Here is a 57,671-nt window from a genome sequence, read left to right on the forward strand (position 1 = left end):
CGTTGAGCAGCTCTTCGAGCACGCCGATGCGGTTATTCTGATTCACTTTTGCGTCCATTGATCAGCTCGCATTGTTCTCTTCGTAGGGTGGGCAAAGGCGCCATAGCGCCGTGCCCACCAACAGACCTACCTCGGCGCACCTGCATATGGTGGGCACGCTTCGCTTTGCCCACCCTACGATACTAGCGTCCCTTGGTCGGGATCTTGTTATACGGCACGTCCTTGTCGACGCGGATGTCGCCCGGCAGGCCCAGCACGCGCTCCGCGATGATGTTGCGCAGGATCTCGTCAGTGCCGCCGGCAATGCGCATCGAGGGCGAGGACAGCAGCATTTGCTGGAACTGGCCCTGCACCGTCTCCTCATCGCTGCCCGTGAGAACGCCGGCCGCACCCTGGAGGTCCATGGCGTAGGTCGCGATGTCCTGGAGCATCATGCCCGAGACCAGCTTGCCGATCGAGTTCTCCGGACCCGGCTGCTCGCCTTTCGACAGCGCCGAGATCGCACGGTAGCTGGTATATTTCAGCCCGCTCGACTTCACCGCCCAGCTCGCAAGCTTCGAGCGCACCGCGGGATCGTCGATGGCAAGCCCGTCCTCCAGCATCAGGTTCGAGCAGAACTCGAACATCTCAGGCACGCCGGTCGCGAGCCGCGAGCCGATCGACATGCGCTCGTTCATCAGCGTGGTCAGCGACACGCTCCAGCCCTCGCCGACGGCGCCGAGCCGCTGGCTGTCTGATATCACCACGTCGGTGAAATAGACCTCGTTGAACTCCTGCATGCCGTTGGCCTGCTTGATCGGCCGCACCTCGACGCCCGGGCTCTTCATGTCCAGGAAGAACATGGTGAGGCCCTTGTGCTTGGGTACGCTCGGATCGGTGCGCGCGATCAGAAGACCGAAGTCGGAATAATGTGCGCCCGAGGTCCAGATCTTCTGGCCGTTGACGACCCAATTGTCGCCCTTCTTCTCCGCACGCGTGCGCAAGCCCGCAACGTCAGAGCCGGCCGAGGGTTCAGAGAACAGCTGGCACCAGATCTCCTCGCCCGAGGCGAGCTTCGGCAGATGGCGACGCTTGGCGTCCTCGCTGCCCCAGGCCATCACGGTCGGCCCGCACATGCCTTCGCCGATCTGGAACGGCTGCGTCAGCTTGCCGTAGACGCCCTCCTCCTGCTGCCAGATCACGCGCTCGATCGGCGTGGCGCCGCGGCCGCCATATTCCTTCGGCCAGTGCAGGCAGGCCCAATTGCCCTCGAACTTCTTCTTCTGCCAGGCCTTGCCGACATCGACGATGTCATGCTTCGCAAGCCGGATGCGACCGAGCGAGGATTTTGACAGCTCGGCATGCAGCTCCTTCGGCGCGTTGGCCTCGACCCATTGGCGCGCGGTCTCGCGGAATGCGGCTTCCTGCGGGGTATCGTCGAAATTCATGGCGGCTTCCTTTTCCTAGTCATTCCGGGGCGCGCAACGCGCGAACCCGGAATCCAGAGGTTACTTACGCATCTCGAGATTCTCAGATGTGCAATTGCACATCGTAGTTCGGCTCTTCGAGCCGCCCCGGAATGACGGCTAATTCCTTCCCTTGGTCGGGATCTTGTTGAACGGCACGTCCTTGTCGACCCGGATATCGCCCGGCAGGCCCAGCACCCGCTCGGCGATGATGTTGCGCATGATCTCGTCGGTGCCGCCTTCGACACGGGTGCCCGGCGCACGCAGCAGCATGGCCTGGAAACGGCCGGCGAGTTCGGCATCCTCGCCGCTGACCACGCCGCTCGCACCCTGCAAGTCCAGTGCGTAGGTCGCGACGTCCTGGATCATCGAGCCCGCCACCAGCTTGCCGATCGAGTTTTCCGGTCCCGGGCGCTCGCCCCTCGACAGCGCCGAGATCGCGCGCATGCTGGTGTAACGCAGACCACTCGCCTTCACCGCCCAGTTCGCCAGCTTCGAGCGCACGGCGCGATCCTCGATCGCCGGACCGTTGTCCAGCATCAGGCTGGAGCAGTACTCGAACAACTCCGGGAAACCGGTCGAGACGCCCGCGCCGATCGACATGCGCTCGTTCATCAGCGTGGTCAGCGAGACGTTCCAGCCGTCGCCGACCTCGCCGAGGCGCTGATGGTCGGGAATGCGGACATTGGTGAAATAGACCTCGTTGAAGTCGGAGGCGCCGCTCGCCTGCTTGATCGGCCGCACCTCGACGCCGGGGCTCTTCATGTCCAGGAAGAACATGGTGAGGCCCTTGTGCTTGGGCACGGTCGGATCGGTGCGGGTAAGCAGGATGCCGTAATCGGAATAATGCGCGCCTGATGTCCAGATCTTCTGGCCGTTGATGACCCATTCATCGCCGTCCTTCTCCGCCCGCGTGCGCAGGCCCGCGACGTCGGAGCCGCCGGCGGGCTCGGAGAACAGCTGGCACCAGACCTTTTCGCCGGAGGCGAGCGGCGGCAGATAGCTGCGCTTATGCTCCTCGCGCGCGAACGCCATCATGGTCGGCCCGCACATGCCGTGGCCGATGATGAACATATGGGAGAGTTTTCCGAACGGCCCCTCTTCCTGCTGCCAGATCACGCGCTCGATCGGAGAGGCGCCGCGGCCGCCATACTCCTTCGGCCAGTGCAGGCAGGCCCAGCCGGCATCGGCCTTCTTCTTCTGCCAGGCCTTCGCGACCTCGAGAATGTTGGCGTTCTTGAGCTGGGTGCGGCCGAGCGAGGATTTGCGCAGCTCTTCCTCGTACTGCTTCGGCGCATTCGCCGATATCCAGGCACGCGCGGTGGCGCGGAATTCGGCTTCCTGGGGGGTGTCGTCGAAGTTCATGGTGCTGTTCTCTCTGTCATTCCGGGACGCGCGCAGCGCGAACCCGGAATCTCGATGCTATTCACTCATCTCCGGATTCCGGGTTCGCCGCGTTGCGGCGCCCCGGAATGACGACAACATCAAGCCGCGTTCTTCTTGCGCATGCGGTCGATCAGCTGGTCTTCCCAATAGGACAGGCTGCCGAGGGCCAGCGCCATCGCGTTCGCCCGGCGGTAGTACATGTGGCAGTCGAACTCCCAGGTGAAACCCATGCCGCCGTGCACCTGGATGTTGTTCTTGGCGCAGTGCTGGAACGCCTGCGTGGCGCTGATGCGGGCGGCGGCGGCGGCTTCCGGCAATTCCGATGCATTGGTCGAAAGCGCCCAGGCGCCGTAATAGCTGTTGGAGCGCGCCAGCGTCGCCGAGACATACATATCGGCCAGCATGTGCTTGACCGCCTGGAACGAGCCGATCTGACGGCCGAAGGCAATGCGGTCGAGCGCGTAGTCGCGGCCCATCTCCAGCGCGCGGTCGGAGCCGCCAACCTGCTCGAAGGCGCACAGCACGGCGGCACGGTCGAGCACCTGGGTGAGGATGCTCCAGCCCTCGCCGGCAGCGCCCAGCGGCTCGGCCTTGCAGTCCTTGAAAGTGATCTCCGCCTGGCCACGAGTCGGATCGAGGTTGGTCAGGCCTTTCACCTCGACGCCGCCGCCCTTGAGATCGACCAGGAATAGCGAGATGTCGCTCTCACGCCCGCTCGAACCCGTGCGAGCTGCAACGACGGCGAAGTCGGCGATCGCGCCATCGGCCACAGGCTTCTTGACGCCGTTAAGCACGCCATTCGCAGCAGCGAGCTTGATGGCCTTCGGCGACGGATTGCCCTTGCCCTCGAACAGCGCCAGCGTCCCGATCGCCTCGCCCGAGGCAATTGCCGGCAGCCATTTTTTCTTCTGCGCGTTGCTGCCGGCGATCAGCAGCGCTTCGGCGGCGAGATAAACGGTCGAGGAGAACGGCACCGGCGCGTTGGCCCGGCCCATCTCTTCCGCGATCACGCAAAGCTCGAGATGGCCGGCGCCGGCACCGCCGAATTCCTCGGGGATTGCGACGCCGAGAAATCCCATTTCGGCGAGCCCCTTCCACAGCTCCTTGTCGTAGGGCGCCTTGCCGTCGAGCACGACGCGCACCGCCTTGGGCGGGCATTTTTCGGTGAGGAATTTGCGCGCCTGATCGCGGAGCTGCTTCTGGTCGTCGGAGAAGTCGAAGTTCATGGCGGGCTACCTTTGTTTATTCGTTGTCATTTATTGCCGTCATTCCGGGGCGCGCGGAGCGCGAGCCCGGAAATCCATATCCACCAGCCGGGGTTATGGATTCCGGGCCTGCGCCTCTCGGCGCATCCCGGAATGACGAATGGAGAGAGGAGTGTTTCATCGCAGCACGACCACATCCTGATCCGGCTTGTCCGCATAGAGCCGCTCCACCAGCGCGGCGCGGCGCTCCAGGCCGGCGCGCTGGTTGATGTAGCCCTTGTCGGTGAGCTCATTGCCGTCGATCGAGGGCGGCTCGACCATCAGCATGGCGCGCGCGATGATGCGGCTGCTGGCGCCTTCGCACTCCTTGTTGTGCGTCTCCAGACCGCGCCTGAAGCAGGCGATCACCTCGGGATGCTTCACGGCATCCTCAAAGCTGAGATCGGGATTGCCGACGAGCTGGCGGCAGGCATGCAGGTTCGGCCAGGCGAGCAGGCCGATGAAGGCGCGATCCTGCCCCGCGACCAGCGCGTCATGCACGACAGGCGTCGTGGCTGCGATGGTGTCGGTGCGGAGCGAGCCGACATGGACGAACGTGCCGGTGGTGAGCTTGAAGTCTTCGACGACGCGCCCGGCGAAGATGATGCCCTTCACCGGATCGGCATCGTCGACAAAAATGCCGGCATCGCCGATGCAGTAGAAGCCTTCCTCGTCGAACATCTTCCTGGTCAGCTCCGGCTGGCCGAAATAGCCGGGCGTGACGTTGACGCCGCGCAGACGCAGCTCGTATTTCGAGCCGCACGGCACCATCTTCAATTCGACGCCGGGGAACGGCAGGCCGATCAGGCCGACGCGCTCGGTGTCCCAATAGGTGCCGGTCGAGGTCGGCGCAGTCTCGGTCGAGCCCCAGCCGGTGTAGAACACGATCCGTTCGCCGGTGGTCTTCACCGCGAGGTCCTGCATGCGGTCGTAGAGATCATCAGGCAGCCGCGCGCCGCCATAGGCCATGATCGACAGGTTCTTGAAGAAGGAGCGGCAGAGCGCATCGTCCTTCTCCATGGCAGCGGCAAGCGCGGCGTAGCCGGCCGGCACGTTGGCGTAATAGGTCGGCGAGATCTCGCGCAGATTGCGCAGCGTCTCCTCGAACTGGCCCGGCATCGGCCGGCCGTCGTCGATATAGAGCGTGCCGCCATCGACCAGAATGGGATGGAACGCCGCATTGCCGCCCATCGTGTGGTTCCACGGCATCCAGTCCAGCATGGTCGAGATCGGACCGCCCGGATCGCGCGGCCGCACCTGCATCATCATCGCCGCATTGGCGCACATCATCGCTTGCGTGTTGATGACGGCTTTTGGCATGCCGGTCGAACCTGACGTGAACAGCAGCTTGCCGACGGTGTCGGGCGTGATCCTGGCAATCGACTCCTCGACGGCGGCGGTCACCGGCGTTGCCGCAAGCTCGGCAAAGCTGACGCTCTTGATACCCTCGCAGGGCCGCAAGACGTGAACGACGGTGACGCCGGTGAGGTCGATCGCCCTCAGTGCCTTCTCGAAGGTCGGGCCGTCCTGCACCATCACCACGGCCGGCTTGATCAGGTCGAACAAATATTTCAGCTTGACGTGATCGTGGCTCATCAACGAATAGGCCGGCGACACGGGAGCCGCCGGAACGCGCGTCTGCATCGCGGCCTGCGTCATCAGCGCATGCTCGATCGAGTTGCCGGACAGGATCGTGACCGGGCGGCCATCGAGACCGAGATTGAGCAGGCCTTGCGTCAGTGCATCCACGGTGCGCTTGGCTTCGCCGTAAGAGACCTTCCGCCATTCGCGGTTCGGTCCGCCGCGCTGGGCGAGCCAGATGCGCTCGGGTGCTTGCGTCGCCCATTTCGCCAGCGAGGCCGGGATGTGCTTCTCGTAAGGTTGCAGCGGAATGCGCGACTTCAGCACCACCGTGCCGTCGCCGCGGCGCTCGACGTCGATGTCGCGTGCCAGCCACTCGACCTTGCGAAAGGCGGGCTTCGTCATCACCGCCGCCGCGCTGCCACTCATTTTGCGTCTCCCGGAATTACTGTCCTTTGCGGATCTTCGTCGTTCAGCGCCTGATATAGACAGGCTTTCGCTTCTCAAGGAAGGCCCTGATGCCTTCCGAAAATTCCTCGGATCGGCTGCACAGGACCTGATTGCGGTCCTCCATCGCGATCGCGGCTTCCAGCGATCCGGCATCGACGCTCATGTTGAGACATTCTTTCGAGAGGCGAAGCCCCACGGGCGAGGCCGTGATCATCGCATCGATGTAAGGCTCGGCAGCGTCATCGAGCTTGTCTTCGTCTACGACCTCTGAGACGAGACCGACCGCGAGCGCCCGCTCGGCGCCGATGAAGCGTCCCGTGAGGATCAGCTCGGAGGCGACGGAGACACCGACGAGGCGCGGCAGGAAATAGCTGGTGCCGATGTCGCAGCCGCCGAGGCCGAGCTTGATGAAGGCGCAGTTCATCCGCGCCGATTTCGTCGCGACCCGGATGTCGGAGGCGAGCGCCAGCGCAAAGCCGCCGCCCGCCGCCGCGCCCTGCACCAGCGCCAGGATCGGCTGCGGACAGCGCCGCATCAGCATCACGATGTCGGCAATGCGGCGCTGCGAGTCCAGCGACTCGGTGACGCCGGGCGGCTCCTGCTGCCCGGCACGGCGCGCCATCGCGGCCTTGAGATCGAGGCCCGCGCAAAAATTCTTGCCGGCGCCCTTCAGCACCACCACGCGCGTATCGCGGTTGCGCTGCAGCCCCTGGAAGTAGGCGTTGAGCGCATCGATCAGCGCTGGATCGAGCGCGTTGAGGCTGTCAGGACGATTGAGCGTCACCCGGTCGACGCCGTCGTTGTGCTCGATCAGCAGCGGTTGGGACATGCGCGATCTCCTTCATCCGCAACGATGGTGCCGATTGCTGCGCCCTCTCCCCTTGTGGGAGAGGGCATGTACGTCGCTCGACGCGCATTCGCTCGGGTGAGGGGTCTGCCTCCACAGATGAGATCGCGGAGCGAACCCTTCATCCGTCGCGCTACGCGCGCCACCTTCTCCCACAAGGGGAGAAGGGAAGAGAGCTCTACCGCGGCGCCATGCGGATGGCGCCGTCGAGGCGGATGGTCTCGCCGTTGAGCATCGGGTTCTCGACGATGTGCACCGCGAGCATGCCGTATTCATTGGCATCGCCGAGGCGCGCGGGATGCGGCACCTGGGCGCCCAGGCTCTTGCGGGCCTCTTCGTTCAAGCCCATCAACAGCGGCGTCAAGAACAGGCCGGGCGCGATGGTGTTGACGCGGATCTTCTGACTGGCGAGGTCGCGCGCGGCTGGCAGCGTGAGACCGACGACACCGCCCTTGGAGGCCGCATAGGCGATCTGGCCGATCTGGCCTTCATAGGCGGCAACAGAAGCGGTGTTGACGATGACGCCGCGCTCTTCGCCGATCGGCTCGGCGGTGACGAGGCGCTCGGCGAACAGCCGCAGGCAATTGAAGGTTCCGATCAGGTTGACGTTGATGATGCGCGCGAACTTTTCCAAGGGATAAACGCCGTCGCGGCCGACGATGCGCTGCGAGCCGCCGATGCCGGCGCAGTTCATCAGCACGCGGGCAACGCCATGCGCGGCTTCCGCCTTGGCGATCGCCGCCTTGATCTGCTCCTCGCTGGTGACGTCGGCATGCAGCGCGACGCCCTTCACCTCGGCCGCGACCTTCTCGGCGTTTTCCTTGCTCTGGTCGATCACGCCGATCTTGGCGCCCTTGGCGGCCATCGCGCGGGCGGTCGCGGCACCAAGGCCCGAACCACCGCCGGTGATGAGAACGGCTACGTCTTTCAACTGCATCGTGAGCTACCTTTCCTCTACCTTTTCCTTGGGCGTTTCTTCTCTGGACTTGAAGCTTCGGCCGGATCATCCGGCAGCAGCAGCCTCCTCGGCTTGCGTGAGGATGCCGCCGCAGATCAGCGTTTCCATGTGCTTGATGTATTGCCGGCAGACTTCGTCGGTGACCGGGCCGACGCCGGTCGCGCGGGACATCGCGTGCCGGCCGAAGAACAGATGATCGCAGGCGCCGATCAGGCTGGTGTAGAACAGCACCGGATCGGTCCGGCGGAATTCGCCGCTGCTGACGCCTTCGGCGAGCAGGCGGCGATGAAAATCCAGCAGCGGCGCGACGAAGAATTTCGAGACTTCGTCGGCAGAGCCGGCAACGCTCTCGTGCAGGAGATAGTGGATCAGCCGATTCATGTAGGGGAACCGGTGATAGGCGCGGATGATGCCGCCGATATGCAGCTTCAGCTTCGCGGTCGGCGTGATCGGCTGCGCCAGCAGATATTCGAGATTGGACAGCTCCGTCCCCGCATCGCGCTCGAGCAGCGCCAGCAGCAGGCCGTCCTTGTTGCCGAAGTGATATTTGACCAGCGCGGCGTTGGCGCCCGACTTCTGGGCGATGTCGGAGAGCGAAATCTCGATCGAGGAACGTTCGATCATCAGCTCGCTTGCGGCCACGAGCAATTTCTCTGCCGTGGAATTCTTTCCGCTGGGGAGCTTGGTCGGTACGCTGGTAGCCACGGAGTTCCCTGTTCTCGCCGCTTGAAGCGGGGCGCAGATAAGCCCAAGCAGCGCCTCATCACAAGAGTTAATTGATCGATTGACTAAATGATGTTGCACCCTTTTAATCCGCCCCGACAACCCAACCCGATCCAGAAAAATCCAGGGAGAAACCGAAATGGCCGAGGCTTACATCGTCGCCGCTGCGCGCACCGCCGGCGGGCGCAAGGGGGGCCGCCTCGCCGGCTGGCATCCGGCCGATCTCGCCGCAAAAGTGCTGGACGAGCTGGTCGATCGCGCCAAGGTCGACCCGGCCTTGGTCGAGGACGTGATCATGGGCTGCGTGATGCAGGTCGGCGAACAGTCCAACAATGTCGCGCGCAATGCGATCATGGCCTCGAAGCTGCCGGAGAGCGTGCCGGGCACCTCGATCGACCGCCAGTGCGGCTCCTCGCAGCAGGCGTTGCACTTCGCCGCGCAGGCCGTGATGTCCGGCACGATGGACGTCGTGATCGCGGCCGGCGTGGAATCGATGACGCGCGTGCCGATGGGCCTGTCATCGCAGCTCCCGGCCAAGAACGGCTTTGGCAATTACAAGAGCCCGGGCATCGAGGCGAGGTATCCGAACATCGTGTTCAGCCAGTTCACCGGCGCCGAGATGATGGCCGAGAAGTACGGCTTGTCGAAGAATGAGCTCGACGAATACTCCTTCAACAGCCACCAGCGCGCGATCGCGGCGACGCAAGCCGGTCACTTCAAGAAGGAGATCGTGCCGCTCGAGATCACGCGCGCCGACGGCTCCAAGGATACCCACCACATCGACGAGGGCATCCGCTTCGACGCCACGCTCGAAGGCATCAAGGGCGTCAAGCTGATCGCCGAAAACGGCAAGCTTTCCGCGGCCAGCGCCAGCCAGATCTGCGACGGCGCTTCCGGCGTCATGGTGGTGAACGAGCGCGGCCTGAAGCAGCTCGGCGTCAAGCCGCTCGCGCGCATCCATCACATGACCATGACCGGCGGCGATCCCGTGATCATGCTCGACGCGCCGCTACACGCCACCAAGCGCGCGCTGGAGAAGGCCGGCATGACGATCGGCGACATCGACCTGTTCGAGGTCAACGAGGCCTTCGCCTCGGTGCCGACCGCCTGGCTCAAGACCACCGGCGCCGATCCGGAGCGTCTCAACGTCAATGGCGGGGCCATCGCGCTCGGCCATCCGCTCGGCGGCTCCGGCACCAAGCTGATGACCACGCTGATCCACGCGCTGCACCAGCGCGGCAAGCGCTACGGCCTGCAGACCATGTGCGAAGGCGGCGGCATGGCCAATGTGACGATCGTGGAGCGGCTGTAAGCTGCTTCGACACAGACGGTGTCGTCCCGGACAAGCGCGCCTAAAGCGCGCGCCGATCCGGGATCCATAGCCACAGAAGGTTGTGGTTATGCCGCGCTGGAGCTCCATCTCGTTTCAACAACCGAGGCCTGTGGTTATGGATCCCGGCCTTCGCCGGGATGACACCTTTCTTGTTGAGAGACCTACGCTCATGACCCACCCCTCCATCCACGCCCGCGCCACGCCGAACAAGATCGCTTACCAGATGGCGGGCACCGGCAAGGCGATCACCTATCGCGAACTCGACGAGCTCTCGAACCAGGGCGCACACCTGTTCCGCTCGCTCGGCCTGAAGGCCGGCGATCACATCGCACTGTTGATGGAGAACCGGCTTGCCTTCATGGAGCTCTGCTGGGCCGCGCAGCGCAGCGGGCTCTATTACACCGCGATCAGCCGTTACCTGAAGCAGGACGAGATCGACTACATCATCGCCGATTGCGGCGCCAAGGTCGTGATCACCACGCCGAAATGCGCCGACCAGATCAAGGCCCTGATCAAGGGCACGCCCGGCGAGCCGGTCTTCTACATGATGGACGAACCGCTGCCCGGCTTCCGCTCCTACGACAAGGAAGCCGCCGCGCAGCCGACGACGCCGATCTCCGACGAGGTCGCCGGCTACGACATGCTGTATTCGTCCGGCACCACCGGCCGGCCCAAGGGAATCAAGAAGGCGTTCGAGGGCAACAAGATCGACGTGCCGAACGCCTTCTTGCGCGTGCTCTGCGCCGACATGTGCGGCATGAATGCGGCGAGCACGTACCTCTCGCCGGCGCCGCTCTATCACGCGGCGCCCCTGCGCTTCAACATGATGGCGATCGTGCTCGGCGGCACCTCCATCATCATGGAGCATTTCGACGCCGAAGAATTCTTGAAGCTGGTCGAAAAGTATGAGGTCACGCAGTCGCAGCTTGTGCCGACCATGTTCGTGCGGATGCTCAAGCTGCCGGACGAGGTACGCTACCGGTACAACGTCTCGACGCTCAAGGGCGCAATCCACGCCGCAGCCCCCTGCCCGGTCGACGTCAAAGCCAAAATGATCGAATGGTGGGGACCGATCCTGATCGAGTATTACGCCGGCTCGGAAGGCAACGGCGTCACCGTCTGCAACTCGCAGCAATGGCTGGAGCATCGCGGCAGCGTCGGCCGCGCCGTGGTCGGCAAGATCAAGATTCTCGACGAAAACGACGAGGAGCAACCGACCGGCGAAATCGGCACGGTCTATTTCGCCGACGCGCCTGCTTTCGCCTATCACAACGACCCCGAGAAGACGAAGAAGGCCTACAACGCCAAGGGCTGGTCGACGCTCGGCGACGTCGGCTATCTCGACAAGGACGGCTTCCTGTTTCTCACCGACCGCAAATCCTACATGATCATTTCCGGCGGGGTGAACATCTACCCGCAGGAGACCGAGGACGTGCTCATCACCCACCCCGATGTCGCCGACGTCGCCGTGTTCGGCGTGCCGAACGAGGAGATGGGCGAGGAGGTGAAGGCGGTGGTGCAGCCGCACGACATGACGCGTGCGGGCAAGGCGCTGGAAGCCGACCTGATCGCGTTCTGCAAGGGTCGCCTCTCCGCGATCAAGTGCCCGCGTTCGATCGATTTCGAGGCGGAGCTGCCGCGCACGCCGACGGGCAAGCTGGTGAAGCGGCATTTGCGCGACAGGTATTGGCCGAAGACAACAGCGAAGATCTAGCGCTCTCTCTTACCCTCCCCCTCCCGGGAGGGTGGCGGCATCCTCAATCAAACAGGCTCGGCGTGTGGTTCACCAGCGCGCCTTCAATCTCGAGCATCTTCAGTTTGGTGACGACGCCGCCATTGGCCGAGAAGCCGCCGGGCTTGTTGCCGGCCGCCAGCACCCGATGGCAGGGCACGACGATCGGGCACGGGTTGCGGCCGAGCGCCTGGCCGACGTCGCGCGACAGCTGGACGCCACCGAGCTGCTTGGCAATGTCGCCATAGGTGACGGTCTTGCCGGGCGGGATGGTACGGGCGATCTCGTAGACGCCGCGGTTGAAATCGGGCACGCCGTCGAGATCGAGCGGGATGTCGGTGAGGTCATCCGGCTCGCCTGCGAGCAGATTCGTGATGCGGTCGATCGCCTGCTGCACCTCGGCGGTCGGCTCGGCTTCGCTGGCATCAGCGTGGCGCTGACTGATGCGGGTGCGGATCTTCTGCTCGCCGCCCATCGGCAGCTGCGTGCCGTTGATGCCGCGCGGGCCCCAGGCGACGGCGCAGAGGCCGATCCTGGTATCGAACAGGGCAAAATGCTGGTCGGTCATGGCTTGATTCCTGGCTGCGTCCTCAACGCATGCCCCCAATGTGAACTCTGACCAAATCTAGGCTTGGAAATAGTTGCGATCCACCCGGTTTCCGGGAATCTTGCACAGGAGTTCCAATTTCTCGCGAGCCCGGAATGCAACGCCTCCACGTCAACGGATACGGCATGGCCTATATAGACGTGGGTGAAGACCGAGGCCGCCCCCCGTTGGTCTGCGTGCACGGCTCGCTCAATGACTTCCGCATCTGGGGCTGCGTGCTCGGGCCGCTGACGCAGCGGCATCGGGTGATCGCCGTCAGCCTACGCCATTTCTTCCCCGACCGCTGGGACGGCGTCGGCGATACCTATTCGATCGCCCAGCATGTCCAGGACGTCATCGCCTTCATCGAGAAGCTCGACGTCGGCCCGGTCGATCTGATGGGCCATTCCCGCGGCGGACACATCTGCTTTCGCGTGGCGCAGGCGCGCCCCGATCTGTTGCGGCGGCTGATCCTGGCCGAGCCCGGCGGAGAGCTCGATGCGAGCCTCGATCCCGATTATGCCGGCGGTCCCTCGCCGCTCTTGGCGCGATTCACGGCCTCGGCGGAGAAGATCGCGGCGGGCGATGTCGACGGCGGCCTCGCCGTGTTCGTCGACACGCTGGAGGGCGCCGGCACCTGGCCGCGGCTGCCGGCGATGGTGAAGCAGAATCTGCGCGACAACGCCATGACGTTGATCGGCCAGGTCCGCGACAACCGCCCGCCCTTCTCGAAGGCGGATGCGGCATCGATTCTGATGCCGACGCTGTTCATCCTGGGCGCGCGGACCAAGGGCCTGCTGCCGAAGGTGCTGCATGCGCTCGCAGCGCATGTGCCCTATTCCAAGACGGCGATCATCCCGAACGCGACGCATCCGATGTTCGAGCAGGCGCCGCAAAAATACTCCGAAGTGGTTCTCGATTTCCTGGCGAGCTGATCATGCAAAGCTTTCGCGTCAACGGTTACGACATGGCCTATCTCGAAGTCGGGGATGGTCCGCCGCTGGTCTGCGTGCATGGCACACTCGGGGATTTCCGCACCTGGTATTCGGTGCTCGGCCCGCTGTCGAAGAGCCATCGGGTGATCTCGGTCAGCCTACGGCATTTCTTTCCCGAGCATTGGGACGCCGGCGGCGACGACTACAGGATGGCGCAGCACGTCGCCGATATGATCGCCTTCATCGAGCAGGTCAGGCCCGCACCCGTCGACCTGATGGGCCATTCGCGCGGCGGCCACATCGCGTTCCGCGTCGCACAGGCACGACCTGATCTGTTGCGCAAGCTGGTGCTGGCCGAGCCCGGCGGCGATCTCGATGCCAGCCTGCCGGTGCCCGAAGGCACGCCGGCGCATCCGCCGCTGGCGGCGCGCACGGCGCGCTCGGTCGAGATGATCCGCGCCGGCGACATCGAGGGCGCGCTGCAGAATTTCTACGAGGGCATCGAAGGCGACGGCTCCTGGCGGCGCGTGCCGGCGGCGGCGAAGCAGCAACTGCGCGACAACACGCTCACCTTCCTCGGCCAGATCAACGAGCAGCGCCGGCCCTACACGCTCGCGGATGCGCAGGCGATCAGGACGCCGACGCTCCTGATCGGCGGCGGCGCGACGACGGGAAGCCTGTCGGTGATGTGGCGCGTGCTGGCGGAGCACATCGCAGGAGCCAGGACGGCGGTGATCGCGAATGCCGGCCACTGGATGTTCGAGCAGGCGCCGCTGGAGTATGGCGAGGAGGTGAACAGGTTCCTGGCGGAGTAGCTGCTTGTTCGCCTCTCCCCGCAAGCGGGGCGAGGGAGTGCACGGCTGGTGCCTCCCTCACTTGCACTCACGCCACCTTCCACACGCCGACCGGCATCTTGATCGTCGCGTTGAGGCGGTTCCAGACGTTGATGGTCGCGATCGAGAGGATCAGCGTTGCAAGCTCGCGCTCGTCGAAATGCTTGGCGGCCTCATTCCAGATCGTGTCGGACACCGGATCCTCACGGTCGGCGAGACGGGTGACCGCCTCGGTCAGAGCCAGCGCGGCGCGCTCGGCTTCGCTGAAATAAGGCGCGTCGCGCCAGGCCGAGACGGCGAACAGGCGCTCGTCGGTCTCGCCGGCCTTGCGGGCGATCTTCGGGTGCATGTCGACGCAGACGCTGCAACCATTGATCTGGCTGGCGCGCAGGTGCACCAGTTCCAGGAGCTTTTCCGGCAGGCCCTGTTTGGTCAAATTGCCGAGAGATTGCAGAACATTCATGGCCTCGGGCAGGACCATGACGGGGTGATTCATGCGGGCGTGCATCGTTGTCGTCTCCATCTGTCGAATTTCGAAGGTTCCGGTCACATTGGCCGGATTGGCTTCGTCATGGGCATGACGGATCGAGATCCAGGAATGTGACCGATGACCCAAAAAAACTCTGAAGAAAATTTTCTCAGCCAGCAGTTCGAGGCCAACAGGGATCATTTGCGCGCGGTCGCCTACCGGATGCTGGGTTCCCGCGGCGAGATCGACGATGCCGTGCAGGAGGCCTGGCTGCGGCTCAGCCGGAGCGATACGTCCGATGTCGCGAATCTGCGGGGTTGGCTGACCACCGTGGTCGCGCGCATCTGCCTCGACATGCTGCGCGCACGAAAGTCGCGCCGGGAGGACCCGATGGGCCCGCATGTACCGGAGCCGGTCGACGAGACGCGGGAGCGCGAAGCGGAGATGGCCGATTCCGTCGGCGCGGCACTCCTGATCGTGCTGGAAACATTGCAGCCGGCCGAGCGGCTCGCCTTCGTGCTGCATGACATGTTCGCGGTGCCCTTCGAAGAGATCGCGCCGATCGTCGGGCGCTCCGTCGATGCCTCGCGCCAGCTTGCCAGCCGTGCGCGGCGGCGCGTGCAGGGCGCGCCGGTGCCCGAGACGGACCTGTCGCGTCAACGCAAGATCGTCGATGCCTTCCTCGCAGCTTCGCGCGAAGGCAATTTCGAAGGACTGCTAGCCGTGCTCGATCCCGACGTCGTCTTTCGCGCCGACCAGGCCGCGGTGCGGCTCGGTACGCTGCCGGAGATCCGCGGCGCGGATGCGGTCGCGAAGCTCTACAAGGGCCGCGCCCAGGCTGCGCGCACGGCACTGGTCGATGGCGAGATCGGTGTTGTGGTCATCCTCGGCAGGCAATTGCGCATCGCGCTGCGCGTGACCTTCAGCGGCGACCGGATTGCGGCGATCGAGGCGGTGGCCGATGCAGAAGCGATCGCGGCGATCGAGGTGGAGGTGCTGGAGCGCTAGGCCGGCCGGATGCTGATCGAGCAGGGCAACAAGAGGTAGGCGCCCAACCGGGCAAAAGCCGTTAGCGCGAAAACAACCCCATGCACAGTAGGCGGCACTAGCGATATCAATGGCTTAGCCCCCCCCGCTGACAACAGCGACTGACGCCGCGTCGGGCGGCGCTTGACGCCTTCGGCCTCCCAGAGTACCTTCGAATACGGAATTCCGTATTCCATCTAAGTGCTGTTGGAGCTGCCGGCGTGATCCCTCTCGACCCGCTCCCGAACCTGATCGACCAGGTCTATGCCCGGGTCCTGGAGGCGATCTCCGATCGCACGTTGCAGCCCGGCCAGCGCATCCGGCAGAACGAGCTTGCCGACAAGCTCGGCGTGTCGCGCCAGCCGGTGTCGCATGCGCTGCATCTGCTGCATCGGCAGGGCCTCGTCGCCGAAAGCGGCCGGCGCGGCTTTGAGGTCACCCAGCTCGATCCCGCGCGCATCCGCCAGCTCTACGAGGTGCGCGGCGCCATCGACGCACTCGCCGCCAGGCTCGCCGCGACGCGCGCCGCAAGCGACGCGGCAGGACGCGCGCGGCTCGAGGTGGCGCTCGCCGCCGGGCGCCGCATCGATCGCAAGACGCCGCTTGCCGAGCTCATCACACTCGACGTCGATTTTCATCGCGCGATCTATCAGCTCGCCGGCAATCCCGTGATCGAGGAGACCATCGCGCCGCAATGGCCGCATATGCGCCGCTCGATGGCGACCGTGCTGTCGGAGCTCGATTATCGCGACAGCGCCTGGGCCGAGCATGCCGACATCGCAGCCCACATTCTCGCAGGCGACGCGAAGGCCGCCGAACGCGCCGCGCTGGCGCATGCGCAGACGGCGGGACGGATGACCGAGGAGAGGTTGCAGGCGACGGACGAGGCGGCGGCGTAGCTAAACGCTGTCATTCCGGGGCGATGCGCAGCATCGAGCCCGGAATCCATCAGGCGGCAGAGACTGTAGATGAATGGATTCCGGGTTCGCGACTTCGTCGCGCCCCGGAATGACAAGAACAAAACAACGGGAGGACGACCCATGAGACTGTCTCAGGAGCAATTGGAGTTCTTCCACCGCGAGGGCTGGCTGTTCCTGCCCGAATTGTTCAGCCAGGAGGAGGTCGATCTGCTCGCGCGCGAGGCGGTCGGCATTTACGACGCCAACCGGCCGGAGGTCTGGCGCGAGAAGAGCGGCGCGCCGCGCACGGCGTTTGCCGCGCACCTCTACAACGAGGCCTTCCGCATTCTGGGCGCGCATCCGCGCATGATCGACCCGGTCGAGCAATTGTTCGGCGAGCCTGTCTACATGCACCAGTTCAAGATCAACGCGAAATCGGCCTTCACCGGCGACGTCTGGCAATGGCACCAGGATTACGGCACCTGGAAGCGCGACGACGGCATGCCGGAGCCGCGCGCGATGAACATCGCGATCTTCCTCGACGAGGTGATGCCGATCAACGGCCCCCTGATGCTGGTGCCGCGCAGCCAGAATGCCGGCGATCTCGAAGCCTCGCATGACCTTGCCACCACGTCCTACCCGCTGTGGACGCTGGACGAGGACACCGTGACGCGCCTCGTCAAGCAGGGCGGCATCGTGGCGCCCACGGGCAAGCCCGGCGGCATGCTGATGTTCCACGGCAATCTCGTGCACGGCTCGGCCGGCAACATCACGCCCTACCCGCGCAAGATCGTGTACCTGACGCTGAACGCGGTCTCGAATTATATCCGTACCCCCACGCGGCCCGAATACATCGCCCACCGCGATTTCGCGCCGATCAAGACGGTGGACGACGACGCCCTGCTGCGCCTTGCCCGTGCGCCGCGGCAGGCGGCGGAGTAAGCTGTCATTCCGGGGCGCGACGAAGTCGCGAGCCCGGAATCCATTTATCCGCGTCCTTTGCGGCCCGATGGATTCCGGGCTCGACGCTCCCGGGGCGCGCTTCGCGCGGTCCCGTCGCGTCGCCCCGGAATGACTGAACCTGATCGTTCGCGTCGTCCCGACCGCGATAGCACTCTTGGATGTCTCCCATGAACCTCTTCCGCCTCCTCCAGGCCCGCGCGTCCGCCGGTAAGCCTGTCCGTGTCGCGCTGATCGGTGCGGGCAAATTCGGCTCGATGTTTCTCGCGCAGGTGCCGCACACGCCGGGGCTGGAGGTGCCCATCATCGTCGACATCGACCGCGACCGCGCGCGCGAGGCCTGCCGCACGGTCGGCTGGGATGCGGCGCGGATCGCCGCGACCGTGTTCACCGATGACGGCGCACGCGCCATTGCCGGCGGCGCAATGGACGTGGTGGTGGAAGCGACCGGCAACCCGGCCGTCGGCATCAGGCACGCGCGCGCGGCGATCGCGGCGGGCAAGCATATCGTGATGGTCAATGTCGAGGCCGACGTGCTAGCGGGCCCGCTGCTCGCCGAGGAGGCGCGCAAGGCGGGCGTGGTCTATTCGCTCGCCTATGGCGACCAGCCGGCATTGACGGCGGAGATGGTCGACTGGGCCCGCGCCACCGGCTTTCGCGTCGTCGCCGCCGGCAAGGGTACGAAATATCTGCCGGCCTATCACGACGTGACGCCGGACGGCGTCTGGCAGCATTACGGCCTGACCGCCGGCGAAGCACAGTCGGCCGGCATGAACCCGCAGATGTTCAACTCCTTCCTCGACGGCACCAAGTCGGCGATCGAGATGGCCGCGATCGCCAATGCCTGCGGCCTCGACGTGCCGGCGGAGGGACTGCTGTTTCCGCCCTGCGGCGTCGACGATCTTCCGCACATCATGCGGCCACGTTCGCGTGGCGGCGTGCTGGAGCGCTCCGGCGTGGTGGAAGTCGTCTCCTCGCTCGAACGCGATGGACGGCCGGTGTTTCGCGACCTGCGCTGGGGTGTCTATGTCGTGCTGGAGGCTCCGAACGACTATGCCGCCGACTGCTTCAAGCAGTACGGCCTCAAGACCGATTCCAGCGGACGCTTTGCTGCGATGTACAAGCCCTATCACCTGATCGGGCTCGAGCTGAACATCTCGGTGCTGTCGGCCGCGTTGCGGGGCGAGCCGACCGGCCAGCCCCACGGCTTCCGCGGCGACGTCGCAGCGGTGGCCAAGCGGGCGTTGCGCGCCGGCGAAATGCTCGACGGCGAAGGCGGCTACACCGTGTGGGGCAAGCTGGTGCCGGCGGCCGCGAGCCTCAAGGCCGGCGCGCTGCCGATCGGGCTCGCCCATCGCGTGAAGCTGAAACATGACGTTGCGCATGGCACGGTGGTGCGCTGGGACGACGTCGAGTTCGACGCCGGCAACGAGACGATCAGGACGCGAAAGGCGATGGAAGCGGCGTTCGCGAAAGAGGGTTAAGGCGTGTTGGATTGAAGGACTTGCGCCGCTAGCTCCCTCACCTCTCCCGCTCGCGGGAGAGGTATAGGCCGCCTGCTTCGCCGGCGTTCGCACTTGCGAGGGCGGCACGAGGCTTGATTCTCGCGAGCCTCCCGGTCATCCTCGCTAGCGGAACCGCAACGCACGGGATCCACAAAGAGCCCTCAAGGGCCAGCGGAAACACCCACATCGTCACAACACCCCGTCGGTTATCGGCGAAGCAAGGACGACAGAAGATCGTTCCCCTTGTCGAGGAATCGGCGCAATGGAGGGCTACGCATGAAACGTCGTGATTTCTTGAAAGTGACAGGCGCTGGGCTAGCGGCAAGCACGGCCGTTGCCGCACCGGCGATCGCTCAGTCGGCGCCGGAGGTGAAATGGCGGCTCGCCGCGAGCTGGCCCAAGGCGCTCGACACGCTCTATGGCGGCTGTGAATATTTCTGCAAGCGCGTCGCCGAAGTCACCGACAACAAATTCCAGATCCAACCGTTCGCAGCCGGCGAGATCGTCCCGGGCCTGCAGGTGCTCGACGCCGTGTCGAACGGCACCGTCGAGATGGGCAACACGGCGTTGTATTACTATTGGGGCAAGAATCCTGCCTTCACCTTCGGCACGTCGCTGCCGTTCGGGCTGAACACGCGCGCGCATATTTCCTGGCTGCTGTTCGGCGGCGGCACCGAGTTGCTCAACGGCCTCCTGAAGGAATACAACACGGTCGGCATTCCAACCGGCTCGACCGGCGCCCAGATGGGCGGATGGTTCCGGAAGGAGATCAAGTCGATGGAGGATTTCAAGGGATTGAAATTCCGCGTCGGCGGCTTCGCCGGCACGATCATCGCCAAGGTCGGCGGCGTGCCGCAGCAGATCGCGGGCGGCGACATCTATCCGGCGCTGGAGAAGGGAACGATCGACGCGGCCGAATGGGTCGGGCCCTATGACGACGAGAAGCTCGGCTTCGTCAAGGTCGCGAAATTCTACTACTATCCGGGCTGGTGGGAAGGCACCGGCCAGGGCCACAACATCATGAATCTCGACAAGTGGAACGCGCTGCCCAAGCACTACCAGGCCGCGATCGAGATGGCCTCGCGCGATACCTTCACCTGGGTCACCGGGAAATACGACTACGTCAACCCGCCGGCGCTGAAGCGCCTGCTGGTGGCCGGTGCGATCCTGAAGCCGTTCCCGCAGGAAGTGCTTGAGGCCTGCTACGCCGCCGCGAACGAGATCTACGCGGATCTCTCCAAGACCAACCCGCACTTCGCCAAGATGTACACGAGCCTGTCCGCGTTCCGGAACGAATCGCTCGCCTGGATGCAGGTCGCCGAGCTCAGCTACGACAGCTTCATGATGCGGATGCGCACGCGGACGTGAGGCGCCGAACGGCGAACGACGTCAGGAACGACGAAAGCCCCGGAGATGTCTCCGGGGCTTTCGGTTTTCGATGCATCCAAGCGCGACGTGGCGGCTAGACCAACCCGCCCGCATCCGCGACGCGGCGCTGGTGGTAGTCGGTGTCGCCGAACGTGTTCTCGATCATGGTGAGGCGCTTGAAGTAGTGGCCGATCTTCGCCTCCATGGTCATGCCGATGCCGCCGTGGAGCTGGATCGACTGCTGGCCGACGAATTTCAGCGACTTGCCGATCTGCACCTTGGCCGCGGCGATCGCGTTCGAGCGCTCTTTGGCGTTCTCGAAGTCGTTCGCCATGGTTGCGAACATCGACATCGAGCGTGCCTGCTCGGCGGCGACGAACATGTCGGACGCGCGATGCTGGAGCGACTGGAACGAGCCGATCGCGACGCCGAACTGCTTGCGCGTCTTGATGTACTCGACCGTGGTCTTGAGCGACTCGTCCATCAGGCCGACCGCCTCGGCGCAAAGCGCGACGCGAGCTTCGTCAACGACGCGTTCGATCAGCGCGAGCGAATCCTCGGGATTGCCGATCGCGGCATCCGCGCCCACCTCGACACCGGTGAAGGTGATGTCGGCGGCGTGCAGGCCGTCCTGGGTCGGGTACGATTTCTTCGTCACGCCCTTGGCATTCGCCGGGACCAGGAACACGCCGATCCCGGTCTTGTCGCGGCGGTCACCCTTGGTGCGGGCGGTCACGAGAAGCGTGGCGGCGTTCTCGCCGTTGAGCACGACGAACTTTTCGCCGTCGATGATCCAGCCGTCGGCCTTCTTCTTCGCGGTCGTCGAGACGTCGAACAGATCGTAGCGCGAGTTCTTCTCGAGCTGGGCAAACGCAAGCGTCTTGCTGCCGTCGATGATCCCGGGCACATGCGCAGCCTTCTGCGCATCCGAGCCGGCGTGACGCAGGAAGCCGCCGCCGATCACGACGGTCGCAAGATAAGGCTCGAGCACCAGCGCCTTGCCGAGCGCTTCCATCACGATCATGGTCTCGACGCCGCCGCCGCCGAAGCCGCCATCGGCTTCGCTGAACGGCAGGCCGAGCAGGCCCTGCTCGGCGAGCTTGCCCCAGACGGCCTGGCTCCAGCCGCCCTTCTCCTTCATGTACTTCTTGCGGCTTTCGAAATCATAGGAATCGGTCAGCAGGCCGTCGATGCTTTCCTTGAGAAGCCGCTGCTCCTCGGACAGATCAAAATCCATTTGTTTGGTTCCTCGTACCCGGAATTTTTGCTTCGTCATTCCGGGACACGCGCGATAGCGCGGGGACCCGGAATCCAGAGATTGTGGCGCGAGATTCCGGGTTCGCGCTGGCGCGCGCCCCGGAATGACGTTTAGAGCCCCAGCACCGCCTTGGCGATGATGTTGCGCTGGATCTCGTTGGAGCCGCCGTAGATCGAGACCTTGCGGTTGTTGAAGTAGCTCGGCGCGATCTGGGCGGTCCACTCCATGGCTTCGTTGGAGCCGTCGTCGCCGTGCACGTCGTAGGGCGCGGCGAACGGACCGATCACTTCCATGAGCAGCTCGGTGGTGGTCTGCTGGATCTCGGAGCCCTTGATCTTCAGCACCGAGGAAGCCGGATTGGGCTTGCCCTTGCCGTGCTTGCCCTCGTCGGCGACGACGCGGAGCTGCGTCAGCTCGAGCGCCTTCAGCTCGATCTCGCAGGCCGCCAGCTTCTCGCGGAAGGCGGCGTCCTGGATGATCGGCTTGCCGCCGGATTCGACCTTGGAAGCGAGATCGCGGATGCGGCGCAGCCGCTCCTTGGAGACGCCGACGCGCGCGATGCCGGTGCGCTCGTTACCGAGCAGGAATTTTGCGTAATCCCAGCCCTTGTTCTCCTCGCCGATCAGGTTCTCGTAGGGAACTTCGACGTCGTCGAAGAACACCTCGTTGACCTCGACGCCGCCGTCGATGGTCTGGATCGGGCGCACGGTGACGCCCTTCGACTTCATCGAGAACACGATGAAGGAGATGCCCATCTGCTTCTTGGCGGTCGCGTCGGTACGGCAGAGGCAGAAGATCATGTCGGCGTGCTGGGCGAGCGTCGTCCAGGTCTTCTGGCCGTTGATGATCCACTTGTCGCCCTTGCGCTCGGCCTTCGTCTTCAGCGAGGCGAGATCAGAGCCGGAGCCGGGCTCGGAGAAGCCCTGGCACCACCAATCGTCAACGTTGGCGATGCGCGGCAGGTACTTCTTCTTCTGCTCCTCGTTGCCGAAGGTGTAGATGACGGGGCCGACCATGCTGACGCCGAAGGCGAGCGGCTGCGGCGCCGGATAGGACTGCAGCTCCTCGTTGAAGATGTAGTGCTGCACGGACGTCCACCCCGTGCCGCCATATTGCTTCGGCCAGTGGCTGACGCCCCAGCCCTTCTTGTTGAGGATGCGCCACCACGTCACCATCTCGTCCTTCGAGAGGTGGCGGCCCTCGACCAGCTTGCGCCGCGTATCCGGCGGCACGTTGTCGCGGAAGAATGACCGCACTTCCTCGCGAAATGCCTGCTCTTCTTTCGTGAATGCGAGATCCATCGGATCCTCCTGTTTCCCCGTCGTCCTGGCGAAAGCCAGGACCCATTACCACCGGCCTTCGTTTTGCGAAGGCAACTGCTGTCTGTCCGCCAAACTCCTGCTGCGGAGTATGGGTCCTGGCTTTCGCCAGGACGACAGAAAATTACTGCAACACCTCGAACAACCCGGCCGCGCCCATGCCGCCGCCGACGCACATGGTGACGACCGCATACTTGGCCTTGCGGCGGCGGCCTTCGATCAGGGCGTGGCCGGTCAGGCGCGCGCCGGACATGCCGTAGGGATGGCCGACCGCGATCGCGCCGCCATTGACGTTGATCTTCTCGGGGTCGATGCCGAGCTTGTCGCGGCAATACAGCACCTGCACCGCGAAGGCTTCATTGAGCTCCCACAGGCCGATGTCGTCGACGGTGAGGCCGTGGCGCTTGAGCAGGCGCGGCACGGCGAAGACCGGGCCGATGCCCATCTCGTCCGGCTCGCAGCCGGCGGAGACGAAGCCGCGGAAGATGCCGAGCGGCTTGAGGCCGCGCCTGGCGGCCTCCTTGTCGCTCATGATGACGGTGGCGCTGGCGCCATCCGAGAGCTGGCTGGCGTTGCCGGCGGTAACGGAAAAGCCTTCGCCGCGCACCGGCTTAAGGCCGGCGAGGCCTTCGGCGGTGGTCTCGGGGCGCGGGCCTTCGTCCTGCGACAAGGTCACCTCCTTGAACGAGACCGCGCCGGTCGCCTTGTCGGTGACCGCCATCTGCGTGGTAATCGGCGCGAGCTCATCCTTGAACTTGCCGCCCTGCTGCGCGGCCGCGGTGCGGCGCTGGCTCTCCAGCGAATATTCGTCCTGCTTCTCGCGCGAGATGCCGTAGCGCTTGGCGACGATTTCGGCCGTGTCGATCATGGGCATGTAGACCTCGCCCTTGATCTTGAGCAGCGCCGGGTCCTGGGCGTGGAAGCCGTTCATCTTGTCGTTCTGCACCAGCGAGATCGACTCGCCGCCGCCGCCGACCGCGATCTCGACGCCGTCGAAGATCACCGAGCGCGCGGCGAGCGCGATGGCCTGGAGGCCCGAGGCGCACTGCCGGTCGATGGTGGTGCCGGCGACGGTGACGGGCAGGCCGGCGCGGAGCAGCGCCTTGCGCGCGATGTTGCCACCGGTCGCGCCCTGCTGGAGGGCGGCGCCCATCACCACGTCCTCGACCTCTTTCGGATCGACCTTGGCGCGGGCAACGGCTTCGCCGATGGCGTGGCCGAGCAGCGTGGCGCCCTCGGTGGCGTTGAGCATGCCGCGATAGGCCTTGCCGATCGGGGTGCGGGCGGTGGAAACGATGACGGCGTCGGTCAAGAACGACCTCCTGATGCGGTTTTGGTGGATTGTGACGGTTTCTGCTGCTGGCGCAATTCGTGACGCGACAGTTTTCCGACCGGCGTGCGCGGCAGATCGTCGACGAACTCGACCTCTACAGGCATTTCGTGCTTGCCGACCTTGCCGGCAAGCTGCGCGCGCAGCTCGTCGAGCGAGAACGGTTTTGCGCCGGATTTGAGCTTGATGAAGGCCTTGGCGGCCTCGCCGCGATACTGGTCGGGGATGCCGAGCACGATCACCTCGTGCACGCCGGGAAGGGTGTAGATCGCCTGCTCGATCATCTGCGGATAGACGTTGAAGCCGCCGGAGATGATCATGTCCTTCTTGCGGTCGACCAGGAAGAAATAGCCGTCGGTATCGACATAGCCGATGTCGCCGGTGAGGAAGCGGCCGTCGATGAAAGCCTCCGCGGATCCCTCGGGCTTGTTCCAATAGCCCCTGGTGACGTTCGGGCCCTTGATGCGGATCTCGCCGACCTCGCCCGGCGGCAGCACTTTTGTCGGATCGTCCAGCGACACGACGTCGAGCTCGATGCCGGGCAGCATCAGCCCGATCGAGCCGGGCTTGTCGGGGCCCGTGGGCGGATGGCCGGTGCCGGGCGAGCAGGTCTCGGTCATGCCCCAGCCGCTGCGCAGCTTCTTGCCGACCTTGCGCTCGAAAAAGTTCGCGATCTCCACCGGCAGCGGCGCGCCGCCGGAGCCGATCGTCGCAAGCGAGGAGAAATCGCGCTTGTCCAGATCGGGCAGCGCTGCGATCGCGATCCACATCGTCGGAACGCCCGGGAAATAGGTGGCGCGCTTGACCTCGATGTCGCGCATGACAGCTTCGACGTCGAAGCGCTGGTGGATCGAGATCAGATTGCCGCGGCGGAGCGAGGACAACAGCACGACGGTGAGCGCGTAGATGTGGAACAGCGGCAGCACGCAGATCACGCGCTCGACGACGTCACCGCGGCTCGCGCGCGATGGCTTGCCCCAGACGTCGTAGATCGACACCGCCGACGTCAGATTACCGTGCGTGAGCATCGCGCCCTTGGGCAGGCCGGTGGTGCCGCCGGTATATTGCAATAGGGCAACGTCGTCGGCCGTGACTTTTGGCCACTCTGCCGGCGCGGCGGCGCCTTCGACGAAGGTCTTGAAGGTGACGATGCGGGGATCAGGGGGGATCGCGGCCTGGGGCGTGCCGACCTTGCCCCAATTATCGTCCTCGCAGACGACGAGGCGATCGATCAGGCCCTTCTCCAGGAATTTCAGCGCCGTCGGCAGCAGTGCGGCGAGGTTGGAGGTGACCAGCAGGCGCGAGCCGGAGTCGGACACCTTGTGCGTCAGCGCGATCTCGCCGTCGAGCGGCGACAGATGCGCGACGCGGGCGCCGGCCTTCAGCGCGCCGAAGAAATTGACGGGGTGATCGGGCGTGTTGCCGAGGAACAGCGCGACGGAGGCGTTCTTGCCGCAGCCGGCGCGGAGGAACGCCGCCGCGGCACGCTCGGCCATCGCGGCGAGCTCGGTGTAGGTGATCGGACGTTCGCGAAATTCCAGCGCGGTGCGCGGGCCGTAATCGGCGGCGGCTTTCGACAGCAGGTCGGGGAGCGTGCCCTGGACGATGGTGTCGTCCCAACGCACGCCCTCGGGATAAAACTGTTCGCCGGGATGGGTCATTTACTACATCACACTCAGTGGTCATTCCGGGGCGCGACAAAGTCGCGAACCCGGAATCCATCGAGCAGCATACTCGAAGGCGAAATGGATTCCGGGTCTGGCCCTTCGGGCCATCCCGGAATGACGAGAGGATAGCCAGCGGCCATCACGCCGCCTTCGACGCCGCCGCCAGCGAGGCGAAGGTCTTGCCCTCCGCCGCGAGCTTCTTCAGCAGCGGCGCGGGCTCGAGGCTCGGATCGTTGGTCTCCTTGGCGTAGAACGCGAGACGATCGGCGATGTGCTTGAGGCCGACGGTGTCGGCCCAGAACATCGGGCCGCCACGGTAGATCGGCCAGCCATAGCCATAGAGCCAGACCACGTCGATGTCGGAGGGGCGCGCGGCGATGCCTTCCTCGAGGATCTTTGCGCCCTCGTTGATCATCGGATACATCATGCGCTCGAGGATCTCCTCGTCGCTGACGACGCGCTTCTTGCGGCCAAGACGCAGCAAGGTCTCGTCGATCAGCTTCTCGACCTCAGGATCGGGCAGCGGCGAACGCGAGCCGGCTTCGTACTTGTAATAGCCCTTGCCGGTCTTCTGGCCGAAGCGGCCGGCTTCGCAGAGCGCGTCCGCGATCTCGGACTTGATGCCGCGGTCTTTCCGCGAGCGCCAGCCGATGTCGAGGCCGGCGAGGTCGCCCATCGCGAACGGCCCCATCGGCATGCCGAACTTGGTGACGACCGCGTCGACCTGCTGCGGCAAGGCGCCTTCGAACAGCAGCTTCTCGGACTGCTTGCCGCGCTGCGCCAGCATGCGGTTGCCGACGAAGCCGTCGCAGACGCCGACCACGGCCGGCACCTTCGCGATCTTGCGCGCGATGGTGACGGCGGTCACCAGCGCATCCGGCGCGGTCTTGTCGGCGCGCACGATCTCGCACAGCTTCATGACGTTGGCCGGCGAGAAGAAGTGCATGCCGAGCACGTCCTGCGGACGCTTGGTCGACTTCGCGATCTCGTCGATGTTGAGATACGAGGTGTTGGAGGCGAGCACGGCGCCGGGCTTCGCAAACTGGTCGAGCTTGCCGAACACTTCCTTCTTGACCGCCATGGTCTCGAACACGGCCTCGATGACGAGGTCGGCATCGCCGACATTCTCGATGCCGACGACGCCGGTGATCAGCGCCATGCGCTTGGCGGGCGCGTCCGCCGGGATGCCGCCGCGCGCGGCGGTCGCCTCCCAGTTCTTCTGCATGATGCCGAGGCCGCGCTTGAGCTGCTCCTCGCCGGTCTCGATCAGGGTGACGGGAACCCCGGCATTGGCAAACGACATCGCGATGCCGCCGCCCATGGTGCCGGCGCCGAGAATGGCAACACGGTTGACGGGGCGCGACTTGGTGCCCTCGGGCACGCCGGCGATCTTGGCGGCCTCACGCTCGGCGAAGAAGGCGTAGCGCTGCGCCTTGGACTGGTCGCTGGCGACCAGCTTGAGGAAGCCCTCGCGCTCCTTCTTCAGGCCCTCGTCGAACGGAAAATCGATGGCGTAGCCGACCGCGTCGGCGGCCGCGAACGGCGCCTCCAGCCCGCGCGACTTCTTGGTCATGGCGGCGACCGCATTGGTGAAGATCGAGCGGTCGGCCTTGGCGGCCGCGAGCTTGGAATCGTCGTCGCGCAGGCGGCGCAGCGGACGCTTCTCGGCCAGCAATTTGCGGACGAAGGCTTCGCCGCCGGAGGCCGGCCCCTCGATGATCTCCTCGATCAGGCCGTTCTTGAGCGCCTCAGTCGCACCGATCGGATCGCCGCCGACGATCATCTTGACCGCGAGCTCCGGCCCGACCGCGCGCGGCAGGCGCTGGGTGCCGCCGGCACCCGGCAGCAGGCCGAGCTTCACCTCGGGCAGGCCGAGCTTGGCCTCCTTCACCGCAACGCGGAAATGACAGGCCAGCGCGACCTCGAGGCCGCCGCCGAGCGCGGTGCCGTGAATTGCGGCAACGACCGGCTTCGGCGAGTTCTCGATCTCGGACAGCACGTCGTTGAGGGCGGGCGACTTCGGCGGCTTGCCGAATTCGGTGATATCGGCACCGGCGATGAAGGTGCGGCCGGCGCAGGTCAGCACGATGCCCTTGATCGCCGGATCGGCGACCGCGGCCTTGATGCACTCCAAAATGCCACCGCGGACTGCGGCACTCAGCGCATTGACCGGAGGGCTGTTGACCGTGACGATCCCGACTTCGTCATGACGCTCAAGCTTGACCACTTCGCTCACGGTTTCCCTCCTTGGTGGGGATTTACTTTTGTTTGATTTCGCGGTGCGGAATTTAATTCCGCATCTTGACGGCAGGGTTATTTTGAAGCACGGACGTTGTCAACGACTCCGCGCAAGAAGCAGATCAGGGATGAAGCGTACAGGAAAGAAGACTGCGACCGATCGGAATTTCGTCGTCGCGCTTTCCCGCGGACTTGATGTATTGCGCGCATTCCAACCCAGCGACGGCCTTCTCGGCAACCAGGAGATCGCGGCCCGCACCAATCTGCCCAAGCCGACCGTTTCGCGCCTGACCTACACGTTGACGAAGCTCGGTTATCTGACGCCGGTTCCCCGTTTCGAGAAGTACCAGCTCGCGCCGGCCGCGATGGCGCTCGGCTACGCGGCGTTATCCAATCTCGGCGTTCGGCATTTGTCCGAACCGTTTCGCGAGGAAGTGATGCGCGCGACCGGCGGCGCGGTCGCGATCGGGGGCCGCGACCGTCACAGCATGATCTATTTCGGGCAGAGCCGCGGCAGCGAGACGGTCGGCGTTCAACTTGACGTCGGCTCCCGCGTGCCGATTGCAACCAGCGCCATGGGCCGCGCCTATTTCTGGGCGCTGGCTGACGAAGATCGCGCCGAGCTGTCGCGCGTCCTGCGCGAGCATTACGGCAGCCGCTGGCCGAAGATGCGCGATGGCCTCGAACGTTCCGGCGAGACCGTCGCGAAATACGGCTTTGCGATTTCCGTCGGCGACTGGCACGACGACATCGGCGCCGCCGGCGTCGCGCTCAAGCTCAACGATGGAACCGGACCTTACGCATTCAATTGCGGCGCGCCCGCATTCCGCTTCACGGAAGAGCGTTTGATCAACGACATTGGACCGCGTCTCTTAGCGATGGTAAGGAACATCGAAGCGGCACTCGGGGGTCTGATGCCGCATTCCAAAAAAGAAGTCAGCAAAAAGCTGAAATCAGGAGGAAAAGTTGCGCGTGTGGCCGAGGGGTTCAGATAGCCTTTGTCATGATCGGGAGCGGTTCGCATCGCCCCGTCGCCCACTGAAATTTGTGGGCGAGACGAGATGACGCAGGCACAGCTCGCGCAGGGGACATCGCCCCTGCTCGCGGTTCGCGACGTCAGCGTCGTGTTCGGCGGCATCATCGCGCTCAACGGTGTGTCCTTCGACATGCACAAGGGCCAGATCCTCGGATTGATCGGCCCCAACGGCGCCGGCAAGACGACGCTTTTCAACTGCCTCTCGCGGCTCTACCAGCCGTCGTCCGGCGACATCCTGATGGAGGGCGCGAGCATCCTGTCGCGGCCGCCGCACCGGATCGCCGAGATCGGCATCGGCCGCACCTTCCAGAACGTAGCGCTGTTTCCGAACCTCTCGGTGATGGACAACGTCCGCGTCGGCGCCCATTCGAAGACCTCCAGCGACATCATCAGCGACTCCCTGAGACTGGCCTGGGTCCGGCGCAGCGAGAACGACGTCAACAAGAAGGTTCACGAGATCCTCGCCTATCTCGACCTCGAGGAAGTCGCGCACACCGTCGTGTCCGGCCTGCCCTTCGGCACCCAGAAGCGCGTCGAACTGGCGCGCGCACTGGCGGCCGATCCGAAGATCCTGCTGCTCGACGAGCCGGCCGGTGGCCTCAATCACGAGGAAGTCTACGTGCTTGGCGACCTCATCCGCCGCATCCGCGACGACCGCCACATGACCGTGCTGCTGGTGGAGCATCACATGGGCCTCGTGATGTCGATCGCCGACCACGTCGTCGCGCTCAATTTCGGCAAGAAGCTCGCGGAAGGCACCCCCGCCCAGGTGCAGGCGGACCCCGACGTCATCAAGGCCTATCTCGGGAGCAAGGACCAATGACGACACTGCTCAACGTCAAGGACCTGCGCGCCTATTACGGCCAGGTCCAGGCGCTCCATGGCCTGTCCTTCTCGCTCAACGAGGGCTCGCTGACGACGCTGCTGGGCGCCAACGGCGCCGGCAAGACCACCACGCTGCGCGCGATCTGCAACATGGTGCGCTCGACCGGCGGAATCGAGTTCGACGGCAAGCCGCTCAACAACCGCTCCACCGAGAGCATCGTGCGGTTCGGCATCGCCCATGTGCCGCAGGGCCGCGGCACCTTCACCAACATGACGGTGGAGGAGAACCTCCAGCTGGGAGCGATCACCCGCAAGGACGGCGCCGGCATCGTCTCCGACATCGAGCGCATGTATGCGCATTTCCCGGTGCTCAAGCAGCGCCACACCCAGCAGGCCGGCACCCTCTCGGGCGGCGAGCAGCAGATGCTCGCGGTCGCCCGCGCCCTGATGCTGCGGCCGCGCCTGATGCTGCTGGACGAGCCGTCCTTCGGCCTCGCCCCTCTCGTCGTGCGCGACCTGTTCGGCATCCTCGGCAAGATCAACCGCGAGGACAAGGTGTCGATCCTGGTGGTCGAGCAGAACGCCCAGCTCGCGCTCGAGCTCGCCGACCAGGCCTACGTGATCGAGACCGGTCGCATCGTGATGTCGGGCAACGCCAAGGACATCGCGAACAACGAAGAAATCCGCAAATCCTATCTGGGTTACTGAGGAGCCGGCACGATGGAGCTTTTCACCAATCAAGTGCTGGCCGGCATCGCCACGGGCGCGATCTATGCCTGCATGGCGCTCGCCGTGGTCATGATCTACCAGGCCATCGACCATCTCAACTTCGCGCAGGGCGAGATGGCGATGTTCTCGACCTTCATCTCCTGGCAGCTGATGCAGTGGGGCATCCCCTACTGGGCCGCTTTCGTCATCACGCTGGCGCTCTCCTTCGTCGGCGGCATCGCGATCGAGCGCATCCTGTTCAAGCCGCTGGCGAAGGCGCCCGTGCTGACCAACGTCGCCGGCTTCATCGCGCTGTTCGCGATCATCAACTCCTCGGCCGGCCTGATCTGGGACTTCACCATCAAGCAATATCCGACCCCGTTCGGCTCTTCGCCGTTCCTCGGCAGCCAGCTGATCTCGACCCACCAGGCCGGCATGATCGGCGTCACCGTGCTGCTGCTGCTCGGCCTGTATTTCTTCTTCCAGTACACGCGGATCGGCCTTGCCATGCGCGCGGCCGCCTCGGTGCCTGAATCGGCGCGCCTCGTCGGCATCAACACGAGCTGGATGATCGCGCTCGGCTGGGGCATGGCGTCCGCGATCGGCTCGATCGCCGGCATGCTGATCGCGCCCGTGGTGTTCCTCGAGCCCAACATGATGGGCGGCGTGCTGATCTACGGCTTTGCCGCCGCGGTGCTGGGCGGACTGACCAGCCCGTTCGGCGCCGTGGTCGGCGGCTTCCTGGTCGGCATCTTCGAGAACCTCGCCGGCACCTACATCCCCGGCGTCGGCAACGAGCTGAAACTCCCGATCGCGCTCGCGCTGATCATCTCCGTCCTGGTCGTCAAACCCGCTGGTCTGTTCGGCCGGCACATCGTCAAGCGAGTTTGATCATGAGCGCAGCAGAAGAAGTCGTCGCCGAAGGCCATCAGGCGGTCGAGGCCGTTCCGAAGCGCGCCATGACGCTGGGCACCGGCACCTCGCTGGTGGTGCTGGCTGCGCTGCTGATCGCACCCGTCTTCGTCAAGAACTTCATCATCTTCCAGATGACGATGCTCCTGATCTACGGGCTCGCGGTGCTGGCGCTGAACATCCTGACCGGCGGGTCGGGCCAGTTCTCGCTCGGCCAGAGCGCCTTCTACGCCGTCGGCGCCTATACGACGGCGGTGCTGATGGAGCACTTCAACATCAACTATGCGCTGACGCTGCCGGTCGCCGGCGTGGTCTGCTTCGGCTTCGGCTTCCTGTTCGGACAGCCGGCGCTGCGGCTCTCCGGCGTCTATCTGGCGCTCGCGACCTTCGCGCTCGCCACCGCCATGCCGCAGCTTCTGAAGCTGAACTTCCTCGAGCACTGGACCGGCGGCGTGCAGGGCCTCGTCGTCACCAAGCCCGACGCGCCGTTCGGCCTGCCGATGTCGCAGGACATGTGGCTGTACTACTTCACGCTGGTCGTCGTGATCGCGATCTACATCTTCTCGGTGAACCTGCTGCGCTCCCGTTCGGGCCGCGCCTTCATGGCGATCCGCGACAACGAGATCGCGGCCTCCGCCATGGGCGTGGACGTCGCGCTGTACAAGACCCTGGCCTTCGGCGTCTCCGCGGCCATCACCGGTATCGCCGGCTCGCTCGGCGCCATCGCGGTGCAGTTCGTGGCGCCCGACAGCTACACCATCACGCTCGCGATCTCGCTGTTCCTCGGCATGGTCGTCGGCGGCGTCGGCTGGCTGCCCGGCTCGATCGTCGGCGCCGCCTTCATCATCTTCGTGCCGAACATCGCGGAAGGCATCTCGAAGGGCCTCTCCGGCGCCGTGTTCGGCGTGCTCCTGTTCGCCGTCATCTACCTCGTGCCGCATGGCGCAAGGCAAATCGCAATCCTGGGCCAGCAACTCGCCGGAAGGCTCAGAAAGAACTGAAACCCTCTTAAGGAAGGAGACCAAATTGTTTCTTGGAAGAATAGTGCGAACCACCGCGCTCGTAACGGCGGTCGCGACCCTCAGCTCCGGCGCAGCACTTGCTCAGAAGAAATACGACACCGGCGCGTCCGATACCGAGATCAAGATCGGCAACATCATGCCGTACAGCGGTCCGGCGTCGGCCTATGGCATCATCGGCAAGACCGAAGAAGCCTATTTCAAGATGATCAACGACAAGGGCGGCATCAACGGCCGCAAGATCAACTTCGTCACCTATGACGACGGCTATTCGCCGCCGAAGGCCGTGGAGCAGGTCCGCAAGCTGGTCGAGAGCGACGAGGTGCTGGCCGTGTTCAACCCGCTCGGCACGCCCTCGAACAGCGCGATCCAGAAATACCTGAACGCCAAGAAGATCCCGCAGCTGTTCGTCGCCACCGGCGCCACCAAGTGGAACGACCCGAAGAACTTCCCCTGGACCATGGGCTGGCAGCCCTCCTACCAGAGCGAAGCGCAGATCTACGCGAAATGGCTGACGAAGGAAAAGCCCGACGCCAAGGTCGCGATCCTCTACCAGAACGACGATTTCGGCAAAGACTACCTCAAGGGCACCAAGGACGGGCTCGGCGCCAAGGCGGCGTCGACCATCATCATGGAGGAGAGCTACGAGGTATCCGAGCCGTCGATCGACGGTCACATCGTCAAGATCAAGGCCGCCAATCCCGACGTGCTGCTGATCTATGCGACCCCGAAGTTCGCGGCCCAGACCATCAAGAAGACCGCCGAGCTCAACTGGAAGCCGCTCCAGATCCTGACCAACGTGTCGATCTCGGTCGGCAGCGTGATGAAGCCGGCCGGCTTCGAGAACGCGCAGGGCGTGCTGTCGGCGGCCTATGCCAAGGACTCGACGGATCCGCAGTGGGCCAACGACCCCGGCATGAAGAAGTGGAACGAGTTCGTCGACAAGTACATGCCGGGTGCCGACAAGTCCGACACCAGCATGGTCTACGGCTATGGTGCCGCGTCGACCCTGGCCAAGGCGCTGGAAATGTGCGGTGACGATCTCACCCGCGCCAACCTGATGAAGCAGGCGGCGAGCCTGAAGGACTTCACGCCGGACACCCTGCTGCCTGGGGTCAAGATCAACACCAGCGCCACCGACTTCGCTCCGATCGCGCAGCTCCAGATGCAGCGCTTCAAGGGCGAGAGGTGGGAACTGTTCGGCGAGATCATCAGCGGCGACGTCGCCTCCGAGTGACACGCTGACGCAATAGGCCGACCGTAAAGAAGCCCCCGCGGGCGACCGCGGGGGCTTTTTGTTGACGGCGGGCGTCAATCTTGTTCAATGCGGCGCTGATCCAGCCCGGGGTAGGAGAACAATGACTGCCGTTCGTTTTCAGGTTGCGGCCCTCGCAGCCGCACTCGCGTTGTGCACTGCGATGACTGGCCCGGTGCTGGCGCAAAAGAAATACGACAGCGGCGCTTCCGATACCGAGATCAAGATCGGCAACATCATGCCCTATAGCGGGCCGGCCTCCGCCTATGCCGTGATCGGCAAGACCGAGGAAGCCTATTTCAACAAGATCAATGCCGAGGGCGGCATCAACGGCCGCAAGATCAAGTTCATCTCCTATGACGACGGCTATTCGCCGCCGAAGACGGTGGAGCAGGCGCGCAAGCTGGTCGAGAGCGACGGGGTGCTCCTGATCTTCGGCTCGCTCGGCACCTCGACCAACGGCGCGATCCGCAAATACATGAACGAGAAAAAGGTGCCGCAATTGTTCGTGGCGAGCGGCGCCTCGAAGTGGAACGATCCCAGGCAATATCCCTGGACCATGGGCTGGCAGCCGAGCTACGCGAGCGAGGCGCGCATCTATGCCAAATACGTCATGAAGGAGAAGCCGGACGCGAAGATCGCAGTGCTCTACCAGAACGACGATTTCGGCAAGGACTATCTGAAGGGGCTGAAGGGCGGCCTGGGGGCCAAGGCGTCGATGATCGTGCTGGAGGAGGCTTACGACACCTCGGAGCCGGCCGTCGACGAGCACGTCGTGAAGCTGAAGGCCTCGGGCGCCGACGTCTTCATCAGCATCACCACACCGAAATTCGCAGCCCAGGCGATCAAGAAGGCGGCCGAGATCAACTGGCATCCGATGCAGATCATCTCCAACGTCTCGGCCTCGGTCGGCGGCGTGCTGGAGCCGGCGGGAATCGAGATCTCGCAAGGCATTCTCTCGGCCAGCTACACCAAGGACGGCTCGGACCCGCAATGGAACGCCGATGAGGGCATGAAGAAGTTCTATAACTTCCTCGCGCAATTCGATCCCAAGGCGAACAAGCTCGATGCCGGCGTGGTGTTCGGCTATGCCGCCGCCCAGACCATGGTGAAGGTGCTGCACATGTGCGGCGACGACCTCACCCGCGAGAACGTCATGAAGCAGGCCGCTTCCTTGAAGGATTTCGAGCCGGACACGCTGCTGCCCGGCATCAGGATCAACACCGCGCCGGACAATTTCGCCCCGATCGAACAGCTCCAGATGATGCGGTTCAAGGGCAAGAAATGGGAGCTGTTCGGCGACATCATCTCGAGCGATACGGGACATTAGCTGGATCAACTCAAAATCGATATACTCGCGTTAAACAACTCAAGGCAGTCGCGCTGTCTCGCACTCGCACACGAGACCGCGCCCGTCCCTGACTACTAAAGAAGCAGCCCCTGCGACGCCGTCGCGGGGGCTTTCTGTTGAAGGCACAGGACAAATCGTATTGAATTGCGGCGGCGTCGCCAAAAACAATCAAGACAAGAAACGGGACGCACACACACCAAGAAAATAGGGAGATAGGAATGCCCGCTGTCACCGGCAAACTTGCGGCCGCGTCACTGGCGCTTGCGCTCGTTGCGGCCTCGGCCTCCACTGCATCGGCCCAGAAGAAATACGATACCGGCGCGACCGACACCGAGATCAAGATCGGCAACATCATGCCCTACAGCGGACCGGCCTCCGCCTACGGCATCATCGGGCGAACCGAAGCCGCCTATTTCAAGAAGATCAACGAAGAGGGCGGGATCAACGGCCGCAAGATCAACTACATCAGCTATGACGACGCCTATTCGCCGCCGAAGACGGTCGAGCAGGCGCGCAAGCTGGTCGAGAGCGACGAGGTGCTGTTCATCTTCAACTCGCTCGGCACGCCGCCCAACTCGGCGATCCAGAAGTACATGAATTCGAAGAAGGTGCCGCAGCTGTTCGTCGCCACCGGCGCCACCAAGTGGAACGATCCGCAGAACTTCCCCTGGACCATGGGCTGGCAGCCCAACTACCAGAGCGAGACGCAGATCTACGCGAAGTGGCTCTTGAAGAACAAGCCGGACGCCAAGATCGCCGTGCTCTACCAGAACGACGATTACGGCAAGGACTACCTCAAGGGCCTGAAGGACGGCCTGGGAGCCAAGGCTGCCTCGATGATCGTGATCGAGGAGAGCTACGAGACCTCCGAGCCGACCATCGACAACCACATCGTCAAGCTGAAATCGACCGGCGCCGACGTGTTCATGAACATCACGACGCCGAAATTCGCGGCGCAGGCGATCAAGAAGAATTCCGAGATCGGCTGGAAGCCGCTGCACTTCCTCAACAACGTCTCCGCCTCCGTCGGCAGCGTGATGAAGCCCGCCGGCTTCGAGAACGGCCAGGACATCATCTCGGCCGACTATCTCAAGGACGTGTCCGATCCGGCATGGAACAATGACGCGGGCATGAAGGAATTTCTCGCCTTCATGACCAAGTACTTCCCGGAAGGCGACAAGCTCGACAAGGGCACTATCGTCGGCTTCGCCGTGGCGCAGACGGTGGTTCAGGTCCTCAAGCAGTGCGGTGACAATCTCACGCGCGAGAACATCATGAAGGAAGCCGCCAACCTGAAGAACTTCCGCACCGAGGCGCTGCTGCCCGGCATCCAGATCAACACCGGGCCGAACGACTTCGCGCCGATCAGCCAGCTCCAGCTCGAAAAGTTCAAGGGCGAACGCTGGGAGCTGTTCGGCGACGTGATCAGCGCCGACGCCGGCGGCTAGCCGTCCAGCAACATCGAGTTGCGCGAAAGGCCCCCCGCGAGACCATCGCGGGGGGCCTTTTTGTCGCGCGGCGATTATGATCACGCGATTGCACAATCGAATGATAGTAAACCCTGCTTACGCTTTCGCGCATGATACGGTAGGCAGGTGAACGGCGAATTCGTCGCCATCGCTTCAGTCTGCTCAAGGCCATCGTCATGACCGACCGACGTCCCCTGCTCCGCGCGCTCTACGACGCCGCCGTTGCCGCCGCGCATCCGAGTACAATTCTGGCGCCGCATCTGCGGCCGGCCCCAAAAGGACGCGTGATCTGCCTCGCCGCCGGCAAGGGCGCCGGCGCGATGGCCGCGGCCGCCGAGCGGCATTATCTCGACACGCTGAAGCTCGCGCCGGAGCGGCTGGTTGGCATCGCCACCACGCGCCACGGCTACGGCGTGCCGACACGCCGCATCCGCGTGGTCGAAGCCGGCCATCCCGTGCCCGATGAAGCCGGCCTCAAGGGCGCGGCCGACACGCTCGCGCTCGCGGGCGAGGCCGGGCCCGACGACCTACTTCTGGTCCTGCTCACCGGCGGTGGCTCGGCGAACTGGATCGCGCCGGTGGACGGCATCAGTTTCGCGCAGAAGCAGGCGGTCAACAAGGCGCTGCTGCGTTCGGGCGCGCCGATCGGCGAGATGAACGTCGTGCGCAAGCATCTGTCGCGCATCAAGGGCGGGCGGCTGGCGCGCGCCGGCAGGAACGCCGCCGAGATCGTCACGCTCGCGATCTCCGACGTGCCGCATGACGATCCCTCCGCGATCGCCTCCGGCCCTACCGTGCCCGATCCGACCACGCTGGCGGATGCGCGCGCGATCGTGACCAGGTACAAGCTCGATATCGACGATGCCGTGCGCCGCGCGCTCGACAATCCCGATAACGAAAGCTGCAAGCCGGATGATGCCGCCTTTGCGCGCGCATCATTCGAATTGATCGCGCGGCCCAAGCAGTCGCTCGACGCCGCGGTGAAGCTCGCGAAAGAGGCCGGCTACGAGACGATTGATCTCGGCGCCGATCTCGAAGGCGAGGCCCGCGAGGTCGCGGCCCATCATGCCGGACTCGCGTTGCAGGCGCGTGCGCAGGGCAAGCGCATCGCGATCCTCTCCGGCGGCGAGCTCACGGTCACCGTGCGCGGCCAGGGGCGCGGCGGTCCGAACCAGGAATACGCGCTGGCGCTCGCCGGCCTCTTGAAGGACACGGCCGGCATCTCCGCGCTCGCGGGCGACACCGACGGCGCCGACGGCGGCGCCGGCCACCCTACCGACCCCGCAGGCGCGCTGATCGACGCGGCCACGTTTGCGAAGATGAAGGCGCTGGCACTCCAGCCGCAGGCCTATCTCGACAACAACGACGCGACGACGTTCTTCGAGGCGACCGGCGATCTGCTGATGCCCGGCCCGACGCTGACCAACGTGAACGACATCCGGGTGATTTTGGTGGATTGAACGAGCGCTTCTCGCTCCGCTGCGTTCCCTCCCCCACAAGGGCAGGGCTATCGTATGTGGTGTGCATAATGCGGCGGCATCGGCACTCGGCTCCCTCTCCCGCTTGCGGGGGAGGGCTGGGGTGGGGGTGTCTCCGCGTCGGGATTGCCTGGGATTGCAGAGAACGTCCCTGCGTGGCGAGAGCCCTCACCCGCCGCGCTCGGGACGATGCTTCGCATCGCCCGGGGCGCGTCGGCCTCTCCCGCAAGCGGGAGAGGCGGAGCAAACCCGCGGACAATCCTCGTGAAATTCACATGCGATGGCCCTGCCCCGCAAGGGGGGAGGGAGCGGAGAGAGCGTGCGGTTAAGCCCAGCTCAAAACTCGTTGGCGATCTTCGAGAGCATCTCGATCAGGGCTTCGCGGTTGGCCTGGCCGAGCAGGTCGTTCAGCCGCGCCTCGTGCTTGGTGGCGACGAGCTTTTTCGCCCGCGTCAGCACAGCCTTGCCCTTGTCGGTCAGGACCAGGATATGCGAGCGGCGATCGTTGGTGGAACGGATCCGCGCACAAAGGTCGCGGCTTTCGAGATTGTCGAGCATGGCCACGAAATTCGGGCGCAGGATGCCGAGGGTGGAGGCGATCTCGGTCTGGTTACGCCCCGGGTTCTTCTCGACCAGCAGCAGCACCGAGAACTGCGCGGGGGTGAGCTGGAGCGAGGCCATGCAGCGCAGGAAGTTCTCGAACACCTTGAGCTGCGCACGCTTCAGCACATAGCCGAGCTGTTCGGAGAGCTCGCCGAGCTGGAGGGCATCGGTAGAGCCCTGGCCCTGGGCCTCGGCCGCGTCCTTGCGGCCCTTGGCCGAGTCAGCCGGTTTTTCTGAAGACTTTTCAGCGGTTTTGGAAACGGTCATCGCCTCGTGCTCGTAATCCCGCTAAATTCGGGGCGGGTCGCCCGCCACCCTTGAAGTTATATTTGATAATTGTTATGCACCATATCAAATATCGTCAGCGTATTTCAATGGCTGTGAGGGACCATCCACCGCGATTGCGGAGACCGGTCCTTAATCTTTGAGGGGGAGCGTCCGGTCTTGAACACCACTATCATGCTGTTCCTGGTGCAGGACGGCATCACCAATGGCGCGATCTATGCGCTGCTCGGCCTCGCGCTGGTGCTGGTGTTCGCCGTTACCCGCGTGATCCTCATTCCCCAGGGCGAGTTCGTCACCTATGGCGCGCTGACCTATGCCTCGCTGGCCGCGGGCCAGATGCCGGGCACGGCAAAGCTCGCGCTCGCCCTCGGCATCGGCGCCTTCGTCTTCGACCTGTTCGTGGCCCGCAAGGCGCTGCATGGCCGGCTGATCCTGCGCAGCGTCCTCACCAATATCGTGCTGCCGGCCATCGTGCTGGCGCTGACGATCTACTTCGCCGCCCAGAAGCCGCCGGTGGCGGTCTGCATCGCGCTGTCGCTGGTGATCGTGGCGATGATCGGCCTGTATCTCTACCGCATCGCGTTCCAGCCGCTGGCGCACACCTCGGTGCTGGTGCTGCTGATCGCCTCCGTGGGCGTCCACCTCGCGCTGCAGGGGATGGGCCTGCTGTTCTTCGGCGCCGAGGGCCAGCGCGGGCCTGCCGTGCTGTCCGGCTCTTTCACCGCCGGCGCGCTGCGCTTCACCGGCCAGAGCATCACCGTCTACGCCATCACCATCGCCTTCATCGTCGGGCTCTGGCTGTTCTTCGGCCTGACGCTCTACGGCAAGGCGCTGCGCGCGACCGCCGTGAACCGGCTAGGGGCGCGGCTCGCCGGCATCCGCACCACGCTGTCAGGGCAGATCGCCTTCCTGCTGGCGTCCGTCATCGGCGCGCTGTCGGGCATCATGATCGTGCCGATCACGACGCTCTATTACGACAGCGGCTTCCTGATCGGGCTGAAGGGTTTCGTTGCCGCGATCATCGGCGGCCTCGTCAGCTATCCCCTCACCGCCGTCGCCGCGCTGGTCGTCGGCATCGTCGAGGCGTTCTCGTCCTTCTATGCCTCCAACTACAAGGAAGTGATCGTCTTCATGCTGCTGATCCCCGTGCTGCTGCTGCGCTCGCTCGCCGCGCCCGCGGTCGAGGAAGAGAAGGACTGAGGCTAAGATGCAGAGCCGGCTCCCCATCCTCGTCTTCGCGCTTGTCATGGCGGCGATCCCGTTTGTCCCGGGCATGCCGCCGTTCTGGATCGTGCTGCTCGACAATATCGGCCTTGCCGCCCTGGTCGCGATGGGCCTCGTGCTGCTGACGGGCGTCGGCGGCCTGACCTCGTTCGGACAAGCCGCCTTCGTCGGCTTTGGCGCCTACACCACCGCGGTGCTGTCGACGAGCTACGGCCTGTCGCCCTGGCTGACGCTGCCGTTGTCGCTCGTGGTCAGCGGATCGCTGGCGGTGCTGCTTGGCCTCGTCACCGTCCGCCTCTCCGGCCACTATCTGCCGCTCGGCACGCTCGCCTGGGGGCTCGGCCTGTTCTATCTCTTCAGCAAGCTGGAGTTTTTGGGCCGCAACGACGGCATCTCGGCGATCCCGCCGCTGTCGATCGGCGCGTTCAAGATGCTCTCGCCCGGCTCGATCTACTACGCGATCTGGGTCGCCGTGATCCTCTCGGCCCTGCTCACGATGAACCTGCTGGACTCCCGCACCGGCCGCGCCATCCGCGCGCTCAGGCGCGGCCATGTCGCCGCCGAGGCGTTCGGCGTGCACACGCCGCGGGCAAAGCTGCTGGTGTTCATCCACGCCGCGGTGCTCGCCGGTCTCTCCGGCTGGCTCTATGCCCACCTTCAGCGCGCAGTGAACCCGACGCCGTTCGGCGCACAGGCCGGCATCGAATATCTCTTCATCGCGGTGGTCGGCGGCGCCGGCTATGTCTGGGGCGGCGTGCTGGGCGCGGCGATCGTCGTAGTCCTGAAAGAGGTGCTGCAAAGCTATCTGCCGCTGCTCCTGCCGGGTTCCGGCCAGGTCGAGACCATCGTGTTCGGCATCATGCTGGTGGCGCTGCTCCAGCTCGCGCCCGGCGGCGTCTGGCCCTGGCTGATGTCGTTCCTGCCCGAGCCTACCCGCGGCAGGAAGCCGGACACCTCGCTGAAGCTGGAGCAGCGCACCCGCGCGCCCGGCGAAGCCAGCGTCCTGCTCCAGGTCGAGAAGGCACGCAAGCAATTCGGCGGCGTGATCGCGGTCAACAACGTTTCCTTCGAGGTCCAGGCCCGCGAGATCGTCGCGCTGATCGGGCCGAACGGCGCCGGCAAGAGCACGACGTTCAACCTGATCACCGGCGTGCTGTCGGCGACCTCAGGCTCGATCTCGGTGCTCGGCAAGAGGCTCGACAACGCGCCGCCGCAGGAGATCGTCAAGCTCGGCATCTCCCGCACCTTCCAGCATGTGAAGCTGGTCCCCGACATGACCGTGCTGGAGAACGTCGCGATCGGCGCGCATCTGCGCGGTCATTCGGGGCCGATCTCCTCCATGCTGCGGCTCGACCGCGCCGACGAGGCAAAGCTGCTCGCGGAGGCCGCCCGCCAGATCGAGCGCGTCGGGCTTGCCGACCAGATGCACCAGCTCGCAGGTTCGCTCTCGCTCGGCCAGCAGCGCATCGTCGAGATCGCGCGCGCGCTGTGCGTCGATCCGATGCTGCTGCTGCTCGACGAGCCAGCCGCCGGCCTGCGCCACATGGAGAAGCAGCAGCTTGCCAGGCTGCTGCGCGAATTGCGCGACGGCGGCATGAGCGTGCTGCTGGTCGAGCACGACATGGGCTTTGTCATGAACCTCGCCGACCGCATCGTCGTGCTCGATTTCGGCACCAAGATCGCGGAGGGCACGCCCGCCACGATCAAGACCAATCCCGAAGTGATCAAGGCCTATCTCGGAGTGGCGGCATGAGCGCGCTGTTGTCCGTCACCGACGCGCATGTCGCCTATGGCAAGGTCGAGGCCGTGCGTTCGGTCTCGCTCGAGGTCGGGGCGAACCAGATCGTCACCATCGTCGGCGCCAACGGCGCCGGCAAGACCACGCTGCTGTCGGCCATCATGGGCATCCTGCCGCTGAAAGGCCGCGTCGCCTTCGCAGGCCAGGACCTCGCCCGGCTCGACATCGAGGACCGCGTCGCGATGGGCCTCGGCCTCGTCCCGGAGCACCGCGAATTGTTCGTGACCATGAATGTCGAGGACAATCTCGAGCTCGGGGCCTTCCGCATCGAGCGGAGCAAGTCGAAGGCCTCGATGGAGCGGGTCTACACGCTGTTCCCGCGGCTGAAGGAGCGGCGCAAGCAGCTCGCCGGCACGCTCTCCGGCGGCGAGCAGCAGATGCTCGCGATGGGGCGCGCGCTGATGGGCGAGCCGAAGCTCCTGATGCTGGACGAGCCGAGCCTCGGTCTCGCCCCGATCATCGTCGCCGACATCTTCCGCATCGTCACCGAGCTCCGCACCGCCGGCGTCTCGGTGCTGCTGGTCGAACAGAACGCGCAGGCCGCGCTCAAGATCGCGGACCAGGCCTATGTGATGGAGCTCGGCGAGTTCGTGCTCAGCGGCAAGGCCAGCGACATCGCCGCGAACGAACGCGTTGCGGCGAGCTATCTCGGCTTCCAGCACGAAGGTGCGAGCGTTCTGTAGTTCTGAGGCGTCGCCACGAACTCAACTGTCGTCGTCCGCGAAGGCGGACGATCCAGTACTCCGAGAAGACTGTGGTTGAATCGATAGGTCGCTGCGTACTGGATGCCCCGCCTTCGCGGGGCATGACACCGAAGAATGCGACGAGATTCGCGCCTAGATGCTCGCCGCCTTCTCCTTCAACGCCGCCACCTCCGCTTCCAGCTCGGCGATGCGCTGGTCCCTCGCCGCCAGCGCGGCCGCGACATCCGTCGCATCGAACTTCTGCGGAATGTGCTGCGGGCAGTTGGTGTCCCAAGCCGCGATCTTGAACAGGATCACCTGCTCCGGCCGCGCGCGATATCCCTTCGGCATCAGCGACGTCGTCAGCGCATCGTCGTCCTCCACCACGCGTGCCTCGCCCCAGATCTTCACCCGGCGGCGATGGGCGTAGTCCATCACGAAGATGTAGGCCTTGGGATTTTCGGACAGGTTTCCCTGCGTGATGTATTGCCGGTTGCCGGCGTAGTCCGTGAAAGCCAGCGTCTGCTTATCCAGCACCTTCAAAAACCCCTTCGGGCCGCCACGGTGCTGGATGTAGGGCTGGCCATCGGCCGAGGCGGTGGCGAAATAGAAGCTGTTGGCATCGGCCAGGAACGCCGCGAGGTTCTCATCGACCTCGGTGCGCCAGCCGCGCTGCTCGGCATGGGCATAGCCTTCGCGCGATCCCTTTCGGGTCTGGATCGATTTCACCGCCGGTGTGAACGCCACGTCGCTGGCGTAGGTGTGAGTTGCCGTCATCGGAAGTTCTCCTGAAATCCCGGCGCATCCCTGCGTCTTTTCCCGGCTAAAATGGCAACCTCCGGCGGCTAGAACAATCAGCCGGCTTGACACTTCATCATTGCAATATATGCAATAATGCGCATGGACCGCCTGGAAGCCATGCACGTGTTCGTCACCGTCGCCGATCTGCGCGGCTTTGCGCCGGCGGCGCGCAAGCTGCACCTGTCGCCCTCGGCGGTGACGCGGCTGATCGCGGCGCTGGAAGAGCATCTCGGCGCCCGGCTGTTGCAGCGGACCACGCGGCAGGTGACGCTGACCGATGTCGGCACACGCTATCTGGAGCGCGCGCGGCGCATTCTCGCCGATGTCGAGGAGGCCGACGGCTCGGCGCGGGAAGAGCGTAACCGGCCGAGCGGACGTCTGGTGGTGTCGGCGCCGGTCGGCTTCGGCCGGCTGCATGTCGGGCCGGTCATGACCGCCTATCTCAAGCGCTATCCCGAGGTTGCCGGCGAATTGCGGCTGTCCGACCATCTCGTCAATCTCGTGGAAGACGCCGTCGATGTGGCGGTGCGGATCGGCCATCTCGCCGATTCGTCCCTCGTCGCGCGCCAGGTCGGCGAGATGCGGCGGATCGTGGTGGCCGCGCCCGGCTATCTGAAGCGCCATGGCGAGCCGAAGACGCCGGAAGCGCTCGCCTCGCACCAGACCATCCAGTTCGGACCATCCGCCAGCTGGCATTTCATGCAGGACGGCCGCGACATCGAGGTGACGACGAACCCGCGCTTCACCAGCAATAGCGCTGACGCCGCCCTGCAATATGCCGAGGCCGGCGGCGGCGTCACGCGGGTGCTGGCCTATCAGGCCGCCGAGGGTTTGAAGCGCGGGCGGCTGAAGGTCGTGCTGGCGAAATACGAGCAGCCGGCGCTGCCCATCCATGTCGTCTACCCGACCTCGCGCCTGCTCTCGGCCAAGGTGCGCGCGTTCGTCGATCTCGTGGTGGAGACGGCGGAGTGGAGGTTTGGGTAAAGGCGGTCATTCCGGGGCTCGCAAAGCAAGAACCCGGAATCTCGAGATTCCGGGTTCGATGCTTTCGCATCGCCCCGGAATGACAGCTAGCCCTTCTTCGGGACCACCCGAAACGTTCCGCTGGCGCGCGCGATCACGGTGGCGTCGGCCTTGACCAGGCACTGCGCGAAACAGATCGTGCTGCCGGTCTTGATCGCCTCGCCCTCGACCGCGAGCCATTGGCCGATTTCGGCGGCGCCGACAAAGTCGACCGACAGCGAGATCGTGACGAAGGACGTCGTCCAGCCGGTCGCCTCTGCGCAGCTGTAACCCATGGCGGCATCGGCGAGCGCCGCGATCAGTCCGCCATGGATGAGCCCGCGCGCGTTGGTGTGCGGCTTGGCCAGGCGCAGGCCGATGATCACGGCCTTGTCGGCCTTCTTCGAGTAGAGCGGCTCCCAGGGATCGGTGAGCGGGGCTTTGCGGAAATGCGGCTCGAAGCCGGCGGGAATGTCGGTGGCGGTCATCGCTGTCTCGCGTTGCTGGTTGCCAGCATTGAACGCGATGGGCGTGGCGGACGCATCACCTACAAAGTTTTAAACGGAATTTGCGCGGGTGTTTGAAACGGGCGGCGGCGTTGCGAGGAATGCAACGCCCGTAGGGTGGGCAAAGGCGCAACGCGCCGTGCCCACCATCTCTCCACAAACACAAAGCTGGTGGGCACGCTTCGCTTTGCCCACCCTACGGCACTTCTCTAAAACGGCAGCCCCACATAATTCTCCGACAGCGACGACATCGCGGCCTGCGACTGCGTGACGTAGTCGAGTTCGGCGAGCTGGATGCGGGCGCCGATGGTGCCGGTGTCGGGGAATTTGTGCAGCATCGAGGTCATCCACCAGGAGAAGCGCACCGCCTTCCAGACGCGCGCCAGTGCCTTGGCGGAATAGGCGTCGATGCCGGCGCTGGACTTCTCGTCGTAGAATTCGCGCAGCGCGCTCGACAGATAATGCGCGTCGCTGGCCGCAAGGTTCAGTCCCTTGGCGCCGGTCGGCGGCACGATGTGGGCGGCGTCGCCGCACAGGAACATCCTGCCGAAGCGCATCGGCTCGGCAACGAAGCTGCGCAAGGGGGCGATGCTCTTCTCGATCGAGGGACCGGTGACGAGGCTGTCGGCGGCCTCCTGGTCGAGCCGACGCTTCAATTCGTCCCAGAAGCGGTCGTCGGGCCATTGGTCGACATGGTCGTCCAGCGAGCACTGCACATAGTAGCGGCTGCGCTTCATCGAGCGCATGGTGCAGAGCGCAAAGCCGAGGGCGTGGTTGGAGTAGATCAGCTCGTGGCTGACCGGCGGCGTCTCGGAGAGAATGCCGAGCCAGCCGAACGGATAGACCCGCTCGAACTCCTCGATCGCCGAGGCCGGAACGCTGGCGCGGCTGACACCATGAAAACCGTCGCAGCCGGCGATGAAATCGCAATCGAGCGTGTGGGTGACGCCGTCCCTGACCCAGGTTACGCGCGGGTGACTGCCGTCGAAATCATGCGGTCGCACGTCCTTGGCCTCGTAGACCGTATCGAGGCCGGCCGCCTTGCGCGCGTTCATCAGGTCGAGCGTGACCTCGGTCTGGCCGTAGATCATGACCGTCCTGCCGGTCGCGGCCTTCATGTCGATGCGATGACGGCGGCCGGAAAAGGCCAGCTCAATGCCCTCATGCACCAGGCCTTCGGCATGCGCCCGCACGCCGGCACCGACCTGGTCGAGCAGCGCGACGGTTCCCTCCTCGAGGAGACCGGCGCGGATGCGGCCGAGCACGTAGTCCGGGCTCTGCCGCTCCAGGATGAAATTGTCGATGCCGTAATTGTGCAGCAGTTGCCCAAGCAACAATCCAGCCGGCCCGGCCCCGATGATTGCGACTTTTGTCCGCAATACTTGCTCCTCCCGATCCTGTAGGCTTTCGTCGCGGCTCGCTTGCCGCGATGATCCGCGCAAGTTAATTATATCATATAACGGTTGGGCAAAAGGGGAGTGCTGGTCGCGCTAGCAGCGACAAATCCATGCAACATGGCTGACGTACAGGACGCGACAACGTGCGCGCCAATTCCGGCTTGAACGCGCCGGCCAATTAGATAACATGTTAAATAACGAGACCGGGCCATCGAAGCCCGCCGTCGAAAACAGGGAGAGACGTGTGATGAGGAAAGCCTGTCTGGCTTTGTTGCTCGCAGCAAGCGTGACGCCGGCGTTGGCGCAGGACAAGACCTTCGACTTGAAGATCTCGCACTGGGTGCCGGCATCGCACCCGCTGCAGAAATCGCTGGAAGACTGGGTGGCCGCGGTGAACAAGGATTCCGGCGGCACCATTACGGGTAAGGTGTTTCCGGCCCAGCAGCTCGGCAAGGCGTTCGATCACTACGACATGGCGCGCGATGGCATCGCCGATGTCACCTATGTCAATCCCGGCTATCAACCCGGCCGCTTCCCGATCGTCGGCGCCGGCGAATTGCCGTTCCTGATCTCGGATGCCAAGGGCGGCTCGATGGGGCTCGACGCCTGGTATCGCAAATATGCCGAGAAGGAGATGAAGGACGTCAAATACTGCCTCGCCTTCGTCCACTCGCCCTCCTCCTTCCACTCCAAGACCAAGAAGATCGTGATGCCGGAGGACGTGAAGGGCCTGAAGATCCGTCCCGCGCACGCCACCATGGCGAACTTCGTCACCTCGCTCGGCGGCACCAATGTGCAGTCCTCCGCGCCCGAAGTGCGCGACATCATCGAGCGCGGCGTCGCCGACGGCGTCACTTTCCCATGGGGTTCCCTCGTGCTGTTCGGCATCGACAAGGTGACCAAGTACGACATGGAGGCGCCGCTCTACACCACGACCTTCGTGTTCGTGATCAACAAGGACAAGTACAATGCAATGTCCGACAAGCAGAAGGCCGCAATCGACAAGAACTGCTCGGTCGAGATGGCCGGCGTGGTCGGCGAGCACTGGGGCAAGTTCGAGGACGCCGGCGTCGACAAGGTGAAGGCGGAAGAGGGGCACGAGGTCTACAAGCTGACACAAGAGCAGACCGCGGCCTGGAAGAAGGCGGCCGAGCCGCTGGTCAAGACCTGGGGCGACGGCGCCAAGAAAGCGGGCGCCGATCCGGACGCCGCGCTGGCGGATTTGAAGGCCTCGCTGAAGAAGTACAACGCGCTGGCGGAGTAGCGCTTCGTTGAAACAGATGCGGCGGCGAGAGACATCTCGCCGCCGTCATTCTGCAAGTGCGCTGTTAGGAGCGCACGACGCTTCCTCCCCCTCTCCCCGCCTGCGGGGAGAGGGTTGGGGTGAGGGGGAGTCTCCGCGGGGACGGTGAAAGTTGGACTCGCGGAGAGCCCCCCTCACCCGGAATCGGCGCTTGCGCGCGCATTCCGGCCTCTCCCCGCAAGCGGGGAGAGGCGAACGACCGCCTTCTGAGCCGAGAGCGAGAATGACATCACACAGGACACACCCATGAAGCGCGCCTGGATGGATCGCTTTATCGACACGATCGAATGGATCGCGGCCGGCTTCGTCGGCCTCGTCGCGCTCGACATCTTCGTGTCGGTTCTGCTGCGCAACACGCTGAACTATTCGATCCCCGACAGCTTCGACATCGGCCGCATGCTGCTCGGCATCCTGATCTTCTGGGGCATCGCTGCGACCTCCTATCGCGGCACCCACATCACGGTCGACCTGGTCTGGGGCAATGTCGAGCCGCGCTATCAGCGCTGGATCGACGTGTTCGCCACCCTGGTGCTGCTGTTCGTCGTCACGGTGCAGACCTGGACCCTGTTCGACAAGGTGCGCGGCACCTACAACGACAATGTCCAGACCTTCGACATGCACATGCCGACCTGGCCGTTCTTCGCGATCGCCTGGATCGGCGACGTCTCCGCCGTGCTGCTGATCGCGATCCGCACCTACCGGCTGATCTTCCATCCCGAAGAAATGCACGACCCCAAGCTGAAGGCGACGGAGTAATCATGAGCACCGATGCCGTCGCCGTAATCGGCTTCGTTTCCCTGTTTGCGTTGATGCTGCTGCGCGTGCCCGTCGGCATGGCCATGGGCCTCGTCGGCGTCTCCGGCTTCTCCTATCTGGTCGGCGCCACGCCGGCGCTGAAGCTGGTCGGCCAGACCTCGATGCGCACGGTCACCGACTACACGTTCGGCGTCATCCCGATGTTCCTGCTGATGGGCTCCTTCGTCAGCAATTCCGGCATGAGCCGCGAGCTGTTCCGCGCCGCCAACGGCTTTGTCGGACATTTGCGCGGCGGGCTCGGCATCGCCACCGTCGGCGCCTGCGGCGGCTTTGCCGCGATCTGCGGCTCCTCGGTTGCGACCGCCGCGACCTTCTCCGCCGTCGCCTACCCCGAGATGCGCCGCTTCGGCTATCCGCAGTCGTTCGCCACCGGCGTGATCGCGGCCGGCGGCACGCTCGGCGCGATGCTGCCGCCCTCCACCGTGCTGGCGGTCTACGGCATCATCACCGAGCAGGACATCGGAAAACTCTTCATCGCCGGCATCATTCCGGGCCTGCTGGCGATGACCATGTACATGATCACGATCGCCCTGATCGGATACTTCCGGCCGGACTTCCTGCCCAAGGGCAAGGTGCTGCCGTGGCGCGAGCGCTTTGCCGGCCTGAAGGAGATCTGGGCCCCGGTCCTGCTGTTCGTCTTCGTCATCGGCGGCCTTTACGGCTTGCCCTTCCTGCCGCGCTTCACGCCGACGGAAGCCGGCGGCGTCGGGGCCACCGGCGCCTTCATCATCGGCGTCGTCACCGGCCGGCTCGACCGCGAGAAGATTTTGGCCTCGCTGCTCCAGGCGACGCGCACCGCCGCCGCGGTGTTCACCGTGCTGATCGGTGCGCTGATCTTCGGCTATTTCCTCACGGTGACGCAGACGCCGCAGAAGGTGACGGAATTCCTGACCGGCCTCGGCCTCGGCCCCTACGGCGTGCTGGCGCTGATCATGGTGATGTATCTCGTGCTCGGCTGCCTGATGGACGCCATGGCGATGATCATCCTCACCGTGCCGATCATCTTCCCCGTCATCATGCATCTCGGCTTCGACCCGATCTGGTTCGGCGTCATCATCGTGATGACCGTCGAGCTCGGCCTGATCCACCCGCCGGTCGGCATGAACGTCTTCGTCATAAAAAGCGTGGTGAAGGACGTCTCGTTCTCCACCATCTTCAAGGGCGTGATCCCGTTCGTGGCGACGGATCTGGTGCGGCTGGTGATCCTGATCGCCTTCCCGCTGCTGGCGACGTGGCTGCCGACGCGGATGATGGCGCACTAATGATGGATTGAATGCGGGCTCTCGCCGCAACGGCGGTGATCTCCCTCGCCCCGCTTGCGGGGAGAGGCGAAGACACCGGCGCCTTCTGACCGTGTGACCGTTGGAGTGACCGATGACCCCCACCCTCGACACCAAATACGTCTTCACCATCACCGCCCGCATCGGCGACGTCGTCACCGCCGGCGAGACCGGCGTCGGCGTGCGCCGCATCATTCCGATCATCGGCGGCGAGGTGAAGGGCGCGGTCACCGGCAAGGTGCTGCCGTTCGGCGCCGACTTCCAGACCATCCGTCCCAACGAGCTGATCGACCTCGAAGCGAAATACGCCTTCGAGACCGCCGACGGCGCCATCGTCTATGTCGAGAACAAGGGCATCCGCTTCGGCCCGGTCGAGCTGCTGCAAAAGCTCAAGCGCGGCGAGCCGGTCGATCCGAAACTGATCTATTTCCGGACCGTGCCGCGATTCGAGACCGGGCATGAAAAGTATCGCTGGCTGATGGAGCACATTTTTGTAGCTTCAGCCGCACGCCACGCGGACCGTGTCGTGATCGACGTCCATCAGGTGATGTGAGGAATCGGTCTTTGACCCAGGGCGAACCTGGTTCAGAATGTGATCTGCACCAAGTTGTGCAGACCACGGGAGTCCCACCATGTCTCTTATGGCTTCCAGCGAACCAGTCCCCCAACACACCTTCGACTCCGCCGAAATGGGCGCCATCGCTCATCTCTACCGCGGCGAGGTCTATCGATCGACGATCTGGCGAACGCGGCTCGACAACACGACCAATTGGGCGATCGTCACGATGGGCATCGCGCTGTCGACGACATTTTCGAGCCCGGAGGCTTCGCCTCTACCACTCGTGCTCGTCGGACTGCTCCTTGCCGTGTTCCTTGGTATGGAGGCGCGGCGTTATCGCTATTTCAATGTCTGGCGTGCCCGGGCTCGTTGGCTGGAGAGGAATTTCTATGCGCCAATCTTCACCGGTGAAGCGCACGACGATAGCTGGAAGGCCGTTCTCGCGCGCGACTACACTGCGCCCCGCCATCACATTTCATTTGTCCGCGCTACCGGACGGCGGTTGCGTCGCAACTACGTCTGGATATTCGCCATCCAGGCGACAGCCTATTACGGCAAGATTGCAATCCATCCGACGCCTGCAATGACCTTGACGGAGCTTATCGATCGCGCCGCCGTCGGACCGATTCCCGGCTGGGTCGTTCTGATCGTAGGCTTTGCCTACAATTTCGGGTGGCTGGCGTTTGCGCTTGGCACGATGTGGCTCGACCGACGCGAGCATGGGACCAAGGGCGACCGGGTGGCGATGGGCTGATGACATCGGCGGCTACCCGTTCCCCGGGGGAGCCGAGACGAGCGTAGCTGCCCCGACGCCAGGGAGGGCCTCCCTTGTTGACTCCTTGTAAATTCGTTATACAATATAACTATTCTGATAAGGACGCAAATGACACAGGGAAACGCCGAGACCGCTGACGCGGGTGCCTCCGGGCTGTTGAGGATCGAGCGGGCCGACAGGGTTCTGACCGTGGGCCTGAACCGGCCGGCCAAGCGCAATGCGCTCAATGACGGCATCATCCTGGAAATCGGCGAGTGCTTTGCGTCCCTGCCCGAGGATATCGGCGCGGTCGTCATCCACGGCATCGGCGACCATTTCTCCTCCGGCCTCGACCTGTCCGAACTGACGGAGCACGACGCGACCGGCGGGCTGCTCCATTCGCAGATGTGGCACCGGGTGTTCGACCGCATCCAGTATAGCCGCGTGCCCGTGATCGCCGCGCTCCGGGGTGCCGTGATCGGCGGCGGGCTGGAGCTCGCCTGCGCCGCCCATATTCGCGTCGCCGAGCCCTCGACCTATTTCGCGCTGCCGGAGGGGCAGCGTGGCATCTTCGTCGGCGGCGGCGGCTCGGTGCGGCTGCCGCGGCTGATCGGCGTTGCCAGGATGATGGACATGATGCTGACCGGCCGCGTCTATAGCGCGACCGAAGGCGCTTCCTACGGCTTTGCGCAATATCTGACCGAAGCCGGCAACGGGCTCGGCAAGGCGCTTGAGCTTGCGACCAAGATCGCCTCCAACGCGCCGCTGACGAATTTCGCCGTGCTCCAGGCGCTGCCGATGATCGCGGAAGCCAATCCGCAGACCGGCCTGTTGATGGAATCGCTGATGGCCACCGTCGCCCAGAGCGACAAGGAAGCAAAGCGCAGGATCCGCGAATTCCTCGAGCACAAGACCGCCAAGGTGAAGCCAAAGTCATGAGTGCACAGCCGTCCTCTTCCGGCACGGAGCGCGGCGCAAGCACTTTCCCGCTGCGGCCCATTTCGTTCGGCGATCCCGTCGTCAATATCGAACGACGCGAGGACGGGACGATCTACCTGCGGCCGAAGCAGCCGCTCGGCGACTATCCCGTCCGCATCACCGACCGCCTGCATCATTGGGCGACGACGACGCCGGACCGCGTCTTCATGGCGGAGCGCGAAGGCGGCCGCGGCTGGCGCAAGATCACCTATGCCGAGCTGCTCACCGCGAGCCGGCACATCGCCTCGGCGCTGATCCAGCGCGGCTTGTCGGCGGACCGGCCGGTGGTCATCCTCTCCGGCAATTCGATCGACCATGCGCTTTTGGCTTTCGGCGCGTTCTATGCCGGCGTTCCATTCTGCCCGGTATCGCCGGCCTATTCGCTGGTGTCGAAGGATTACGGCAAGCTCTCCTATCTGATGAAGCTCTTGACGCCCGGCCTCGTCTTCGCCGAGGACGCCGACAAGTTCTCAGATGCGCTCGCGGCCAATGTTTCGCTCGGCACCGAGATCGCCGCCTCCTACGGCCATGTGGCGGGCCGCGACGTCACGCTGCTCGCCGACCTCATGGCGACGCCGATCCGAGGCGATCTCGACGAAGTCCACGGCAAGATCGGCCCCGATACGATCGCGAAATTCCTGCTGACGTCGGGCTCGACCGGCAATCCCAAGGCCGTCATCAACACCCAGCGCATGATCTGCGCCAACCAGGTGATGCTGCGCGAGACCCTCGCCTTCCTCAAGGACGAGCCGCCCGTCATCATCGACTGGCTGCCCTGGAATCACACTTTTGGCGGCAACCACAATATCGGCCTGACGCTCTACAATGGCGGCTCGATGTATCTGGACGCCGGCAAGCCGATGCCCGGCGGCATCGAGGAAACCGTGCGCAATCTCCAGGAGATTTCGCCGACGGTCTATTTCAACGTGCCGAAGGGCTATGAGTCGCTGCTGCCCTATCTGCGCGACGACCAGGGCCTGCGCGCGAAATTCTTCGACCGGCTGCATGCGATGTTCTTCTCGGGCGCGGCGCTGTCGCCGTTCGTCTGGGACAGCCTCGACGAGCTCGCGGTGAAGGAAAAAGGCTATCGCGTGCCGATGCTGACCGGCCTTGGCGCGACCGAGACCGCGCCGTTCTTCATGTCGGTCAATCCGCGCACCAGCCGCTCCGGCCATGTCGGCCTCCCCGTCTCCGGCAACGACGCCAAGCTGGTGCCGAACAACGGCAAGCTCGAGGTCCGCGCCAAGGGGCCGAACGTGATGCCCGGCTACTGGCGCCAGGCGGACATCACCGCAAAATCCTTCGACGAGGAAGGATTCTACAAGTTGGGCGACGCGCTCAAGCCTGCCGATCCCGATGATCTCAACGCCGGCTTCGATTTCGACGGCCGCGTCAGCGAGGACTTCAAGCTCGCGAGCGGTACCTGGGTCAGTGTCGGCCCCCTGCGCGCGCGCTTCGTTGCGGCCTGCGCACCGCTGGTGCGCGACGTCGTCATCGCCGGCATCAACCGCGACGAGGTCTCCGCGCTGGTCGTGCTCGACCTCGACGGCTGTAGGCTGGTCAACCCGACGCTGCCGGCCGACGACCTCGTCGTCGCGACGCGCGACCGGCTGGTGCGCGAGGCCTTTCGCGAGCGCCTGACCCGATTCCTCGGCTCGGCTACCGGTTCCTCGACGCGGATCACGCGCGCGATCCTGATGGATACGCCGCTCTCGATCGACAAGGGCGAGGTCACCGACAAGGGCTCGATCAACCAGCGCGCGGTGCTGGAGCATCGCGGCGCGCTGATCGACGAGCTCTACGCTGCCAATCCGTCGGACCGTGTGATATCGGTCGGCTAAGAAACCATCGCTACAGGAGAACGCCATGTTGTTGAAGGATCAGGCAGCCATCGTCACCGGCGGCGCATCGGGGCTGGGCGCGGCGACCGCGCGAAGACTGGCGGCGCAGGGCGCCAAGGTCGCGGTGTGCGACCTCAATGCCAAGCTCGCCGAAACCGTCGCCGCCGAGATCAAGGGCGTGGCGGTGACCTGCGACGTCTCCGACGCCGCTTCCGCTGAAGCTGCGATCGCGCAGGCGACCAAGGCCCACGGCCCCGCGCGCGTGCTGGTCAACTGCGCCGGCATCGGCGTGGCAAAACGCGTTGTCGGCCGCGACGGCCCGATGGCGCTCGCCGATTTCGACAAGGTGATCAAGGTCAACCTGATCGGCACCTTCAACATGCTCCGCCTCGCCGCAACCGAGATGTCCAAGCTCGAGCCGCAGGCGACCGGCGAGCGCGGCGTCATCATCAACACCGCCTCCGTGGCCGCCTATGACGGCCAGATCGGCCAGTCGGCCTATTCGGCCTCGAAGGGCGGCATCGTCGGCATGACGCTGCCGATCGCGCGCGAGCTTGCACAGTTCGGCATCCGCGTGCTGACGATCGCGCCCGGCCTGTTCCTCACCCCGCTGCTCGCGAACCTGCCGCAGGAAGCCCAGGATTCGCTCGCAGCCGCGATCCCCTTCCCGCGCCGGCTCGGCAATGCCGACGAGTTCGCCGCGCTCGCGCTGCACATGGTCGAGAATTCGTACCTCAACGGCGAGGTGGTGCGCCTCGACGGCTCGCTGCGCATGGCGCCGAAGTAAATTCATGAGCGATATTGCAGCAGCGTCCTCGACCTTACCTCTCCCATTGGGAGAGGTCGGCGCGCAGCGCCGGGTGAGGGGCTTTGCACTATCGAGAGACCGAAACCCCTCACCCGAATTGCTGCGCAATTCGACCTCTCCCTACGGGAGAGGTGAGAGCCGGCCCCAACGAGTACCAACCACATGTTCGTGAACCGGCGCGACGTACAGATCCAATGGGGCGATTGCGACCCCGCCAACATCGTCTATTACCCGCGCTATTTCAGCATGTTCGACGATTCGACCTCGGTCCTGTTCGAGAAGGCCGGCTTCTCGAAGCAGGACCTGGTCCACAAATACGGCCTGGTCGGTATCCCCATGGTCGACACGCGGGCCAAGTTCTACATCCCCTCGACCCATGGCGACTGGATCACCATCGAGACGAAGATCGAGAGCATCAAGCGCTCGAGCTTCGAGGTGAAGCACAATGTCTACAAGACCGCCGATCTCGCCATCGAGGCATTCGAGACCCGCGTCCTGGTCGGCCGCGACCCGGCCAATCCGGAGAAGCTGAAATCGGCACCGTTTCCGGCGGAAATGGTGACCAAGTTCACGGGAAGTTAGATCGGGGAGCTAAATCGCCGCATCACCAAAAGAGGGGGCTGAATTACCCCCCGATTTCTGCTTTCAAAGAAACACGTCAAGGGAGGAACAATAGATGAAACGCTTTTACCTGACCGCCGCGATCGCCGCGGCGACGCTTGCCCTGCCGGCCCTGCCCGCGCTGGCGCAGACCAGCGAAATCACCATCGGCATCACCACCACCACGACCGGCCCGGGCGCCGCCCTCGGCATTCCCGAGCGCAATGCGCTGGAATTCGTGCCGAAGGAGATCGGCGGCGTGCCGCTGAAGGTGATCGTGCTCGACGACGGCGGCGATCCCACCACCGCGACCACCAACGCCCGCCGCTTCGTCACCGAATCCAAGGCCGACATCATCATGGGCTCGGCGCTGACGCCGCCGACCATCGCGGTCTCCAACGTCGCCAACGAAGCCGGCATTCCGCATTTCGGCCTCGCGCCGTTCCCGATCACGCCCGAGCGCATGAAGTGGTCGGTGGCGATGCCGCAGCCGATCCCGATCGTGGGCAAGGTGCTGTACGACCACATGAAGTCGAAGGGTGTGAAGACCCTCGGCTATATCGGCTACTCCGATTCCTACGGCGACCTCTGGTTCAACGACCTGAAGGCGCAGGCCGTGCCGATGGGCATGACCATCGTGGACGAGGAGCGCTTCGCCCGTCCCGATACGTCGGTGACCGGACAGGTGCTCAAGCTCGTCGCCGCCAATCCCGACGCGATCCTGGTCGGCGCCTCCGGCACCGCGGCCGCGCTGCCGCAGACCGAGCTGCGCGAGCGTGGCTACCAGGGCCTGATCTACCAGACCCATGGCGCCGCCAGCATGGACTTCATCCGCATCGCCGGCAAAGCGGCCGAAGGCGTGCTGATGGCCTCGGGCCCCGTCATGGACCCCGAGGACCAGCCGGACGAAGCCGCCACCAAGAAGCCGGGCCTCGCGCTCAACTCGGCCTATGAAGGCAAGTACGGCCCGAACAGCCGCAGCCAGTTCGCCGGCCATTCCTATGACGCCTTCGAGATCCTGAAGCGAGTCATCCCGACCGCGCTGAAGACGGCCAAGCCCGGCACGCCGGAATTCCGCGAAGCAATCCGCCAGGCGCTGCTGTCGGAGAAGGAATTGGCGGCGAGCCAGGGCGTCTACAACTTCACCGAAAAGGACCGCTACGGCCTCGACGAGCGCTCGCGCATCCTGCTCACGGTGAAGAACGGCAAGTACACGCTGGTGAAGTAAGCGCTGCGACAGTTTCGAGACGACGAGAGCCAGCCCGATGGGCCGGCTCTTTTCTTTTGGCTTCCTTGAGGCGACGCTAAGCCGCCTGCCGCAGCGGGGTCCAGGCGAACTCCGGATAGTAATTGTCCATCATGCGGTCGACATAGGCGGTGAGGTTCGGGAAGCCCTCGGCCCGCTGCCGCAAACCGGATTCGAAGAACGGCGTCAGGATTCCGGCGAGTGCGCCGAAGGCGGTGGCATCGACACCGCAGGGCTTGTTGCCCATCAGATAGGCCTTGTCGCCGAGCTGCACCGAAAGCGCGAACAGCGAGCGCACCGCGAGATCGACGTCGTCGTCCGGTGCGTGGCGGCCGAGCCCGGAGAGCAGATAGTTCTCGGCGACACGGAATTGCGCATCCTCGCGCAATTTTTCGCGATTGTGTTCCGGCGCGCCGTCGAAGAAATGCGACGGGCCCTTGGCGAAGTTGATCGGATCGACCCAGCGCGCGCCGACCAGCGCCCAATAGACGTGATGCTCGATCATGCGCTCGAACGCCCAGGCCTGTGCGCGCTCCTGCAACGAGAGCCCGGCGTCGAAATCGAAGCCGTAGCGGCGCTCGATATGGGCGCGGATGAAGGTGGAATCGGCCACCGCCTCGCCGCCGTCGTCGATGAACGGCAGCTGCCCCTTGGGGGAGGCGGGCGGCATCGCACGCTCCTTCCGGTAGGGCAGTCCCGCCATCTTGAGCTGCACCTCCGTCTTGGTGACGAAAGGGCTGATTTCCGGCAGGCCGAAGCCGGTGCCAAAGCCGTAAAGCGTGATCATAAAGCTCTCCTGAACCACCGAAAGAGTTGACGGAACCTAACCGCGGGCTGCTGCCACCATGGTGGCAGCAGCCGTGATATCTTCTGCGAAACGGGCCCCTCGCCAGGCGCGGCCCATGATGTGGCGGACCAGCGCGTCCGCAGCCTGGATCAGCGAGCGTGTCACCATGGTCGCGAGCGCAACGCGGAGGTCGACGACGGTGAGATCGAAAAACATGAGCCGGCTGAAGGCCAAAGCGTGCAGCACGGCCTGCGC

At 64.7% G+C, this 57,671-nt stretch carries 53 protein-coding genes (2 of these 53 cut by a window edge); 32 read left to right on the forward strand and 21 right to left on the reverse strand.

Annotated elements, in window-relative coordinates; genetic code table 11:
• The 8 genes from EI171_RS43845 to EI171_RS43880 form a co-directional block, all read right to left on the reverse strand.
• Positions 1–58 carry the start of a nitroreductase gene (locus EI171_RS43845; RefSeq protein WP_011090522.1) on the reverse strand. It extends 641 nt beyond the left edge of the window, so only the first 58 of its 699 coding nucleotides appear in the window; the start codon lies at positions 56–58; its stop codon lies off the left edge, out of view.
• Between the two features lie 124 nt (positions 59–182).
• Positions 183–1,427, reverse strand: a complete 1,245-nt coding sequence (locus EI171_RS43850) for an acyl-CoA dehydrogenase (protein WP_161536830.1) — start codon at positions 1,425–1,427, stop codon at positions 183–185.
• A 138-nt stretch (positions 1,428–1,565) separates the two neighbouring features.
• The gene (locus EI171_RS43855) at positions 1,566–2,810 is read right to left on the reverse strand and encodes an acyl-CoA dehydrogenase (RefSeq protein WP_161536831.1); all 1,245 of its coding nucleotides are present in this window, start codon (positions 2,808–2,810) and stop codon (positions 1,566–1,568) included.
• A gap of 119 nt (positions 2,811–2,929) precedes the next feature.
• A complete protein-coding gene (locus EI171_RS43860; RefSeq protein WP_161536832.1) occupies positions 2,930–4,057 on the reverse strand; it encodes an acyl-CoA dehydrogenase family protein in 1,128 nt (375 codons plus the stop codon).
• Positions 4,058–4,213: 156 nt separating this feature from the next.
• On the reverse strand, positions 4,214–6,085 hold the full coding sequence (locus EI171_RS43865; RefSeq protein WP_028173816.1) for an AMP-binding protein: 1,872 nt from the start codon (positions 6,083–6,085) through the stop codon (positions 4,214–4,216).
• 43 nt (positions 6,086–6,128) lie between these two features.
• Positions 6,129–6,935, reverse strand: a complete 807-nt coding sequence (locus EI171_RS43870; RefSeq protein WP_028173815.1) for an enoyl-CoA hydratase/isomerase family protein — start codon at positions 6,933–6,935, stop codon at positions 6,129–6,131.
• Positions 6,936–7,131: 196 nt separating this feature from the next.
• On the reverse strand, positions 7,132–7,890 hold the full coding sequence (locus EI171_RS43875) for an SDR family NAD(P)-dependent oxidoreductase (protein ID WP_161536833.1): 759 nt from the start codon (positions 7,888–7,890) through the stop codon (positions 7,132–7,134).
• A 66-nt stretch (positions 7,891–7,956) separates the two neighbouring features.
• On the reverse strand, positions 7,957–8,616 hold the full coding sequence (locus EI171_RS43880; RefSeq protein WP_202633077.1) for a TetR family transcriptional regulator: 660 nt from the start codon (positions 8,614–8,616) through the stop codon (positions 7,957–7,959).
• 157 nt (positions 8,617–8,773) lie between these two features.
• Here EI171_RS43880 and EI171_RS43885 point away from each other — a divergent pair, with 157 nt between their 5' ends.
• Together EI171_RS43885 and EI171_RS43890 are read left to right on the forward strand one after the other, a co-directional pair.
• Positions 8,774–9,946 (forward strand): acetyl-CoA C-acetyltransferase, encoded by a 1,173-nt coding sequence (locus EI171_RS43885; protein WP_161536834.1) that lies wholly within the window; start codon positions 8,774–8,776, stop codon positions 9,944–9,946.
• A 190-nt stretch (positions 9,947–10,136) separates the two neighbouring features.
• Positions 10,137–11,681, forward strand: coding sequence for an acyl-CoA synthetase (locus tag EI171_RS43890; RefSeq protein ID WP_028173812.1), 1,545 nt, complete (start codon positions 10,137–10,139; stop codon positions 11,679–11,681).
• A gap of 43 nt (positions 11,682–11,724) precedes the next feature.
• Here EI171_RS43890 and EI171_RS43895 read toward each other — a convergent pair whose 3' ends face one another.
• Positions 11,725–12,267: a methylated-DNA--[protein]-cysteine S-methyltransferase gene (locus tag EI171_RS43895; protein WP_060908868.1), complete on the reverse strand. Its 543-nt coding sequence runs from the start codon at positions 12,265–12,267 to the stop codon at positions 11,725–11,727.
• 134 nt (positions 12,268–12,401) lie between these two features.
• Between EI171_RS43895 and EI171_RS43900 the strand changes: the two genes are divergently transcribed.
• On the forward strand, positions 12,402–13,220 hold the full coding sequence (locus EI171_RS43900; protein ID WP_161536835.1) for an alpha/beta fold hydrolase: 819 nt from the start codon (positions 12,402–12,404) through the stop codon (positions 13,218–13,220).
• Positions 13,221–13,222: 2 nt separating this feature from the next.
• Positions 13,223–14,035 (forward strand): alpha/beta fold hydrolase, encoded by an 813-nt coding sequence (locus EI171_RS43905; protein WP_161536836.1) that lies wholly within the window; start codon positions 13,223–13,225, stop codon positions 14,033–14,035.
• Between the two features lie 67 nt (positions 14,036–14,102).
• Here the strand turns inward: EI171_RS43905 and EI171_RS43910 are convergent, their stop codons facing one another.
• Positions 14,103–14,561 carry a carboxymuconolactone decarboxylase family protein gene (locus EI171_RS43910; RefSeq protein ID WP_011090535.1) on the reverse strand — a complete coding sequence of 153 codons (459 nt, stop codon included), beginning with the start codon at positions 14,559–14,561 and terminating at the stop codon, positions 14,103–14,105.
• Positions 14,562–14,660: 99 nt separating this feature from the next.
• Here EI171_RS43910 and EI171_RS43915 point away from each other — a divergent pair, with 99 nt between their 5' ends.
• The 5 genes from EI171_RS43915 to EI171_RS43935 all read left to right on the forward strand — a co-directional run bounded on the left by EI171_RS43915 (position 14,661) and on the right by EI171_RS43935 (position 20,280).
• A complete protein-coding gene (locus EI171_RS43915) occupies positions 14,661–15,530 on the forward strand; it encodes a sigma-70 family RNA polymerase sigma factor (RefSeq protein WP_161536837.1) in 870 nt (289 codons plus the stop codon).
• Positions 15,531–15,769: 239 nt separating this feature from the next.
• Entirely contained in the window at positions 15,770–16,447 is a 678-nt protein-coding gene (locus EI171_RS43920) for a GntR family transcriptional regulator (RefSeq protein ID WP_161536838.1), read from the forward strand.
• 141 nt (positions 16,448–16,588) lie between these two features.
• Positions 16,589–17,389, forward strand: a complete 801-nt coding sequence (locus EI171_RS43925) for a phytanoyl-CoA dioxygenase family protein (RefSeq protein WP_028173807.1) — start codon at positions 16,589–16,591, stop codon at positions 17,387–17,389.
• Between the two features lie 188 nt (positions 17,390–17,577).
• Positions 17,578–18,891: an NAD(P)H-dependent oxidoreductase gene (locus EI171_RS43930; protein ID WP_028173806.1), complete on the forward strand. Its 1,314-nt coding sequence runs from the start codon at positions 17,578–17,580 to the stop codon at positions 18,889–18,891.
• Positions 18,892–19,188: 297 nt separating this feature from the next.
• Positions 19,189–20,280 (forward strand): TRAP transporter substrate-binding protein, encoded by a 1,092-nt coding sequence (locus EI171_RS43935; RefSeq protein ID WP_011090540.1) that lies wholly within the window; start codon positions 19,189–19,191, stop codon positions 20,278–20,280.
• Between the two features lie 94 nt (positions 20,281–20,374).
• Here EI171_RS43935 and pimD read toward each other — a convergent pair whose 3' ends face one another.
• From pimD to EI171_RS43960, 5 genes are all read right to left on the reverse strand, one after another.
• Positions 20,375–21,517: a pimeloyl-CoA dehydrogenase small subunit gene (gene pimD, locus EI171_RS43940; protein ID WP_161536839.1), complete on the reverse strand. Its 1,143-nt coding sequence runs from the start codon at positions 21,515–21,517 to the stop codon at positions 20,375–20,377.
• A 131-nt stretch (positions 21,518–21,648) separates the two neighbouring features.
• Positions 21,649–22,839: a pimeloyl-CoA dehydrogenase large subunit gene (pimC, locus tag EI171_RS43945; protein WP_011090542.1), complete on the reverse strand. Its 1,191-nt coding sequence runs from the start codon at positions 22,837–22,839 to the stop codon at positions 21,649–21,651.
• A 142-nt stretch (positions 22,840–22,981) separates the two neighbouring features.
• Positions 22,982–24,169, reverse strand: a complete 1,188-nt coding sequence (locus EI171_RS43950; RefSeq protein ID WP_161536840.1) for an acetyl-CoA C-acyltransferase — start codon at positions 24,167–24,169, stop codon at positions 22,982–22,984.
• Complete coding sequence (pimA, locus tag EI171_RS43955) at positions 24,166–25,848, reverse strand: dicarboxylate--CoA ligase PimA (RefSeq protein ID WP_161536841.1); 1,683 nt, start codon at positions 25,846–25,848, stop codon at positions 24,166–24,168. The genes EI171_RS43950 and pimA overlap by 4 nt, the downstream gene beginning before the upstream one ends.
• A 145-nt stretch (positions 25,849–25,993) precedes the next feature.
• Complete coding sequence (locus tag EI171_RS43960) at positions 25,994–28,090, reverse strand: 3-hydroxyacyl-CoA dehydrogenase NAD-binding domain-containing protein (RefSeq protein WP_161536842.1); 2,097 nt, start codon at positions 28,088–28,090, stop codon at positions 25,994–25,996.
• A gap of 130 nt (positions 28,091–28,220) precedes the next feature.
• On the opposite strand from EI171_RS43960, the gene EI171_RS43965 reads away from it, so the two are divergent.
• From EI171_RS43965 to EI171_RS44005, 9 genes are all read left to right on the forward strand, one after another.
• Entirely contained in the window at positions 28,221–29,087 is an 867-nt protein-coding gene (locus EI171_RS43965; RefSeq protein ID WP_028173799.1) for an IclR family transcriptional regulator, read from the forward strand.
• 66 nt (positions 29,088–29,153) lie between these two features.
• Positions 29,154–29,951, forward strand: coding sequence for an ABC transporter ATP-binding protein (locus tag EI171_RS43970; RefSeq protein ID WP_028173798.1), 798 nt, complete (start codon positions 29,154–29,156; stop codon positions 29,949–29,951).
• Complete coding sequence (locus EI171_RS43975) at positions 29,948–30,661, forward strand: ABC transporter ATP-binding protein (RefSeq protein WP_011090548.1); 714 nt, start codon at positions 29,948–29,950, stop codon at positions 30,659–30,661. Before EI171_RS43970 ends, EI171_RS43975 begins: the two co-directional genes overlap by 4 nt.
• 12 nt (positions 30,662–30,673) lie before the next feature.
• The gene (locus tag EI171_RS43980; RefSeq protein ID WP_011090549.1) at positions 30,674–31,552 is read left to right on the forward strand and encodes a branched-chain amino acid ABC transporter permease; all 879 of its coding nucleotides are present in this window, start codon (positions 30,674–30,676) and stop codon (positions 31,550–31,552) included.
• 2 nt (positions 31,553–31,554) lie between these two features.
• Positions 31,555–32,574: a branched-chain amino acid ABC transporter permease gene (locus EI171_RS43985; protein WP_011090550.1), complete on the forward strand. Its 1,020-nt coding sequence runs from the start codon at positions 31,555–31,557 to the stop codon at positions 32,572–32,574.
• A 25-nt stretch (positions 32,575–32,599) separates the two neighbouring features.
• Positions 32,600–33,829, forward strand: coding sequence for an ABC transporter substrate-binding protein (locus EI171_RS43990; protein ID WP_063921556.1), 1,230 nt, complete (start codon positions 32,600–32,602; stop codon positions 33,827–33,829).
• Between the two features lie 121 nt (positions 33,830–33,950).
• Positions 33,951–35,177 (forward strand): ABC transporter substrate-binding protein, encoded by a 1,227-nt coding sequence (locus tag EI171_RS43995; protein WP_161536843.1) that lies wholly within the window; start codon positions 33,951–33,953, stop codon positions 35,175–35,177.
• Positions 35,178–35,416: 239 nt separating this feature from the next.
• The gene (locus EI171_RS44000) at positions 35,417–36,646 is read left to right on the forward strand and encodes an ABC transporter substrate-binding protein (protein ID WP_011090553.1); all 1,230 of its coding nucleotides are present in this window, start codon (positions 35,417–35,419) and stop codon (positions 36,644–36,646) included.
• Positions 36,647–36,843: 197 nt separating this feature from the next.
• Positions 36,844–38,127, forward strand: a complete 1,284-nt coding sequence (locus tag EI171_RS44005; protein ID WP_161536844.1) for a glycerate kinase — start codon at positions 36,844–36,846, stop codon at positions 38,125–38,127.
• A gap of 354 nt (positions 38,128–38,481) precedes the next feature.
• On the opposite strand, the gene EI171_RS44010 is transcribed toward EI171_RS44005, so the two are convergent.
• Complete coding sequence (locus EI171_RS44010) at positions 38,482–39,015, reverse strand: MarR family winged helix-turn-helix transcriptional regulator (RefSeq protein WP_011090555.1); 534 nt, start codon at positions 39,013–39,015, stop codon at positions 38,482–38,484.
• Between the two features lie 177 nt (positions 39,016–39,192).
• Here EI171_RS44010 and EI171_RS44015 point away from each other — a divergent pair, with 177 nt between their 5' ends.
• From EI171_RS44015 to EI171_RS44025, 3 genes are read left to right on the forward strand one after another with little or no spacing between them, the layout of a single operon-like run.
• Positions 39,193–40,233, forward strand: a complete 1,041-nt coding sequence (locus EI171_RS44015) for a branched-chain amino acid ABC transporter permease (RefSeq protein ID WP_161536845.1) — start codon at positions 39,193–39,195, stop codon at positions 40,231–40,233.
• 7 nt (positions 40,234–40,240) lie between these two features.
• Positions 40,241–42,010, forward strand: a complete 1,770-nt coding sequence (locus EI171_RS44020) for an ATP-binding cassette domain-containing protein (RefSeq protein ID WP_011090557.1) — start codon at positions 40,241–40,243, stop codon at positions 42,008–42,010.
• The gene (locus EI171_RS44025; protein WP_011090558.1) at positions 42,007–42,738 is read left to right on the forward strand and encodes an ABC transporter ATP-binding protein; all 732 of its coding nucleotides are present in this window, start codon (positions 42,007–42,009) and stop codon (positions 42,736–42,738) included. The genes EI171_RS44020 and EI171_RS44025 overlap by 4 nt, the downstream gene beginning before the upstream one ends.
• Positions 42,739–42,891: 153 nt before the next feature.
• On the opposite strand, the gene EI171_RS44030 is transcribed toward EI171_RS44025, so the two are convergent.
• Positions 42,892–43,515 carry a pyridoxamine 5'-phosphate oxidase family protein gene (locus EI171_RS44030; protein WP_161536846.1) on the reverse strand — a complete coding sequence of 208 codons (624 nt, stop codon included), beginning with the start codon at positions 43,513–43,515 and terminating at the stop codon, positions 42,892–42,894.
• Between the two features lie 123 nt (positions 43,516–43,638).
• On the opposite strand from EI171_RS44030, the gene EI171_RS44035 reads away from it, so the two are divergent.
• On the forward strand, positions 43,639–44,523 hold the full coding sequence (locus tag EI171_RS44035; protein WP_161536847.1) for a LysR family transcriptional regulator: 885 nt from the start codon (positions 43,639–43,641) through the stop codon (positions 44,521–44,523).
• Between the two features lie 86 nt (positions 44,524–44,609).
• On the opposite strand, the gene EI171_RS44040 is transcribed toward EI171_RS44035, so the two are convergent.
• Together EI171_RS44040 and pobA are read right to left on the reverse strand one after the other, a co-directional pair.
• On the reverse strand, positions 44,610–45,029 hold the full coding sequence (locus tag EI171_RS44040) for a PaaI family thioesterase (protein WP_060908884.1): 420 nt from the start codon (positions 45,027–45,029) through the stop codon (positions 44,610–44,612).
• Positions 45,030–45,256: 227 nt separating this feature from the next.
• Positions 45,257–46,426 (reverse strand): 4-hydroxybenzoate 3-monooxygenase, encoded by a 1,170-nt coding sequence (pobA, locus tag EI171_RS44045; protein WP_161536848.1) that lies wholly within the window; start codon positions 46,424–46,426, stop codon positions 45,257–45,259.
• Positions 46,427–46,691: 265 nt separating this feature from the next.
• Between pobA and EI171_RS44050 the strand changes: the two genes are divergently transcribed.
• The 10 genes from EI171_RS44050 (at position 46,692) to EI171_RS44095 (ending at position 56,611) form a co-directional block, all read left to right on the forward strand.
• A complete protein-coding gene (locus EI171_RS44050; protein ID WP_011090563.1) occupies positions 46,692–47,708 on the forward strand; it encodes a TRAP transporter substrate-binding protein in 1,017 nt (338 codons plus the stop codon).
• A gap of 285 nt (positions 47,709–47,993) precedes the next feature.
• Positions 47,994–48,503, forward strand: coding sequence for a TRAP transporter small permease (locus EI171_RS44055; RefSeq protein WP_011090564.1), 510 nt, complete (start codon positions 47,994–47,996; stop codon positions 48,501–48,503).
• A 2-nt stretch (positions 48,504–48,505) separates the two neighbouring features.
• Entirely contained in the window at positions 48,506–49,825 is a 1,320-nt protein-coding gene (locus EI171_RS44060; RefSeq protein WP_028173789.1) for a TRAP transporter large permease, read from the forward strand.
• 112 nt (positions 49,826–49,937) lie between these two features.
• Positions 49,938–50,396 carry a DUF3237 domain-containing protein gene (locus EI171_RS44065; RefSeq protein ID WP_161536849.1) on the forward strand — a complete coding sequence of 153 codons (459 nt, stop codon included), beginning with the start codon at positions 49,938–49,940 and terminating at the stop codon, positions 50,394–50,396.
• Positions 50,397–50,475: 79 nt separating this feature from the next.
• A complete protein-coding gene (locus EI171_RS44070; protein ID WP_011090567.1) occupies positions 50,476–51,156 on the forward strand; it encodes a DUF2270 domain-containing protein in 681 nt (226 codons plus the stop codon).
• 129 nt (positions 51,157–51,285) lie between these two features.
• A complete protein-coding gene (locus EI171_RS44075; RefSeq protein ID WP_011090568.1) occupies positions 51,286–52,095 on the forward strand; it encodes a crotonase/enoyl-CoA hydratase family protein in 810 nt (269 codons plus the stop codon).
• The gene (locus EI171_RS44080; RefSeq protein WP_028173787.1) at positions 52,092–53,975 is read left to right on the forward strand and encodes a feruloyl-CoA synthase; all 1,884 of its coding nucleotides are present in this window, start codon (positions 52,092–52,094) and stop codon (positions 53,973–53,975) included. The genes EI171_RS44075 and EI171_RS44080 overlap by 4 nt, the downstream gene beginning before the upstream one ends.
• 25 nt (positions 53,976–54,000) lie before the next feature.
• Positions 54,001–54,762, forward strand: a complete 762-nt coding sequence (locus EI171_RS44085) for an SDR family NAD(P)-dependent oxidoreductase (RefSeq protein WP_161536850.1) — start codon at positions 54,001–54,003, stop codon at positions 54,760–54,762.
• Between the two features lie 183 nt (positions 54,763–54,945).
• Complete coding sequence (locus EI171_RS44090; protein WP_011090571.1) at positions 54,946–55,365, forward strand: thioesterase family protein; 420 nt, start codon at positions 54,946–54,948, stop codon at positions 55,363–55,365.
• A gap of 94 nt (positions 55,366–55,459) precedes the next feature.
• On the forward strand, positions 55,460–56,611 hold the full coding sequence (locus EI171_RS44095) for an ABC transporter substrate-binding protein (RefSeq protein WP_011090572.1): 1,152 nt from the start codon (positions 55,460–55,462) through the stop codon (positions 56,609–56,611).
• A 76-nt stretch (positions 56,612–56,687) separates the two neighbouring features.
• Here the strand turns inward: EI171_RS44095 and EI171_RS44100 are convergent, their stop codons facing one another.
• Entirely contained in the window at positions 56,688–57,416 is a 729-nt protein-coding gene (locus tag EI171_RS44100) for a glutathione S-transferase family protein (RefSeq protein ID WP_011090573.1), read from the reverse strand.
• Positions 57,417–57,452: 36 nt separating this feature from the next.
• Positions 57,453–57,671: the 3' portion of a hypothetical protein gene (locus tag EI171_RS44105; RefSeq protein ID WP_011090574.1), read on the reverse strand. The gene runs 45 nt beyond the window's last position; only the last 219 of its 264 coding nucleotides appear in the window; its start codon lies beyond the right edge, outside the window; its stop codon occupies positions 57,453–57,455.

The organism is Bradyrhizobium sp. LCT2 (assembly GCF_009931255.1).
Taxonomy (GTDB): domain Bacteria; phylum Pseudomonadota; class Alphaproteobacteria; order Rhizobiales; family Xanthobacteraceae; genus Bradyrhizobium; species Bradyrhizobium diazoefficiens.

Coding starts and splice junctions, on each gene's coding strand:
- EI171_RS44075 (WP_011090568.1), top strand. CDS start 51,286: ATGACACAGGGAAACGCCGAGACCGCTGACGCGGGTGCCTCCGGGCTG.
- EI171_RS44055 (WP_011090564.1), top strand. CDS start 47,994: ATGAAGCGCGCCTGGATGGATCGCTTTATCGACACGATCGAATGGATC.
- EI171_RS44040 (WP_060908884.1), bottom strand. CDS start 45,029: ATGACCGCCACCGACATTCCCGCCGGCTTCGAGCCGCATTTCCGCAAA.
- EI171_RS43985 (WP_011090550.1), top strand. CDS start 31,555: ATGAGCGCAGCAGAAGAAGTCGTCGCCGAAGGCCATCAGGCGGTCGAG.
- EI171_RS44020 (WP_011090557.1), top strand. CDS start 40,241: ATGCAGAGCCGGCTCCCCATCCTCGTCTTCGCGCTTGTCATGGCGGCG.
- EI171_RS44005 (WP_161536844.1), top strand. CDS start 36,844: ATGACCGACCGACGTCCCCTGCTCCGCGCGCTCTACGACGCCGCCGTT.
- EI171_RS43970 (WP_028173798.1), top strand. CDS start 29,154: ATGACGCAGGCACAGCTCGCGCAGGGGACATCGCCCCTGCTCGCGGTT.
- EI171_RS44065 (WP_161536849.1), top strand. CDS start 49,938: ATGACCCCCACCCTCGACACCAAATACGTCTTCACCATCACCGCCCGC.
- EI171_RS43915 (WP_161536837.1), top strand. CDS start 14,661: ATGACCCAAAAAAACTCTGAAGAAAATTTTCTCAGCCAGCAGTTCGAG.
- pimA (WP_161536841.1), bottom strand. CDS start 25,848: ATGACCCATCCCGGCGAACAGTTTTATCCCGAGGGCGTGCGTTGGGAC.
- EI171_RS43855 (WP_161536831.1), bottom strand. CDS start 2,810: ATGAACTTCGACGACACCCCCCAGGAAGCCGAATTCCGCGCCACCGCG.
- EI171_RS43995 (WP_161536843.1), top strand. CDS start 33,951: ATGACTGCCGTTCGTTTTCAGGTTGCGGCCCTCGCAGCCGCACTCGCG.
- EI171_RS43895 (WP_060908868.1), bottom strand. CDS start 12,267: ATGACCGACCAGCATTTTGCCCTGTTCGATACCAGGATCGGCCTCTGC.
- EI171_RS44060 (WP_028173789.1), top strand. CDS start 48,506: ATGAGCACCGATGCCGTCGCCGTAATCGGCTTCGTTTCCCTGTTTGCG.
- EI171_RS44100 (WP_011090573.1), bottom strand. CDS start 57,416: ATGATCACGCTTTACGGCTTTGGCACCGGCTTCGGCCTGCCGGAAATC.
- EI171_RS44010 (WP_011090555.1), bottom strand. CDS start 39,015: ATGACCGTTTCCAAAACCGCTGAAAAGTCTTCAGAAAAACCGGCTGAC.
- EI171_RS44095 (WP_011090572.1), top strand. CDS start 55,460: ATGAAACGCTTTTACCTGACCGCCGCGATCGCCGCGGCGACGCTTGCC.
- EI171_RS43980 (WP_011090549.1), top strand. CDS start 30,674: ATGGAGCTTTTCACCAATCAAGTGCTGGCCGGCATCGCCACGGGCGCG.
- EI171_RS43925 (WP_028173807.1), top strand. CDS start 16,589: ATGAGACTGTCTCAGGAGCAATTGGAGTTCTTCCACCGCGAGGGCTGG.
- EI171_RS44025 (WP_011090558.1), top strand. CDS start 42,007: ATGAGCGCGCTGTTGTCCGTCACCGACGCGCATGTCGCCTATGGCAAG.
- EI171_RS44035 (WP_161536847.1), top strand. CDS start 43,639: ATGGACCGCCTGGAAGCCATGCACGTGTTCGTCACCGTCGCCGATCTG.
- EI171_RS43865 (WP_028173816.1), bottom strand. CDS start 6,085: ATGAGTGGCAGCGCGGCGGCGGTGATGACGAAGCCCGCCTTTCGCAAG.
- EI171_RS43905 (WP_161536836.1), top strand. CDS start 13,223: ATGCAAAGCTTTCGCGTCAACGGTTACGACATGGCCTATCTCGAAGTC.
- EI171_RS43975 (WP_011090548.1), top strand. CDS start 29,948: ATGACGACACTGCTCAACGTCAAGGACCTGCGCGCCTATTACGGCCAG.
- EI171_RS43900 (WP_161536835.1), top strand. CDS start 12,402: ATGCAACGCCTCCACGTCAACGGATACGGCATGGCCTATATAGACGTG.
- EI171_RS44070 (WP_011090567.1), top strand. CDS start 50,476: ATGTCTCTTATGGCTTCCAGCGAACCAGTCCCCCAACACACCTTCGAC.
- EI171_RS44050 (WP_011090563.1), top strand. CDS start 46,692: ATGAGGAAAGCCTGTCTGGCTTTGTTGCTCGCAGCAAGCGTGACGCCG.
- EI171_RS44085 (WP_161536850.1), top strand. CDS start 54,001: ATGTTGTTGAAGGATCAGGCAGCCATCGTCACCGGCGGCGCATCGGGG.
- EI171_RS44080 (WP_028173787.1), top strand. CDS start 52,092: ATGAGTGCACAGCCGTCCTCTTCCGGCACGGAGCGCGGCGCAAGCACT.
- EI171_RS43890 (WP_028173812.1), top strand. CDS start 10,137: ATGACCCACCCCTCCATCCACGCCCGCGCCACGCCGAACAAGATCGCT.
- EI171_RS43850 (WP_161536830.1), bottom strand. CDS start 1,427: ATGAATTTCGACGATACCCCGCAGGAAGCCGCATTCCGCGAGACCGCG.
- pimC (WP_011090542.1), bottom strand. CDS start 22,839: ATGGATCTCGCATTCACGAAAGAAGAGCAGGCATTTCGCGAGGAAGTG.
- EI171_RS43910 (WP_011090535.1), bottom strand. CDS start 14,561: ATGCACGCCCGCATGAATCACCCCGTCATGGTCCTGCCCGAGGCCATG.
- pimD (WP_161536839.1), bottom strand. CDS start 21,517: ATGGATTTTGATCTGTCCGAGGAGCAGCGGCTTCTCAAGGAAAGCATC.
- EI171_RS43875 (WP_161536833.1), bottom strand. CDS start 7,890: ATGCAGTTGAAAGACGTAGCCGTTCTCATCACCGGCGGTGGTTCGGGC.
- EI171_RS44030 (WP_161536846.1), bottom strand. CDS start 43,515: ATGACGGCAACTCACACCTACGCCAGCGACGTGGCGTTCACACCGGCG.
- EI171_RS43930 (WP_028173806.1), top strand. CDS start 17,578: ATGAACCTCTTCCGCCTCCTCCAGGCCCGCGCGTCCGCCGGTAAGCCT.
- EI171_RS43860 (WP_161536832.1), bottom strand. CDS start 4,057: ATGAACTTCGACTTCTCCGACGACCAGAAGCAGCTCCGCGATCAGGCG.
- EI171_RS44090 (WP_011090571.1), top strand. CDS start 54,946: ATGTTCGTGAACCGGCGCGACGTACAGATCCAATGGGGCGATTGCGAC.
- EI171_RS43870 (WP_028173815.1), bottom strand. CDS start 6,935: ATGTCCCAACCGCTGCTGATCGAGCACAACGACGGCGTCGACCGGGTG.
- EI171_RS44000 (WP_011090553.1), top strand. CDS start 35,417: ATGCCCGCTGTCACCGGCAAACTTGCGGCCGCGTCACTGGCGCTTGCG.
- EI171_RS43965 (WP_028173799.1), top strand. CDS start 28,221: ATGAAGCGTACAGGAAAGAAGACTGCGACCGATCGGAATTTCGTCGTC.
- EI171_RS43935 (WP_011090540.1), top strand. CDS start 19,189: ATGAAACGTCGTGATTTCTTGAAAGTGACAGGCGCTGGGCTAGCGGCA.
- EI171_RS43885 (WP_161536834.1), top strand. CDS start 8,774: ATGGCCGAGGCTTACATCGTCGCCGCTGCGCGCACCGCCGGCGGGCGC.